Here is a 46,212-nt window from a genome sequence, read left to right as displayed (position 1 = left end):
CCATTATTACCGTGGAACATCAGGTAAAAATAAATTGCTAGGTGCCGTTGGCTAGACGCTTACGATAAACTACGGATTAATCTAGCATTAAATGAAGCATTACGCATCTGTAGTGGCGATCCAACATAGGCAGTCAGCGGATAACAAACTCATGATAAAAAATAAAGGACAGACAGAAAGGATGGAAAAAAGAGGAAAATAACACCCGATAACCCATATACATCTGGGTTATCGGGTTTACATTGTTGATTACTTATACGCTAACAAGTCAATCAAAGTGCTCGAGGATGCGAGCGAAGCTTTTGAAGGTACGTGGGTTGCAATAACAACCCCAAAACGCCAACAAAAACCGTCTACGGGAACGTCTAAATTTAGCCTAGTATCGGCATGCTTGCATGAAAATTTAAATAAAATTTAATCGTTTTCTTCATGTTACACATACAACACCATGATTTATCGACATTACAACGCGATGACGCGCCGATGACACAACTTAAATTCAATCTTTTGGAGGAGAACTTGCGAGTAAAACAACAATAGGACGAATCGACATCTCAATAGCAAGTCTATTGTCGGATTTATTATGTAGACAATAATCCAATTAGTAGAGCAAAGGCCTACTTGAGAAAGCTTATTATCCTGAGTTAAGGATAGTTAACATTCACCCGTTTTATTACTTGACGAATGTTAACTAAATACAGACAAGGTCTAGACACCCCAAACCGAGAATAAGATATAAAACGCTTAATATCAGAACACGAGGGACTGTTTGAAAGCCTTTTACTATCCGAGTTAAAGCTAAATATCGAAGTGCAAACCACATTCGCGTTTTAAGCCGTTAAAACGGGTTTCTTCTTCTGTCATACCTAACTCTAACGGCTTGCTAGAATGGGTATCACCTACTGACACATAACCCTGTTCCCACAATGGGTGGTACGGCAGGTTATGTTCAGTTAAATACATGTGCACGTCTTTATTGCTCCACTCAATGATGGGCAACAACTTAAAACGTTTGCCACTAATGGCTAAAATCGGCAATGCCTCACGCGTACTCGATTGGCTGCGACGCAACCCAGCAAACCAGGTATTCACATTGAGCTCAGCTAATGCACGCTGCATAGGCTCAACTTTATTGATGCGGTTATACTTTTCTAGGCCATCAACCCCCTGCTCCCAAAGCTTACCAAAACGCGCTTCTTGCCACGCTTGAGTTTGCTCAGCTTGGTACACTTTAAGGTTGAGGTTTAAACGCTCGGTTAACTGATCAATAAACTGGTATGTCTCAGAAAACAAATAGCCAGTGTCGGTTAAAATCACTGGGATATCACTTTGCGCTTGAGTGACCATATGCAACATTACCGCGCCTTGAATACCAAAGCTTGACGATAACGCATGTTCGCCCGGTAAATACGCTAAACCCCAAGCAACGCGCTCTTGAGCCGTTAACCCTGCTAAAAACTGATTAATGCTTTCTAGAGCGGCGACTTGCTCAGCTTTAGGTGCTGATAACAACGCCTGCAGTTGAGCGGGAGTGACACTATGATCGACGCCTGCATCTTTCGATGCAGTCGTTACCACTTCATTAGGCATGAAAATCCTTAGCGGCGTCATTAACCGCCTTCACAACACCAATGCGCACTGTGAAGTTACCAAAGGTTTCGCCAGCATCACGCTCTGTGGCGTAGCGGCCAAACAAGGCATCCAATTCAGCTAAAATTTCAGCCTCTTGAATGTTTTCTTTATGCATTTTATTTAAACGCGTGCCTTCAAAGCTAGCGCCTAAATACAAGTTATAACGACCAGGCGCTTTACCCACTAAGCCGATTTCAGCAGCAAATGGACGGGCACAGCCGTTTGGACAACCGGTCATGCGCACCACAATTGATTGCTCGCTAATGCCATGCTTAGCCTGCAGCGCATCAATGTGATCGATAAACTCTGGGAAATAACGTTCAGCTTCTGCCATCGCTAATGGACAAGTTGGCAATGCCACACAAGCAATTGAATGCCCGCGTGTACCACTTAACACTTGGCCTAATAAACCGTGCTTACGTGCTAAACCTTCGATTTCAGCTTTATCTTCTGCAGCAACACCGGCAATAATCATGTTCTGATTAGATGTCATGCGGAAATCGCCTTTGTGAATTTTGGCAATTTCACGTAAACCGGTTTGCAAGGTTTGACCTGGCATATCTTTAATACGACCACTTTCAATAAATAACGTTAAGTGGAACTTATTGTCGATACCTTCAACCCAGCCATAACGGTCGCCGCGATCGCCAATGATCACATCACGTTTAGGCTCAAATTTAACCCCAGCACGTTTTTCAACTTCGGTTTTAAACGCATCATAGCCATGGTCAACAATGGTGTACTTTAAACGCGCACGTTTACGCACAACACGGTTACCCCAGTCACGCTGAACTGTCATGACCGCTTCAGCAAACTTGGTTACATCGTCGGTTTTAATAAAACCAAAGTCATCCGCTAAACGTGGGAAGGTTTCAACTTCACCGTGGGTAGAGCCCATACCGCCGCCTGCAACCAAGTTAAAGCCGACTAATTCGCCGTTTTCTGCAACGGCAATGAAACCAAGATCGTTAGTGTAAACGTCAACATCGTTATGTGGCGGAACCGCGACAGCCATTTTGAATTTACGAGGCAAATAAGTTTTGCCGTAAACCGGCTCTACCGTTTCAGTGCCTAATAGCTTTTCTTCATCTAGCCAAATCTCAGCATAGGCACGCGTATGCGGTAACAGGTGATCAGATAAATGCTTGGCAACCGCGTAAGCCTGCGCATGTAACTTAGACTCAACCGGATTTGGGTTACACATGACGTTACGGTTTACATCACCACAGGCGGCAATAGAGTCTAGCGCAGCGCGATCTAATCCCTGGATTAGCGTCTTAAGGTTGCGCTTTGGAATACCGTGATACTGAAACGTTTGGCGCGTGGTTAAACGAATACTGTTTGAAGTAGTTAGTGTTGATGAAATTTTATCAACTTCTAACCATTGCTCGGGGGTGCAAATACCACCGGGGACACGAGCTCGTAGCATAAAGCTATGTAATGGCTCTAGCTTTTGCTCTTTACGTTCATTACGTAAATCACGGTCGTCTTGCTGATAAAATCCGTGGAATTTGATCAACTGTTGATCGCCATCGCTAAACGATCCCGTCACTTGGGTGTCTAACCCTTCTTGGATGTCGCCACGTAAATAATCGCTGTCGATTTTTAAGTATTCGTTTACTGCTAACTTTTGCTCACTCATGGCCTGGGCCTCTCTTAATTCTGTTCAATTCATTAGTGCGATTGGGTATTGAAAACTGACCTAGACCGAGTTTAATACACGTCTTTTTGGTAACGTTTTTCGCTACGCAGTGTTTCAAAGTATGCTTCGGCGTCATCAGCGCTTAAGCCACCTTGTTCAACCGCAATATTCACTAATGCTTGATGTACGTCTTTGGCCATGCGCTCTGCGTCACCACAAATATACACATGGGCGCCGTCTTGCAGCCACTGCCACAATGCTTGGGCTTGCTCGGTTATGCGGTGCTGCACATACACTTTGTGAGCTTGGTCGCGTGAGAATGCCACATCTAAACGCGATAAATCACCGTTTTTAAGATACTGCTGCCACTCAACTTGGTATAAAAAGTCTTGCTCAAAATGTGGGTTGCCAAAGAATAACCAGCTGTTGCCCGACACACCGTCTGCGGCGCGTTGTTGCATAAAGGCGCGGAATGGCGCAACACCAGTACCAGGGCCAACCATAATCACTGGAGTCTCTGGGTTTTCTGGTAAACGGAAGTGGTTGTTAGGCTCAACATAAACGTTAACCTGTTGCCCCTCTTCAGCTGACGCTAAAAAGTGCGATGCGCCGCCAAAACGGGCATGGCCTTGACGTTCATCTTCAACCAGCGCCACGGTTAAATGCACTTCTGATTCAACTTCTGCCTGACTTGAGGCAATGGAATACAGGCGTGGCGTTAATGGACGCAACATATCAACAAGTTGCGTCGCGCTGACTTTGGCAGGGTAAGCTGCAATTAAGTCGGCTAACTGATTTGCTAAAATAAACTGTCTGGTTTGCTCTTTGTCTTCACAAATTGCAGCAAGTTCTGCATTACCACTTAACTCAGCCCAAGACTTAACAAGGCCTGGGTATAACTGAGTGAGTTCTTTCTTGTCGGTTAATGCCGTTTTTAATGAATACGATTCTTTAGATACAGTAACGTTTTCGTCAGCATCTAAACCAAGGCCGTTGATCACTTCGTTAACTAAGGCTTCGTTATTACTAAACCACACGCCTAACGCGTCACCCACTTGATAGGTTAGCCCTGACTCGCCCAAATCAATTTCAACATGGCGTACGTCACGGTCTGAATCTCGGCCAGTAATTTTTTGGCTTACAAGCACTTCAGCGCTATATGGGTTTTGCTTGGTGTATTGGCTTTCACCGACTACAGCCGTTGTACCGATAGCGGTTACGCTAGCCCCTGAGGTTTGAATATGTGGCTTAGCCGCTTCTACTACACTGTCTTGCCATTGCGCCGCAGCATCTTCGTAATCAACGTCACATTCAACGATAGGCAGTAATGCTTTAGCACCAAGTGCGCTCAGACGCGCATCAAAGTCTTTACCGGTTTGGCAGAAGAACTCGTAGCTTGAATCGCCTAATGCTAAAACCGAGTAATGTAGGTTATCTAATTTAGGCGCACGTTTTGAGGCTAAAAACTTATGCAGTTCAATGGCGTCGTCTGGTGCTTCACCTTCACCGTGAGTACTCACAACCAGCAGTAACACCGTTTCTTGCTTTAATTGGCGAACCTTGTATTCACCCATTGAGGTTAAGTTAACAGCATAACCTTGAGCCTGAGCTTTAGCGGCTAATGCCTGAGCGACACCGCGGCCATTGCCGGTTTGGCTGCCATATAAAATGGTCACTGTTTGTGCGGCAGAAGTCTCTGTTGCTGGTACGCCTGCAGTTGGGCTTTGATTCGCCGTTGCTGCTAAATAACCACTAACCCATGCAAGTTGCACAGACGATAATTCTGATGTGAATTGTTTTAGCTTATCGACTTGTCCTTGAGACAATGGCGACGCTAACGCTGAAAGTTCTTTTAACAACATAAGACGGCCTTATAACAGTGTAATGTCAATTAGCTTACTACTAGGTTTGAAAACCAAAAAAGAATAAAAGATAATTTTTTATTCCATTTAGGAATATGCAAAGACGTTTTTTTAGGCTACAAAAGTGTGGCGGAGTTAAAAGTTTTTAAATTACCTCGATTTAAAACGAGGAATTAGCCCTTAGGCACTTGTACCGAACACACCTCATGTCGCAAGCTAGGAGGTCCAATTAACTAATGAAAAACTATCATGTTGATTGTTCTCTGAGTAAAACGGGATGCGGTTATAATATCGTTATGTCATCGCAATGCCATTGATTAAATAGTTTATCCAACTTCAATGGACATATGCTGCACTTTTTCTACCCGCTAAGTGCTCATGTGGAAAAGTAATACTCAAACAGAATAGTCTATTGATGGGGCAAGCAATAGACAGTCTTTTATTAACCATCAGGAAACAGTCATGCAGATTGGAATACCGAGAGAAAGTATCGAAGGTGAAACTCGAGTCGCGGCGACTCCAGCCACTGTGGTACAGCTAAAAAAGCTCGGCTTTAGTGTGGCAGTCGAAGCACAGGCAGGTGTGAAGTCGAGCTTTGATAATGCTGCATTTGAAGCTGCTGGAGCAGATGTAGTCGACAACGTGTATCAGGCAGACTTTATTTTTAAAGTGAACGCACCGACCGATGAAGAAATTGCAAAAATGAAATCGGGTACCACGTTAGTCAGTTTTATCTGGCCAGCGCAAAACCCAGAGCTCGTTGAAAAACTGTCAAGCCAAAACATTACCGTGATGGCAATGGACATGGTGCCACGTATTTCACGGGCACAATCACTTGACGCATTGTCATCAATGGCCAACATTGGTGGTTACCGTGCAGTGGTAGAAGCCGCTCACGAATTTGGTCGATTTTTTACCGGGCAAATTACCGCAGCAGGTAAGGTTCCTCCCGCCAAAGTCTTAGTCATTGGAGCAGGTGTAGCAGGTCTTGCTGCTATCGGCACTGCAGGTTCTCTAGGCGCCATCGTTCGCGCATTTGACACTCGTTTAGAAGTGGCAGAACAAATTGAATCAATGGGCGGCAGTTTCTTAAAGCTTGAGTTTGAAAACAAAGAAGGCGGTTCATCTGACGGTTATGCCAAAGTGATGTCAGAAGAGTTTATTGCCGCTGAAATGGCGTTATTCGCCGAGCAAGCTAAAGAAGTTGACATTATTATTACCACCGCACTTATCCCTGGTCGCCCTGCGCCAAAACTGATCACCAAAGACATGGTAGACACCATGAAACCAGGCTCAGTAATTGTCGATTTAGCGGCAGCAACAGGTGGTAACTGTGAGTACACAGTCAGTGGTGAGCGCTTCATTACAGATAACGGCGTTAAAGTATTAGGTTACACCGACCTTCCTGGTCGTTTACCTGCACAGTCATCACAACTTTATGGCACTAACCTAGTCAACTTGATGAAGTTAATGTGTAAAGAAAAAGACGGCAATGCCGTACTCGACTTTGATGATGTGGTGATGCGCAATATGACCGTGACTCGTGGCGGTGAAATTACTTTCCCACCTCCAGCCATTTCGGTATCAGCAGCGCCAGCAAAACCAGCAGCAAGTGCTGAACCTAAAGCCGCTAAAGTAGAAAAAGCACCGTCAAAGCTTAAATACATCTTAGGTGCACTGGGGATTGCCGGCTTTGCAGCTGTAGCATCTGTCGCACCTGCAGAGTTTTTATCACATTTTACCGTGTTTATTTTGTCGTGCGTTGTAGGTTACTACGTGGTGTGGAACGTGTCTCATGCGTTACATACACCGCTGATGTCGGTCACTAATGCGATTTCAGGCATTATTGTGGTAGGTGCGCTATTGCAGATAGGTCAAGGTTCTGCCCTTGTCACTGCACTTGCGTTTGTAGCGGTGCTTATCGCCAGTATTAACATCTTTGGCGGCTTCACCGTCACTCAGCGTATGCTGAAGATGTTCCGTAAAGATTAAGGGGTAATATCGTGTCTCAAGGACTGGTTACAGCATCTTATATCGTTGCCGCGGTATTTTTTATTCTCAGCCTAGCTGGGCTGTCAAAACAAGAAACGGCTAAAAATGGTAATTTATTTGGCATTATTGGTATGGCGATTGCTCTTTCGGCCACCATACTCAATCCTGCTACGAGCGGCGTAGAATGGATCATTCTTGCCATGGTCATTGGTGGTGCTATTGGCATCCGCTTAGCATTGAAAGTTGAAATGACTGAAATGCCTGAGCTGGTCGCCATTTTGCACAGCTTTGTGGGTTTAGCTGCCGTATTAGTGGGCTTTAATAGCTTTATTGATATTCAACCTCATGAAGTATCTGAAGTTGTCTTGGTATTAGGTCAAGACTTACATACAACCTTAGAATCTGCCAAAGCCGCTTTTGTTGAAGCAAGCCAAGTTCAGCAAGCTGAACACTTAACTGGCGCCATGCTAAACATTCACTTAGTTGAAGTATTCTTAGGGGTATTTATTGGTGCAGTGACCTTTACCGGTTCTATTGTGGCCTTTGCTAAGTTACGCGGGCTGATTTCATCAAAAGCGTTAATGTTACCGCATCGCCATAAGCTTAACTTGCTTGCGGTAGTGGTTTCATTCATTTTGATGGTGATGTTCGTACAAGCTGGCGGCGCTGTCACTCCGTTAATTCTAATGACCTTAATTGCCTTTGCATTTGGCTGGCATTTAGTGGCGTCAATTGGCGGTGCAGACATGCCTGTAGTGGTATCAATGCTGAACTCATATTCAGGTTGGGCTGCAGCAGCAGCGGGCTTTATGCTATCAAATGACTTACTGATTGTTGTAGGTGCACTAGTGGGCTCATCGGGTGCGATTCTGTCTTATATTATGTGTAAAGCCATGAACCGCTCGTTTATTTCAGTGATTGCCGGTGGCTTTGGTAACGACAGCACTGCAGCATCTGGTGATGAAACCGTTGGTGAGTATCGTGAAACCAGCGCAGAAGATGTGGCTGATATGCTTAAAGCATCTGAGTCAGTCATCATCACTCCAGGCTACGGTATGGCGGTTGCGCAAGCGCAATATCCGGTAGCAGAAATCACTAAAAAGCTGCGTGCATTAGGCATTCAGGTTCGCTTTGGTATTCACCCTGTTGCAGGGCGCTTACCTGGCCACATGAACGTACTACTAGCAGAAGCAAAAGTACCTTACGATATCGTGCTCGAAATGGACGAAATCAATGAAGACTTTAGTGACACTGACACAGTATTAGTGATTGGCGCTAACGATACGGTTAACCCTGCTGCGATGGAAGATCCAAATAGTCCCATCGCTGGTATGCCAGTATTAGAAGTGTGGAAAGCACAAAATGTGATTGGCTTTAAACGTTCAATGAACACAGGTTATGCCGGTGTGCAAAACCCATTGTTCTTTAAAGACAATACCCAAATGCTGTTTGGCGATGCTAAAGACAGTGTAGAAGCGATTCTAAAAGCACTTTAACGTTTAATCAGTGCCTAAAAATACCAGCTTAATAGCTGGTATTTTTTTATTTAATAATTAGCTAAACTACTTGATATCGGATTAAAAGGATTATCGCTTAGCAATGGCAGTGCAGGACAATATAACCCAGCTTCAGCTTGAAATTGAGCAATACAAGCTCAAAATTAAGCAACTAGAGCGCGAGAATAGCCACCTCACCCTAGTGAACAAACGGGTTAATGAGCAGCTCGACGCTGCGCTAGATGGCACAGGCCTATGTTTATGGGAACAACATATCCCAAGCGGTAATCTGACTATTTTTAATCAACAATGGGGGCATCTGCTCGGGTTTACCCGTCAAGAACTGCCCGCACATATCGACAGCTGGAAAGGCAACTTACACCCCGACGATAAAGACTGGGTCATCGAAGCATTCGAGAGTCACGTTGCCGGTAAAGCTGAAACCTACCAAGCCGTGCACCGAATGATCCACAAAGATGGTACTGTCGCCTGGGTGTCTGATCGAGGCCGGATTATTGAACATGACATCAATGGCCAGCCCCTGCGGATCATGGGGGCTCATGTTGATATCACTAAAGAAAAACGTTACGAAGAAGAATTAGCTAAACTGGCTCACCTAGACCCTCTGACTAACCTGCTTAACCGCACCGCGCTAGTCAAAGCATTTAAAAAGCAAAAACAACAAAACCGCCAACATAATTGTGGCGCGTTATGTTTCATTGACCTAGATGGATTTAAAGTCGTTAATGACCATTTAGGTCATCGCTATGGCGATAAGTTGTTAATTCATATTGCACATGATCTACTGCATATTTGCCATCAACTGTTTAACCCAGACGACGCAAAAGCCAACCAGGTTAGCTTTCATGTGGCGCGTTTTGGCGGTGATGAATTTGTTATTTTAACTCAATGCAATGACGTTGAATTACTCTCAGAAATGGCCAATACTTTGTTAGATTTATACCGCCCACCACTGGAGCTCGATGGTGAAACCATCAACATAGGCTTAAGTATTGGCATTAGTTTATTCGATGAACTTGATGAGTTTACTAATGTTTGTGAACAAGCAGACAAAGCCATGTACAGCGTCAAAAAACACGGTAAACATAACGTCATGTTCTGGTAGCAGCGTATCTTTTTATCAAAAGAAATCATTTAAAGCCGAATCCACCCACCCACGATATGTAAATCAAGATTTTGTGAAACCGAGCACGGCAAACACTCAGTCTCAATAGACCCTAGTCATCGGGTGAGTTTATTTGACTTTTTAAAGTAAACTCTCGCTCAATTAACCATGTTATTAAAAATATTAATGCACTAATTTATGTTTTTTACCGCATAATCAGATACAAACCGCTGTGGTGCATTAGCAGACAACTGACCAATAAGAATAATTCTATATGTTTTTATCACCTTACTTTACAAAACAAGATCAAAGTGTGTTTATTTCAGCTCAACAAGCCAGTGACTTTGCCAAAAAGGTCGCCGAAGACTTTAATCCCATTCACGATGTCGGCGCAAAGCGTTTTTGTGTACCGGGTGATTTGTTATTTGCTTTAGTTCTCACTGAATATGGTTTAAGCCCAAATATGCAATTTAAGTTTGCGGGTATGGTGGGTGACAATGTTGAGCTGCATCTAGATAAAAACGTCACTGATCAATTCAGTATTTGCGACACCAAAGGCAAAGAATATCTGCACATAGAACGCCAAGGCGAAGTGTGCAAATGCGACGTGCAAACCGCCGCCTTTATTAAAAGTTACGTCGCGTTTTCAGGTTTAAACTTCATCCATGTGTTAATGCCGATGATGAAACAACATCAAGTAATGATTAACCCTGAGCGACCATTGGTTATTTACGAAAGCATGTCATTCCATCTTGAGCATTTTGACTTCAGCACCATGAGTTTACATTTGGCTGAGCAATCATTAGTTATTAACGGCAAGCGCGGTGATGTGACCTTAACCTTTGAATTACACAGCGAAGGAAAAGTGATTGGCAGCGGAGTAAAAACCCTGGTACTCAGTGGTCTGCGTGAATACGACGACGAAAAAGCTCAGCAAATGTGTGACCGTTACGAAAATCGTAAAAAGAGCTAGTGTCTAATCAAGTTGACTATGCATATTCAGGTTAATTGTGGGTATAAAGTAAAACGCGAGCAACACCGTTAGGTGCTGCTCGCGTGATATACCATAATGCTATTGCTTATTGTGTTAGCTAACGTTTGCCGTCAACCACTCAACTCAATATTGGTATGTCGATATTTTATTGATCATACGCCAATTTAAATACCGATGCGTTACTTTCAGGATAAAACAAATTTTTGCCAAACTTACACTTTATTCAATCGTTTATTGCGTAGCTTGCTCATGGTTAAACAGTGTTAAAACACTGTTTCCAATGAGCTGCTCAATGCATTGACCTCCCGCCTCTGCAAATTGCGCTACGGCAGTGTCTCTAACAATATTTAACGATTTAAGCGTTTTAATATTGTCGTCAGCACTGCTACTTAAACTTAAAAACAGTTTTAATACCGCTTTGCGCTCTGGGTGTTGCATTAATGCGCCCCAAGATTGCTTTAATCGCGCTATTGAAGAAAAATCTAATCCTTCAATAAAAAACTGCCCTATGCGTTCATCTAAACGCACTAAAAATTCCGTTTTACGTGGAAAGTGATGGCTAATACCAGTTCGGCTTATCCCAGTAGCTGCAGATAAGGTGGTATAAGACATAGCCTCAAAACCAATCGTGAGGATTTGTTTAAAGGCTTCATCTAAAATTTGGTTAACGGTTAACTCAGTTTCAACTCGTGAACGCTTGGCCATAAACATGGGTCTCTCTAATTATTTTGGTGCCAGAGCTTACCAGACCACACTAGAAAATTCTGCTAAGAATCAGCAAATTTACAACATATTTAACCGTACAATATCCAGAAAGCCAGTATAAATCAGAATATTATCGCGATAACGATTGATTTACCCCTTTAAAATCAAAGGTTATAGAACTTGTTCATAAACAAGCGGCATACGGTAAATAAATAAGTCAATAGACGAGAATCACAAAAAGTTACAAATTATTCAATCGTGCGAAATTGCTGCTGCAACCAAAGTTGGGCATTGTCTTTGCCCATTAACTGCTCAAGGGTTGGCGATAAGACTTCAGCAAGCTTGGGTTGCCGCCAAAACATATAGCCAGGTAACGGTTGTACCACCCCAGCGCCAAAAGTGCGTTGTATTAAGCTTGAAAACTCCGCCATATCGCGTTCAGACCACAACGGCATTAACGGATAAGCGGCAGCAATAAAATCCTCATACCGAACAAACTTCTGTAACTGTTCAATACTGTAGTGAGTCAACGCAATTTGCAGTTGCGGGGCGCTCCAATGAGATAAATTGGCACTGTCATTAATTAACGCTAAATTTCGGCGATGAAACTGCTGCCAAGCTAAATCGAGCTGCGGATAATGATGAGCAATGCGCCAGAGTAGATAGATATCGGCTAACCATTCATGCTGATACTCTGATAGCGAACGTGGCAGTAAGGTTTGTTGCAGATCGATATTGTACAAATGCCCTAGCTCATGCCACAAGGTAAGCTGCGCCTGTTGCTTTAAAGGCAATTGGTAAGTCGTGAGCCCTATTGAGCCACTTTGCTCAGAAATGTCTTTATTGGGATTAAGCACTATCACCCCAGCAATGGCTTTATCGTGAGCTGACAGCACCATGGCACTTTTATAGCCTATGGCGTTACGTATCGCAGCGCGAGAAAATACCGTTTGCTGGCGTAAATGTGTCGGCAACATTTGCAAGCAGTCGCTTAACGTCGTCACATAACACACTAACGCGCGTTTGTTAGCGATATCGGTAAAATAACCTTGCCGGTAACTCGAGGTAACTGAGTCTGACATCGGTTTTATTGTATTAACAGCGGTATGAGCCGATGCGCTCGCTGAGAGGGGTTGAACTGAGAGGGGCTCACTGGCAACAGCAACACTGAAACCGATAAGGCTAACGAATAACCATTGCCAGTGAAAAGTCATCACTACTTTTTAGACATGATGTTTTGAATAATCGCTGTGGTCGACACGCCATCTTCAAAACCAAGCACTTCCACTTTACCGCCAGCGGCAATCACTTCTGCCCCGCCTGCGATGTCTTCAACTTTATAATCGCCACCTTTGACTAAGGCATCCGGTAATAAACGGGCAATCACGCGTTGTGGGGTATCTTCACTAAAGGGCACAACCCAATCAACTGCAGCTAAGCCTGCAAGTACCGCCATGCGGCGATCAACAGGGTTAACTGGGCGACCAGGGCCCTTTAAACGGGTCACCGAATCATCGTTGTTTACCGCCACAATTAAGCGATCGCCTAAGGCTTTAGCCTGCTGTAAATAGCTCACATGGCCAGCATGCAAAATATCAAAACAACCATTAGTCATCACAATACGTTCACCACGTAAACGCGCTTGTTCCATTGCATACGCGAGTTGATCTTCTGTCATCACACCAAAGCCAGACTCGCCATGGCTTTGTGCCAATGCTTGTATCAGCTCAATGCGACTCACGGTCGAGGTGCCGAGTTTACCTACAACCACACCGGCTGCGGTATTCGCTATCGCACATGCTTGAGCTAAGGTTGCCCCTGCAGCAATCGATGTCGCTAACGCTGAAATCACTGTATCACCCGCGCCTGTCACGTCATACACTTCACGGGCAACTGTGGGGATATGCAGTTCAGGCTGGTCTTTAGACACTAAAGTCATGCCCTTTTCAGAACGTGTCACCAAAATGGCTTTAAAGTCATGTTGCTTAATTAACGCCTGCGCTTTTTCAATCAAATCGCTTTCACTGGTCACACTACCGACTACAGCTTCAAACTCGCTCATATTTGGAGTGATAAGTGATGCACCATGGTAACGGGCAAAGTCATGGCCTTTAGGGTCGACCAATACAGTCACGCCTTTTGCGCGGGCTTTGGCGATAAAATCTTTGGGTTCGTGAATCGCGCCTTTGGCATAATCAGACAGCACTAACACATCAACGTTATCTAAAATCGTTTCACTTTGATCAAACAACGCCTGACTGCTGGCTTTGTCGAACGATTCTTCAAAATCCAAACGGATTAATTGTTGGTTACGCGAAAGTACTCGCAATTTTGTAATCGTTGGCTTATCGGCAACAGTTAACCATTGCGGCTCAACCCCAAACACTTTAACCCCTTGGGTCAGTGCTTCGGCTGTCTCGTCTTGTCCCACAAGGCCAGCCAACTTCACTTGGCCGCCCAATGCGGCAATATTTAACGCCACGTTGGCCGCACCGCCGGGTCTATCTTCAATTTGGTTAATTTTAACAACAGGCACAGGCGCTTCGGGAGAAATGCGTCCAGTTGGACCCACCCAATAGCGATCTAACATTACATCCCCAATCACTAAAATACGCGCGTTTTCAAACGCTGGGAGAGAAACCTTCATAGTGTATTCACTGTGTTGCAAAAATTTAACCGCAATTGTACCTAATTTTCATCAGAATAATGAGTTAGAATAACAAATAATTTTTGAGAACAAGACGAGTCATCTGTGGTCGAAAAAGCCGAATTTTCTTCTGATTTATATCATCCTAAACATTGGCCTATGTGGTTTGGCGTATTATTAATGCGCACCACGATATTACTGCCCTTGCGTTGGCAAATGAAAATGGGCAGCGCCATTGGTCACCTAGTCAAAAAACTCGCTAAAGGTCGTGTGCACACAGCGCGTCGCAATATTGATTTATGCTTTCCAGACATGAGCGAAACAGACAAGCAGCAACTCCTCGATAGTACCTTTGAAGAAACCGGCAAAGCATTATTCGACACCATTAATGCTTGGTGGTGGTCAAATGAACGTGTTCAACAACACATGACCATTAAAGGCACTGAGCATGTCAGTAACAGCTTAGACAATGGTAAAGGGGTAATTTTATTTGCGGTGCATTGCTTACCACTTGAAATGGGCGCACGTATCTTTGGCCAATTTGCACCTGGCATTGGCGTATATCGCCCGCATAACAATCCGGTGATGGAATATTTACAGGTTAAAGGCCGTTTACGCTCAAATAAAGGCTTAGTGCCTAAGCGTGATGTACGCCAAATGATCCGCAGTTTACGCAGCCCTGATGTTATCTGGTATACCGCCGATCAAGACTTTGGCCGTTCAAGCGCGGTATTTATCCCATTTTTTGCCGTGCCTGATGCTGCAACCATTACCGGTGCAACCTCATTGGCAAGGCTAGGTAAAGCTAATGTGTTGCCATTCTTTGTTGAACGCAATGCCGACGACACCGGTTATAATCTCGAAATTATGCCCGCACTGGATAACTTTCCTGGCGACAATGAAACCGACGATGCCATTCGCGGTAATCAAGTTGTAGAACAATTGATTAACCGCAACAGAAGCCAGTATATGTGGCTACATCGACGCTTTAAAACCAGGCCAGTTAAAGGCTCACCATCGTTATACAAATAATAAAAAAGCGCCATAACGGCGCTTTTTTATTCAATTTTCTACAATATTTAGGTTTTTTTAGGTATAAACTCAAACTCTTGAGAAATATGTGCCGCCTTAAAACTGGCCGGATTTTGCATCAAATTAGTGGCAATAAAGTCGGCGGCCATGCCGAAAGGTTTTTCATTCACTTGGCGTTGAAACGCCATACCTTCAGCAGATTTTGCTAATAAGTATTCATAGGCCAATCGATTACACTCAACCACCCAATCTGCATTTATGCTGGCCGCTTGGGTTTTCGGTAAACAATTTAGGGCAATAGAATGCTCACTAAGTATTATCGACAATTCGACCAATTCGCCCTGGGTAGATTGAGTCTGTTGATTGTCAGCTTCAGCGAGCATTGACACCATGCCGCCTAGTGCAAATATCAGCAGAGAGCTTGTTAGATTCATATTAACTCCATTTAATACGGTTATTCATACATCCAAAAAGTCTAGCATTAATCCTTATCGATAATAAGTTACTTTAGCAAATCACGATATGCTTTAACAAGGTTAAAAAACAGCTAAGCATATTGCTTCAACTTAGATAAAGTCACACATTTCAGCGAGGGACTTTTTATTCACGGCATGCTGTGGGATGCTCGCACCCTCAGCGGGATAGCCTGCAATAATTAACATATAAGGCCGTTCATTATCGTTGTCGCGGCCACACACCTTACTTAAAAAGCTCATTGGTTTGGGCGTATGGGTTAACGTACCTAACCCAGCATGGTGCAAGGCCTGAATTAAAAAACCAGTCGCGATCCCCACAGACTCATGCACATAATAATTTGTCTTTTGCGCGCCCTCATCTTCGCTACGTTTCTGACTAAACACCGCAATCAACCAGGGTGCATGCTCTAAATAAGGTTTGTTCGCGTCGGTGCCTAATGGTTTTAACGCATCTAACCACTCTTCGCCTGCTCTGCCAGCATAAAAAGCTTGCTCAAGAGCTTCTGCTTGCTGTCGAATTTGTGCTTTTATCTCAGGGCTACTAATGGCCACAAAATGCCAGGGTTGGTGGTTAGCGCCGTTAGGTGCGGTGCCAGCGGCCAAGATACATTGCTCTATAATAGCTTGAGGGACAGCGCGATCAGAAAAGACCCGTATGGAGTGACGACGCTTAACATGTTGGTAATTGTCTTGCGCGCGCTTGAGCATTTCATCTTGAGGATATTCTATAAAATCGGTGAGCGGCAAATGCGCGGTCATAACAAGTCCTTATAAATGAGACGATTGAAAACATCGCTCTAAGCTAACAAACATAACAAAAAATGCTACACAAATATTCTTATTGAAACCGACACAATGACAGATTACATTCAATACCATCAATTCAATATTTAGCTTAATAAAGGATTATATGATTGCAGCGATAATGGGTGCGACTGGCTTAGTGGGTAATGCGTTACTCAGCCAATTAATAGAAAGTGAACACTACAGCAAAGTTATCGTTATCGGTCGCTCAACACCGGCTTTAGTTGAGCATCAGTTTGGCGCAGAAAAAGTCCAATTTATTGCCTGCCAACTTGATGAGTTACACGAGCTCACATTGACCGACAAAATTGATCATGCGTTTTGTTGCTTAGGGACCACGATTAAACAAGCTGGCAGTGAAGAGGTGTTTATTCAGGTCGACAAACTAGCAGTACTGGCATTTGCAAAATTAGTTCAGGCCCAAGCAAACCCAGCGCTTAAATTTTTAGTGGTTACTACCGCCCACGGTGCCAGTGCAAAGTCATCCGTCTTTTATAACCGGGTTAAAGGTGAATTAGAGCAGTCACTCATGACCCTCGCCCTCCCTGTATTGAATATTTTCCAACCCAGTTTATTGCTTGGCAAACGTGAGGAGAGCCGCTTCTTAGAAGGTATTGGCCAGGTGCTTTTAGGGGGCTTGTCGTGGTTATTTGTGGGGCCTCTTCGACAATATCAACCAATCCAGGCTGAAACAGTAGCAGAAGCAATGTATCAAGTTGCTTTGGCGCCACAAGCTGCCCCAACAACGAGAACCATCAGCAATATGATGATGCATGACCGTCATCATGAATAAAACGCCTAACTGCTCTTATTATTGCTTTAGGGGCTGATAAAACGCAAAAGGCGACACCGAGTTAATTAACTAACTAGCAAACCATAAAATGGAGGTGAATATGATTGATAATGATTATTTAACTTTAGATGAAGTCTGCAAAATACTGGACAAAACACCAACAACAATTAGGCGTTACGCTCGTGAAAGCTTATTAACTAGCGAACAACATGGTGAAGAGCTCAGTTTTAATAAAGATGAGGTTATGCGCTGTTTGAGGTTTTCTGATCGCTTAAGTTAAACTCTAAATGTCTACTGCATAAAAAAATCCCCAACGCTTATCACGTTGGGGATTGTTATTTGTAGCCTAGATTAATCACCAAAGTCATCTAACAAGATGTTTTCAGATTCAACACCTAAACTTTCTAGCATACTAATTACAGAGGCATTCATGATTGGAGGGCCACACATATAAAACTCACAATCTTCTGGCGCTTTATGCTGCTTTAAGTAGTTCTCATACAGCACATTATGAATAAAGCCGGTGTAACCCGTCCAGTTATCTTCTGGCAGCGGATCAGACAGTGCCACATGCCACACAAAGTTATCATTTTCGGCAGCCAGCTGATCAAAGTCTTGTTGATAAAACACTTCACGAGTTGAGCGAGCGCCATACCAAAAGCTCATTTTACGCTTGGTTTTAACACTTTTTAATTGATTAAAAATGTGTGATCGCATTGGCGCCATACCCGCTCCACCGCCAACAAACACCATCTCAGCATCGGTCTCTTTAACAAAGAACTCACCAAATGGCCCTGAAATAGTCACCTTGTCACCGGCTTTTAAATTAAAGATGTACGACGACATTTTACCTGGTGGTAAGCCTTCTTTTGGCGGGGTCGCAATACGCACGTTAAGCATAATGCGGCCCTTTTCATCAGGGTAGTTTGCCATTGAGTAAGCACGTAATACGTCTTCATCTACCTTAGACACTAAGTCGAATAAACCGTATTTAACCCAGTCACCACGATATTCTTCAGGGATATCAAAATCGGCATAACGCACTTCATGCGCAGGGGCTTCAATTTGAATATAACCACCCGCTTTAAATAGCACTTCTTCGCCATCAGGAATTTTTAACAACAATTCTTTAATAAAGGTTGCCTGGTTATCATTTGAAATAACCTCACATTGCCATTTTTTAACTCCAAAGATTTCTTCGTCAACTTCAAGCTCCATGTCGGTACGCACGGCAACCTGACACGCTAAACGACAACCTTCTTTGGCTTCTTTTTTAGTAATGTGGTCCAGCTCAGTAGCCAAAATATCACCGCCACCAGACTTTACTGTTACACGGCATTGACCACAAGTACCACCGCCACCACATGCAGACGGAATAAAAATTTGATGTCCTGCTAACGCGCCAAGTAACTTGTCGCCCGCTGGCGTTCTAACTGTTTTTTCAGCATCACCGTTAATACTAATAGTGACATCTTCGGTGCTGACTAACTTACGCTTGGCGAGTAAAATCACCATTACTAGGATGCATACCACAATGGTAAACATGCCTATACCTATTGCCATTTCCATTACATAGCCCTTCTTATCAATGCGTTATAACGTGATGCCAGCAAAAGACATAAACCCAAGTGCCATCAATCCAGTGGTAATAAAGGTAATTCCGATACCTTGTAACCCATCGGGAATGGCATGAAACTTCATCCGCTCACGTAAACCTGCAAGTAATACAATCGCCATCGCCCAACCCACAGCCGAACCTGAAGCAAATACGATTGACTCAGTTAAGTTGTAGTCACGGTTAGCCATAAAAATTACCCCAGCAAAAATGGCGCAGTTTACGGTTAATAGCGGCAAAAAGATCCCCAATGACTGATACAAAGTAGGAATGTAACGGTCTAAAAACATTTCTAAAATTTGCACTAATGCGGCAATAACCCCAATAAAGGTAATGAGCTGCAAGTAGCTTAAATTCAGTTCAGCATAACCTGCCCAGGCTAATGCGCCTGGTGCAAGAATATTGACGTAAATGATTTGATTTAATGGCACTGCCAACATCATCACCACAATGACAGCAATCCCTAAACCAAAGGCGGTAGACACCTTTTTAGATACCGCAAGAAACGTACACATGCCCAAGAAAAAAGACAGGGCCATGTTGTCGATAAATGCAGCCTGGATAAATAAATTAATATAGTGTTCCATGATGCCTCCTTAACTGCGCTTACGCTGAACGACTTTAATGGCCCAAATCATCACGCCAATTAAAAAGAATGCGCTAGGCGGTAATGTGAACATTTCATTTGCAAGGTACCAACCACCGTTTTCGATGGTGGTTAATATCTCATGGCCAAACAAACTGCCACGACCTAATAACTCACGTACAAATGCCACGCCTAACAAAATCAAGCCATAACCTATAGAGTTGCCTAATGCGTCAACCAGCGCTAAATGCGGTGGATGCTTCATGGCAAAGGCTTCTGCACGGCCCATAATGATGCAGTTAGTAATGATTAAACTTACAAACACAGATAACTGTTTTGATAGTTCATACGCTACATCTTGCAACACCATATCAACGATAATCACCAATGAAGCAATCACGGTCATTTGCGCAATAATACGGACACTGTTGGGAATAAAGTGACGAATACTAGAAATAATTACATTTGAAAAAACCAGTACAAAGGTCACGGCTAAGGTCATCACTAATGCGGTCTGCATTGAGTTACTGACCGCCAATGCCGAACACACACCCAGTACCTGCATAGCAACAGGGTTATTGGTAAAAATTGGCGATGTTAAAATCTCGCGAGTCGAACTGACTTGGCTCATTTATTTACCCTCCGCAGCAATAGCGTGTAAATAGGTTTGATACCCTTCAACGCCAAACCAAAACCCAACTAAACGTTGAATCCCCACACCGGTACGTGTTGCACCACTGACACCATCGATACCGTGAATATCACCTTCTTTAGCGCCGCCTTTGATGACTTTAATAGCCACTTTGCCTTTGTCATCAAACAACTTTTTGCCCTGCCACAAAGCTAACCATTGTGGGTCGGTAACAAAATCAGCAATACCTGGGGTTTCACCGTGTTCATAAAATACGATATTTTCAATGGTGTTCAGATCAGGCCTAATTGCCATGTAACCGTAAATAATCGACCATAAACCTTTACCGTAGATTGGCATCACAATGCTAGATAGCTGACCATTAGCATCATAAACTTCAAAAATACGGATATCAGTCGCCATGGTTTTAATCTTGGCGATATCTTTTTTAGGCTTAGTTGACGTCTCAGGGTTAATGGCCGCCATACGCTCGTCAAAATCGAGTAAGTTGTCTTTTTCGGTAACTTGACCACTGGCCAGATTCACCATTTTAGGCTTAACACGTTGTTCGAACAGGGCATTAAAATCACCTTGGCTAATATCAATGCCTGCGGCTTTTAATACAAACTGCTTCACTTCATCACGTTTTTTAGCCAGCTTACGCTCTTTTAAAATCTCAGCTGTACCTGTGATCATAAACGAGCAAACCAAACTTAAAACGATAATAAAAATCATAGTTCCAGTAACGGTATCTTTTTTAAAGGCCATGACGTTTTAGTCTCCGTTTGATATTGGCTTGAGCGACTAGATAGTCGAATAACGGTGCCCATAAATTGGTAAACAAAATGGCTAACATAATGCCTTCTGGCATTTTGGCATTGAGTAAACGGATAATAATGGTCATCAAACCAATCATAAAACCATAAGCGAACTTAGCTTTGCGAGTATATGAGGCGGTCACAGGATCGGTCGCCATAAACATCATCCCTATGGCAAAACCACCAGTCACTAAATGCCATGTCCACGGCATTGCTGACATTGGGTTTCTGCTTGATCCAAAGTAGTTAAACAATACTACTGTTAAGATCATCCCAACCATCACGCCAGCCACAACACGCCAATCGGCCACACGAGTTAGCAGTAAAATACCGCCACCAATTAAAATCGCTAAGGTGCTCGTTTCGCCAACAGAACCAGGGGTAAACCCTAAAAACGCATCCCACCAAGTGCTATCGCTAAACACACTAAACCAGCTTGCATCGACAAAACTGAGCTTTTTAGCCACTGTTAGGGTTAATGTGGTTGCGCCAGAATAGCCATCAACCGCCACAAATTGGCTTAATGCAGCCACTTCAGTTGGGTAAGCAAAATAGATAAATGCATAACCGGCCAGTGCAGGGTTTAAAAAGTTATACCCCATGCCGCCAAACATCTCTTTTGCTACAATCACACCAAAACTGAGGCCAAGTGCCACAATCCATAACGGTGTTGAAATGGGTAAAATTAGCGAGAACAATAACGCTGTGACAAAGAAGCCTTCGTGTAACTCTTGGCGGCGGACTTTGGCAAATACCACCTCCCACACGAGGCTTACTACCAATGCAGTGAGGTAAAATGGCACATAAAAACTGGCGCCATAGGCAAATAAACTGATTAAGCCTGAGCTTTCAGTTAACGGCCCAAACAACAAGTTATAAATAGCCAGTTGCCATACTTCTGGTTGCGCAGCACCGGCCATAATGGCCACCTGGGCTTGCAGCCCCAAGTTGTACATACCAAATAACATGGCAGGGAATAAACACATGCCCACAATGTGCATGGTGCGTTTAACATCAATTGCATCACGGATATGCACATGACCTTTGGTGCTACGGCCATTGGCAATCCATAATGAACGTAAGAAACTACGCATCGAGTCGCCATGAGCGTAATAGCTATCTTGGCTGGGCTTTTTCTGTTGCTGACTCATTAACCTTCCCTCTCGATAATATCTAGGCAAGCACGAAGTTCTTTACCAAAGTCATACTTTCCTGGGCAAACAAATGTACATAAGGCTAAATCTTCTTCATCTAGCTCTAATGCGCCAAGCAGTTGTGCTTCGTCGGTATCACGTACCACTAAATCACGTACAAGTAAGATAGGTAAAATATCCAAAGGCATCACATGGTCTAATCGACCAAACGCCATCATGGCGCGAGGTGAGCCACCAGCATGAGTGGTAAAATCAAATAATTTTTTGGTGCGGCTAAAGCCTGACATCATGATACCGGTGAGCGAAAACTTATTACTGTCATGGCGAACCCAAGGTAATACTTCCTGGCGATCGTTTTCAGTTAATACACTCACCTGGTTGTGGAATCGACCAAGGTAATCATAAACGCCAGCTGCTGTATGGCCTGACAATAACGAGCCAGACACGATGCGTGATTGGCGCTGATCAATTTCAGGCGCGACCCATTCGCTCAACTTAGCACCCAATTGAGTGCGCACTAAGCGAGGTTTTAACACATTAGGGCCAGCCAGTGCGACGATGCGGTCGGTATAAAGCTCACCTGTTAAAAACAATTTGCCAAACGCTATCACGTCTTGATAACCCAAGTGCCACACTTGACGTTCAATACTGACTGGCAATAAAGAATGAATATGAGTACCGACTAAGCCTGCTGGGTGTACACCGTTAAAACCTTGTACACTTACACGAGATAAGTCGTATTTTGATGTTGCAGACAGTAACGATTCGCCGTCATCCTGACACAAGTACACTTTGCCAGAAGTTAATAGGCCTAATACATATAAACCCGCCTCAAAAGCCTGTGGCTGAGTTGCAATCACCACCCGAGGGTCTGCCGCTAATGGATTAGTATCAACTGCGGTGACAAATATGCCAGCAGGGGTCGCATCAAGTTGGGGTACCCGTGAAAACGGACGCGTTCTAAACGCAGTCCACAAGCCACTTTTAACAAGAGCTTGCTTTACGCTTTCATGGTTTAAGCTTGTTAATTCAGTTGGCTCTATCACTTTTGCCGTCGTTTGCTCTGCATCACAGTCAATCACAACTGACTGTAATACACGGCGTTCGCCACGATTAATCGCAGAAACCACGCCGCTAGCAGGTGCGGTAAATAGCACGCCAGGCGTTTTCTTATCTTCAAATAAAACCTGGCCTTTTGTCACGCGGTCGCCAACTTCAACCATCATGGTTGGTTTTAGCCCGACGTACTCTTCGCCTATCAGTGCCACTTGCGTGGTTTTAGGCGCGCCGTCTATTTGCTGTAGTGGTTCACCAGCAATCGGGATATCAAGTCCCCGCTTAATGGTTATCACTGGATTTGTCACACCAGTCATGTCATTCACCATCTTAAAAAAATTTCGATAGCTTATAGTATATGTTTGCAACTGCTAATATATGAACAAAGATCACACTCCCAGCTCGGCTTGTAATTTTGGAACATAACCTAATCACAAATTTGTGAGGCAGATCAATTTATCTCAACCAGCGAAAACACTTTATGTAATTTTTGTATCAGAAAGGTTGTTACGTTTCTGAGCCTTTATGCTTACTTGCTAATAAAGCAAATAAGCATAAAACCCAGTATTTGAAAGGGATCTAAGAAGCGAAAACCACTTTTTAACACTACTTATGTCAATAATGAGCTTGTGAGCGTTGTAAGTTACCTTGTTGAAAAGTATAAACCGCATCCATCTTGTCGAGGGCGGTACTACGATGGCTAATCATCAATAACGTTTTATTTTCTGCAAAGTTCAACAACAGTGAAAGTATCTCCCGTTCGGTGCGTTTATCAAGCCCTTCGGTAGGTTCATCGAGCAATAATAATGGCGCATCGCGTAATAACGCTCTAGCAACACCAATACGGCGCTGTTCGCCACCCGATAATTGTCGGCCACCCTCACCAATCCACATGTCTAGCGGTTTGTCGCCTTGCAACAACGCCCCTAAGCCGACTTGTTGTAATACCGAGATAAAGCGTTCATCGTGAGCTTTTTTAGGTTCACCTTGTTGATAAGGTAAAGCCAGCGTTAAATTTTCGCGCAGCGTGCCTGCAAACAAATAAATACGTTGACTCACAACGGTCATTGACGCTCTAAGCTCTGCTTCACTGTAATCGCAAAGGGGTTGACCATCGAGGGTAATATCACCTTGTTGGGCTGACCATTCACGCGTCACTAGCCCCAACAAACTCGACTTACCACACCCGGTTGGGCCTAGTATTGCCACTTTTTGACCTGCGTTAAGGGTTAAGCTCAGCCCTTGTAAAATAGGGGTGTGTGGTTGATAAGCAAAATGAACATTGTGTAATGTCAGCGCGCCCGAGTTGGCTTTTAAGGGGCTGTGCGAATCAAAGCTTATCGCAGGTGTTTGTTCGGTTATGTCTGTGACTCGCTGCGCGGCTAACAGGGTACTGGATAAATGTTGAAATGCACCTGCGATGGGCATCATCATCTCCAGGCTCGCCATAGTAGCAAATACCATTAACGCCATTAACGGTCCTGGTGGCGTTGCATCGCCCACGCCCTGGCTGGCCAAATACAACATCACCACCACGGCGGTGCCATTAACTAAAATCAGCATGGCTTGGCTTAAGCCGGTAATATTGGCCATCGCTGTTTGTTGGCTAAATAATCGCGCTTGGGCTTGCTCAAGTTTGGCTAAATAACGCGTGTTTGCTGCAAACAGGCTTAATTCGGCTTGGCCTTGAATCACATCCAATAACATGACTCGGTACTGCTGTTTCGCATCGATTAATGCTCGACCTGGCGTTTTACCCAGAGCATAAAACACCACGGGTAATACACACCAAGCAAGCAATAAAATACTGCATAAACTCAAGGCTAAGTTAAGGTCAAACCAGGCTAAAAAAACAAACAGTCCTGCAATCATCAATAATGACGCCACTAAAGGCGTTAGCAAGCGTAAATACAAATGATCTAAGGTGTCGATATCGGCGACTAAACGATTAAGCAAATCACCACGGCGCAGCCCTTGTAAGTTAGCGGCGCTCAACGGTAAGAGCTTTTTCCACGCCCAAATGCGTAACTGAGTTAACAATTTAAATGTGGCTTCGTGGGTGGCTAAACGCTCACCGTAGCGGCTTGCTGTTCGTGCAATAGAGAAAAATCGCACGCCGCCAGCTGGGGTGAAAAAGTTAAACATTTGCGCTGTAGCAACTGATAACCCCGCGATTGCTGTGGCCGATAAAAACCAGCCCGATAATGACAACAAACCAATGCCGGTTAATAAGGTGATAAAGGTTAATATTAAGCCGGTCAGCATCATCAACCATTGGCGGCGAAACAAGGCTAAAAACGGCATTAATACTCGCAATGATGTGCTCCGTGTTGGTATCGATTGTGCTGCAGTTTGAGGCGAGTCAGTTTGCAGTGAGGTTTGCTCAGTTGAGTGATTCATTAGTAACCCTCCTGCTGTTGATTAAGCATTTGCGCTAACAAGCCTTCACTGCCAAGTAACTCACTCACCTCACCTTGCTGCACAATAAGGCCTTTATCCATCACCAACACCTTATCCATTGCGTTTAAGTCATCTAACCGATGGGTAACGGTTAACCCACTCGCGCCTTGCATGGCGGTTTGCAATGACGCCAACACAAACTGCTCGCTTTGAGCATCTAAACTGGCAGTTGGCTCATCGAGTAAAAACAGCTTGGCGGGTTGCGCGAGTGCCCGTGCTAAAGCAAAACGTTGCGCTTGACCAACAGAGACTCCCGCGCTTTGATCGCTGATCATCAGGTCTAGTCCTTGGGCATGCTTAGTGACAAAGTCGCTAATATTGGCTTGTTCAAGTAGCGTCATAATTTGCGAGTCGGTTAATTGTGGATTTGCCAGTGCGACATTATCGCGCACCGTGCCATGAAACAATTGAGGGTCCTGACCAAGCCAAGCTAAATGCCGGCGCCAGTCGCTAGGCGAAATAGTCGACAGAGATTGTTGATTCACCATTAGTTGGCCTTTGTAGGGTAAAAAGCCTAATAAAGCATTAAGTAAACTGGTTTTTCCTGCACCACTTGGGCCAACAATCGCCCAATGTTCGCCCGCAGGCAAGGTAAAGGAAATCGGCCCTAATAAGCGCTGTCCGTCGAGGCTGAACACCTCAAAATCAACCACTTCAATGCTGATGGCATCGGTTGAAAATGACGCTTTAGTTGAGCTTTGAGCATCTGTTTTAGTGCCTTCAACCTGGTAGTCGAGTAATTCAACTAAGGTTTCTGCAGCGCCAATGGCTTGCGCTTTAGCATGGTAATGGGTGCCTAAATCGCGCAAGGGCTGAAAAAACTCGGGCGCTAAAATGAGTACAAACATGCCGGTAAATAAGCTAATACTGACGCCGTAATGGCCAAAATCTAAATGGTCTAAATAACTAAAGCCAAAGTAAACTGCTAGCACGGCAATCGACACTGCTGCAAAAAACTCTAATACCGCTGAACTTAAAAAAGCTAAACGCAGCACCGACATGGTGCGACTACGAAAGTCTTCTGATGCGCTTTCAATATTACTAAGCTCAGCATCACCGCGATGAAATAACTTAACGGTTTGTAAGCCTTTTAAGCGGTCCATAAAATGGCCGCTTAAACGTGCTAACGCTTTAACATTTTTACGGTTAGCATCGGCCGCGCCCATACCCACTAAAATCATAAACATTGGGATCAAGGGGGCTGTGATTAATAAGATAACCCCTGCAGCCCAGTTAAGCGGAAATACACACACCAAAATGAGCAAAGGGATAAAGCCGGCTAACATCATTTGCGGCACGTATTTAGCGTAATAGTCGTGCAAATCTTCAACTTGCTCAAACACTATGCTTGCCCACGCACCGGAAGGTTTACCCTTAATAAACACAGGCCCTAACTCAACCAACTTATTCAACACAGCTTGGCGAATGTCGCTGCGTAAACGTTTACCCGCCTCAAAACTCACTCGCTCACGCACTTGCACTAATGCAGCACGCAAGAGTAACAGACCAATGAGACCCATAAACTCAATGCTCGATGCTTGCAATGGCATATTTTGCATAATCACTTGCTGCAAAATACGCGCGATACAATAGGCCTGACCCACAATAGCAACGCCATTGAGCCAGCCACATAAAATAGATAACTTAAGGAAAATACCACAGGCAGGCTGTTGACTTTTAAGCCACTGAGTTAATGACTTTTCTAACGACTTATCCATAACGCTCCGGCTGTGTTGAACTATGCCCCAAATTGGCTTGCAGTATCGCAGCACTGGGCCAGAGATAACACCTTAAACAGTGTAAATGTTAACTGATTCACATTTTGCTAATGGACTATCAGTAATGGATATCAGTTATAGGGAATCGCGCTTAAATCAAGCTTAACCTACAACAGAAAAGGTTCATTCGAGGGAGTATGACCGTATTTAACTAACACATGCCATAACAGTTTTAAGTCTTGCATCTTTTTGGTGTGCGCACCGCGCTCACTCCAGGAGGTCGGTTGCTTTTGCAGTTGATAAGCAGCTCGGCCAATAATTTCAGCATTGATTATCTGATCTTCAGCAATACTTTGTGCCAACGTTGGCATCGCCGCACCACGAAAGTCATCGGGGACATCTGTAACCCGCATTTGTCTGCCATTGTGCCAAAGCAGTTCAATGTCATATTCATCGCACAGTGCCAGTAAAGAATCACCAATTTGACTGCCAATAAATGAGGGGTCGGCCACTAACACGGCAACATCTTTATCTAACGATAAATCACCGTGAATTTGCGCCTCAATATAATGATCCAAATTACCGCAAGGTTGATTGTCAAAACGCTTTTCTGTCGGGGCGGTTAAATGCTGACTAAAGTAATTAATCAACTTACTGGGTTTAAGCCCTTCGCAGCCTAAGGCATATTGGCGCTCAAAACTTTCGCTCAATAGCGCCGCTAAAATCACATCAAAGCACTTAATGGTGCCTTTCTCTTTTGGCAGTCGGTACGAGTCCATATAGCTGAAAGTACAGCGCGGCAATATTTGCGAATGAGTCACTAAGTAACAACTGCCAAAACGCGGTGCTGGGCCTAACGGACAGAGACCAAAATCAAGCGCGCCGTATTTGGGGCGATGCTTAATGCCAGAATAACAATTGCCAAATAACTGGTTTTCCCAATGGTCGCGGGAGCCACCAAGCTCAGGCGACAAATGGCCATTAGACACATGAGTTTCAAACTGGCTTTTATACACACCGTCGCGCAATAAGCCGTCGACCACACAGAGGCCACGGCTATCAATTCGGTCGGGGTGAAAATGCAAAGCCACTCGACTCTGGCTAGAAAGTTGGCGCATCGCCATTTGTAACGCTAAGGTAGAAATGTTCGACATTAACAACACATTCTTAATCACAGCATGAGCGTGATCTCGCAGCTCATATGCCGTTTTCTCAATGTGTGAGTGTGCCGTTAATTTCATCAGTTGATATCACCTTAACAGTAAATAACCTCAGCTAAGTCGCTGAATATAGGTTGTCATTTTATTGTATGTAATAAGTTGAGTTTTAGCACTGATCGTAGCCTCAAGATTAACACTATTTCATTCTAAATCATTATATTCATAAGCATTGATAGCTAAATGTGTCTCAAAGACACCACAGCAAGGGCCAACAGCACCGCATAGCTTGCAATTATCAAGAGTTTATTAGCACTTATAGCTGTTTTCAGGTAAGCTTCACGGCCGCCGTTTCTGGCTACCTTTTATTCAAAGCAACAATGCGTTGCCCAAAGAGATTTTTCTATGAGTTTTGCCTCACTTGGTCTGAATGCTGCTATTTTAAAAGCGGTTGAAAAACAAGGTTATGACACCCCCTCTCCTATTCAAGCACAAGCCATTCCTGCCGTATTAGCCGGACAAGATGTGATGGCAGCAGCCCAAACCGGGACAGGAAAAACCGCAGGATTTACCCTGCCAATCCTAGAATTATTGTCAAAAGGCAGCCGTGCTCAACGCGGTCAAGTGCGTGCATTAGTATTGACACCAACGCGAGAATTAGCCGCCCAGGTACAAGAAAGTGTGGCCACATACGGCGTTAACTTACCGCTTAAGTCGGCCGTAGTATTTGGCGGAGTATCCATTATCCCGCAACTTGCCGCGCTGCGTAACGGCGTTGATATTTTAGTGGCAACCCCAGGCCGATTACTCGACTTGTGCCAACAAAAAGCCATTAGTTTTAGTAAATTAGAAATCCTGGTGTTAGACGAAGCTGACCGCATGTTAGACATGGGCTTTATTCGCGACATTAAAAAGGTGTTAGCGTTACTGCCGCCTAAACGTCAAAACTTGATGTTTTCGGCGACCTTCTCGGACGACATCCGTGAATTAGCGAAAGGCTTAGTCAATAACCCAGTCGAGATTTCGGTGACGCCACGTAATGCCACCGCCAATACCGTTACTCAATGTGTTTACCCATTGGATAAAACCCGTAAATCTATGGCGTTAATCGAATTGATTAAAACCAACGATTGGAAACAAGTATTGGTGTTTTCGCGCACTAAACATGGCGCTAACCGTTTGGCCAAAAATTTAGACGCTGCAGGCATTAAAGCGGCGGCTATCCATGGTAATAAAAGCCAAACTGCCCGCACTAAAGCATTAGCTGATTTTAAAGCTGGCACAGTGCAAGTTATGGTGGCAACTGACATCGCAGCGCGCGGTATCGACATTGACCAACTACCATTTGTGGTTAACTTTGACCTGCCTAACGTACCTGAAGATTATGTTCATCGTATTGGCCGTACTGGCCGTGCAGGTTCTACGGGCCAAGCAGTATCGTTAGTCGGCCTTGAAGAAGTTAAATTGTTGCACGATATTGAGCGCTTAATTAAGCGTACTATTGAACGTAAACAACTTGCCGGTTTTGAAGCACCATTCACTATCCCTGAAGCAAGTAGCCGCTCAGGTCATAAAGCCAATAGTGTTAAAAAGCCCAACCCGAATCGCAGCAAGCATGCTCAGCAGCAAGCCAATGGTGCACAAGGTGATAAGCCTGCGCGTAAATATGACTCGCGTCAGCAATCTCGCAGCAATAAAGAAGGTCAGTCGCAAGGTGCTAACAAGCCAAAAGCCGCCGGCAACAGAGCTGAAGCGATTGCCAATGGTAACAAACCACCACAGCGTAACCGTCCACCGCGTCGCAGCGGTGGTGCAACTGGTGGCGCTGCAGCGAGTAGCAATAGCAACACGGGTTCTGCGTCAAAGGGCAGCGTTAATCCATACGCCAATGCCAAAGTAAAAAACTAAGATTGAATTTAAGCGATACGATTTATGTCTTATTGCTTAGTGAATAGCTGCTAAGCCAATCGTTTCTTAGCCAATAAAAAACCGCTGAACATTGTTCAGCGGTTTTTTGTTTAAACATTTTTTACGATTACATAAACCAGGCCCGATAGTTACGACCCTTCAACTTACCTTTATTGAGTTTATTCAGCGCTTGCTTTGACGCCTTACTGCTTACAGCAACATAGGCACGGAACTCAGTGACTTTAATTTTACCAATATCATTAAAATCTAGGCCGTTATCACCAGTTAATGCGCCAACAATGTCGCCTGGACGGATCTTTTGCTTTTTACCCGCATCTATTTGAATGGTGATCATCTCAGCCGTTTGAGGCTGCTTGTTGAGTGCACTCATCGCGGGTAGTGTTTCACCGATGATATCTTTGTTCATGGCTTCTTCAATCATTGCCATTTTGTAACCGTCATCTTCACCAAAGAAGGTATAAGCTGCACCCGAGCTACCCGCACGGCCAGTACGGCCAATACGGTGAATGTGTACTTCGGTATCGTAAGCAATGTGGTAGTTAAATACTGCATCAAGCTCATCAATGTCTAGGCCGCGCGCCGCCACATCTGTCGCCACCAAAATACGGGCACTGCGGTTAGCAAACTGTAATAACATTTGATCGCGATCGCGTTGTTCTAAATCACCGTGCAGTGCTAACACACTAAAACCAAACTCAGCTAATGCATCTGCCACTTGCTGGGTTTCGCGCTTAGTATTACAAAACACTACCGAGCTGCGCGGTTGCTTATCAAGCAACAACAAACGCAACGCCTCAAGGCGACCTTTGTTGTCATCAATACGGTAAAAGTGCTGTTCAATGGTTAAGTTGTCATGCTTTTGCTCAACTTTGACCATCACAGGGTTATACATAATTTGATCGGCGATCGATTTGATTTGCTCAGGGAATGTCGCGCTAAATAATAACGTTTGGCGTTCACGCGGCGCAGCAGCAATAATCTGGTCGATATGCTGCTGAAAGCCCATTTCTAACATGCGATCGGCTTCATCTAAAATCAACATGTTCATGTTGCTTAAATCTAAGCGGTTACGATCTAAATGATCGACAATACGACCCGGCGTGCCAACAATAATATGCGCGCCGTGTTCAAGCGAACCCACTTGCGGCCCCATTGGCACACCACCACACAAGGTTAATACTTTAATGTTATGAATACCGCGGGCAAGTGTACGGATTTCTTCAGCGACCTGGTCAGCAAGCTCACGGGTTGGGCACAACACCATGGTTTGAATACGAAAACGTTTTACATCAAGCTTATTGAGCAAACCTAAACCAAACGCAGCCGTTTTACCTGAACCTGTTTTTGCTTGGCCAATCACGTCTTCACCGGCCAAAATTGGCGGTAAGCTTTCGGCCTGGATTTGAGTCATTGATTCAAAGCCCATAGTTTGTAGGTTTTCAAGCAATTCAGTTTTTAAATTAAGTGATGCGAAAGCCATGTTAACGGCCGGTTCAGTAGACTTACTCAAGGCGAATATCCTCTGATATCGAAAGCAAAAAAGCGCACAAGTGCTGCACAAACAAATTAGCCAAGGTGATTATTGTCAGTATAGCGAATGCTACACATCAAATTGTCCTTGGCCATATATACCCAATCAACCTGAAGATGCTCGATTTCAGCAAGAATTTACACGCGTTTAGACAAGGCATTGATTGCTGGTAATGGTTATTCCCTTTCCAAAATCAGCTAAATTAACAAAAGCCGCAGCATAAACGCGTGTAAAACTTGCCCTTTGGGAGTTTCACCGTGCTTCCACTACGTTGTTACGTTAACTTATAAGGTACCTACATTACTGCATTAACGCGCCTAGTATTGAAAACACGGTGAAGCTCTGAAACACGTCTCTTCAAGTTGATTGGGTATACGCGCTATTGTAGCAATTTTCTTCAGCTTTCGCTGACAAATCTTTCTCTCAAACAGGGATATTTTATGATTAGCTGACTATTCTATCTGGCCAAAAAGCCCTTGCTGATAATCACGCACCGCTTGGTCTATTTCGGCTTGGGTATTCATCACAAACGGGCCCATTTGCACTATTGATTCATTAATAGGATTGCCTGCAAAAATCAATAGGCCAGCCCCACAAGCTTCTGCTTGAAAATGACACAACTCAACGGAATCTAGCAGTAACAATTGCCCTTCGCCTGAGGTTTCACGCAGTCCCAGCTCATCCACGTAATGGATTTCACCTTGGTATATATATACAAACGCGGTGTGATAACGTTCAAGGTTAAGTGTACCGTAGCCGTGTCCATTCAAGGTCAAATCAGCTATCGCCCCCTCCCCAGCTAGCCCTTGAATAGGTCCATCGATAGAGCCTAGACTATGATTAAAACCCCAATGGCCAACCAGGGCTATCAGGGTCGCGCCGTGTTCATTACTCTGTTGTGGTTTAATGCAGTGAGTGCTGTCTTGATAAATTGGCGGGCGCATTTTGTCTTTAGCTGGCATGTTTAGCCAAATCTGAAACCCATGCAGACCATCATTGGCATCGGCTATTGGCATTTCAGAATGCACAACGCCACGGCCGGTACTCATCCACTGTACATCACCGGCGCGGATTGGTTTAACATTACCCATTTGATCGCGATGTTCAAATCCACCTTTACGGATATAGGTAAAGGTTTCGACACCACGGTGAGGGTGTGGCGGAAAACCACCGATAAAATCTTGTTGCTCGTTAGATTTGATTTCATCAATCATTAAAAAAGGATCAAAGCGAAGCCGCTCAAAGTCAGACACTCGACTGATGTTTACACCATCACCGTCCATTGCCGCTAAGGCACTAAAACGCTGTATCACTCTCATGCAAACCTCAATCTATGAACCTATTTGTAACAGAATAGCAGGCCTCTAACCGAATAAAAATGGCATAATAGTGTGATTTACTGTCGATAAAATCGATACTTTTTTAGGCTTTCAAGAGGCTAACACGGCAAGCGACTCTAGCCAGCTGAATCAGGTTAGTTAAACTGCGCCACCAACTCTGTTTGCCTGCTCCCTTGGGCACTAATATCTTGGCTGTGTAGCGACGCATGTTGGCAATTTTGCTCAAACTGTTTAATGCCACTTTGTAAAGTCATCGCATTAGTATGAATTTGATTAACTACAACAGCTTGCTGCTCCGCCGCTACCGATATTTGCTCACCGTTATTTTCTATAATGGCCATAACATTACTGACTGAGGTTAAACTTTCATCCAGCATTTTGCTTGAATCAATACTCTTATTAGTCAGTACATGACTTTTATCCATTTGGGTCACTGCCTGAGCGGTAGTTTCGCTAAGTGTATTAATAATGGTGTGAATTTCGCTTGCTGATGTTGCCGAGCGACTGGCTAAATTACGCACCTCATCAGCGACAACAGCAAAGCCTCTGCCCGTTTCACCTGCACGAGCGGCCTCAATTGCGGCATTAAGCGCCAATAAGTTAGTTTGCTTGGCTATCTCCTCGATGACCTCAACCACTTTATTTACATTTTGGCACTGCTGGTTTAATGACGAAATAGCCACGCGCGACTCAGCGAGTAAATTATTAATTTCTGATGTTGCGGTTTGGCTATGTGTCAGCGCCTCTTTAGTGGCTTGTATTTGAGAAACCAATTGATGAATTTCTGTAGTTGAGTTTGCTGTATTTTGTGCGATATCAGTAACAGATGAACTCATTTGCCCAATAGAGGTAACAACCTCCTCAAGATTTTGTGACTGCTCAACAAGCTGACTTTGGTTGGCATTATTTTGCTGTTGATGCTCATCCAATCCTTGCTGAAGATGTTCACCACTGTCTTTAATACGCCCTACAACCGCAAGCGTTTCTGCTTTTTGCATCCGTAAACTTAACTCTAAATGAGATAACTCATCGACATGACCTGTATAAACAAATTGGTTCAGTGGATTATTATGTATTGACTTACTCACTGCGATCACGGTTGCAAAACGGTGTTTCAGAAAATAAAGTGGCATGCAAAAGCACATAACAGCAGCAACAAACCCAAAAACTGCAAATGTTGAACTTAAATAAGGTAGGCAGACAAACAGGATGACAGAACACAACCAAGTGAAAAATAACTTAGTGATAATACTGGCACCCAATTTAGGTTTGGCCTTTTTACCAGCATTTATCGCATCGTAACAAGCCTGAGCACGCTGAGTGAGTTCAGGATCTGCTTGTGTTCTTACTGATTGATATTCGCAAATACTGCCATTACGTTTTATTGGTGTAACGTAGGCGTTGACCCAATAATATTTACCGTTTTTACACCGATTTTTTACCAGTCCCATCCAGCTTTGTCCTTGCTTGATGGTATTCCATAAATCAGCAAAAGCAGCTTTGGGCATATCAGGATGGCGTACAATGTTATGTGGTTGATTAATTAACTCATCTTTGCTGTAACCGCACACATTAATAAAGTCTTCATTCACATGAGTAATAATACTGTCTAAATCTGTGGTAGAGAGTATTTTATAATCTGACGGATAGGTGACTTCCTCATTGATAATTTCTTTTATAGCCATATTGATGTCGTTAACTTTTTTATGTAGGACAAGAATATGATTATTAATCAATCAATATGACTTTTATGTGATTTCCGGCGACTTTAATCAGAAAAGCACCAAAATTTTTAATATTCACGAAATAAGTCACATTATAATAATAACGAAACTGAGCCAGTTCATACTTAATACAACACGGTTTATTGCTTTTACCTCACCGTTAAAGACTGACCCAGTATGTTGAAGCATTAACCGATAACATTGCTCTGATGAGTATTGAGCAAAACCTCAACAAGACAGGTATCAGCTCTAAGCAATCATACTTGGCTTACTCATGATGTGTACTAGATAACGGTAAAGGATGTAAAACACCGTATAATCAAGGTTAGTTTATGATTAAAGGAATGTGGCGTGCTAACAAAAATCCTTATTACATTTTTAGTGATTCTGGGTGCCGTAGTGTATTTACGACGAGGACGCAATCGCAACGTCAAGTACACCAGAACGATTGAAATTGAAAAAACACCCCTGCTTAGCAAGATAGCTATCTATGCGATGATCGCCGTGTCAATGCTGGCAACAGCAGGATATTGGGGCTGGGGCTGGTATGATGATAATACGATTGTAGAAGTCACGATTTCATCTCCCATTGAAGCGATGACAGCCAGTTACCAGGTGCGTAAAAAAGATATTGAAGAGCAGCGGATAACCACCATTGATGGCATACAAATCAGACTCTCCAATCAAGAGCGACTCACCGTTAAAGCACTTAAAACAGATTAACGTGATCGGTTTGCTTTTCGATAAGCTCACACTTATTAACTCATGTAATATGTCAGTTTGGTGTGTTTGTTTTAGGGCGAGTAAATCTTAACGCAGCTTACACAAACGCATTTTACCTCGTCAAATGGATTGACATAACAACCCACTCTCCCCTTTCCTTTTATAACAAATTGAACTTTACTTTCTATTAACAATCAAACCTAACACCCATAAAATAAACGATATTTTAGTGACATGGATAGCATCACAGCAACGCGAGAAGGCAGCAACAGACAAGCTAATTCGGTTAATCCACAACGCCTAGCCACGCCTTTGTTTTACGCAATTGTGATTCATAGCATATTAATATTGCTAATAGCTTGGTTTTGGCAACAAGATACCAAACGCCGAGTGGCCGAAATCAAAGCGCCAATAAAACACAGCGCGATTAAAAGCTACCTTATTACCTCGCAGCAATACCAGTCGATGCTAAACGAAAGTTATTCTGAACCCATCAGTCAACCGCCAGCACAACCCACTCAAGCTAAATCCGATGCTCACAAGCCCCTGCTCAAAATTAACAATGAAGCAACTCAAATAGCGCCAGTTGTCACCAGCACAACAAATTCATCAGCGCCAAATAAACCCAATAAAACGAATACACCCACAACCCCTGCTGCAGAGGTATCAACTCATGCTTTTAATGCTGCAATCTCAATGAAACAGGCTACAAGCCAATATCTACAGCAACAAAATCAACTTGAGTTTGAGCAGCTTGTTGGCGAGCAAACCGCAGCGCAACATCAACCAAGAGGCAGTTTAAGTGAGATGGATGCGACTTTGAATTTTATTGAGTTAGCCCCCACGCCAACGGATACAAGCCAACCCCATACCTTAAATCACAAATTAGATCCTAATCGAATCGTAAAACAAGGTGATTATTGTTACACAGTGGTCAATCTGGCTACCCAGGTTAATCCTCATGGTTGGGGGTTAGGTTTTGCAGAGTATTGTGGCGAAGATAAGCAAAAGCAGCAGCTGACAGAAGCCATCCATAATAGAGTCAATAAAGTCAAAAAAACGGATTAATATTCACCGATATTATCAACCAGGCGACTGCGTAATCCGTTTAGGTTGTTTGTAATATTACTCCGATATCACCTGATTTCGCCCTTGAGCTTTCGCTTTGTAAAGTCTTTCGTCAGCGGCTTTATATATCTGGGGTAAATGGCTACCATCATCAGGCCAACGCGCTACCCCAATACTAATGGTAATATTAAGTGGGCAGCCGTCAATAACCGTAATTTTATCAATCGCCAGCCTTAACCGTTCAGCAATTTTTTCAGCCTGTCGCATGTTTGTGTTAGGGATTAACATACAAAACTCTTCACCGCCAAAACGAAACGCCCAATCATTACGACGTCGCATATCACTGATTATTGTTGATACCTCAACTAATACTTTGTCACCGACATCATGACCAAATTCGTCATTAATTTTTTTAAAGTGGTCTAAGTCAAGTAACAGCATAGAGACAGATGATTGTTCCTGCGTCAGGCTTTGACACAACATCTCAAAAATAGAATCCAATAGTAAGCGGTTATTTAACCCTGTAAGTGGGTCAAGAGAGGCCATTTGTTGCAAGCGCTCTACTGCTTCGGCTCGTTTATATTCATAACTATAAGACAACGCCCAAATGGCCGCTAAACACAGCACGATATTGGCAATGGTAATGGGGTAAATATCAGCAATATTGTATATTAAGTCATACATTAAAACCGCAATGCCTGCCACCATATACACACTGGTATAAATGGTGCCTAGCCTAATGCCCAGTAGCAGGTACGACAAAACAGGAATGATAAATAACCAAGTAAACAGCCCCGAATTAAACGAGGCGCTATAAATGCCAATAAGAATGACCGTATACAGGGCAAATAAAAATATACAACACCACAGGGTTAAGTTAGTTGTGCGCTTATGAATAGCGAGGATACCAATACACAAAAATACTACTGCCAGCTCAACCATGGCATAGATCTGAAAACCACTGAACCAGTTATTAACAACAAAAATACTGCCTGCAATAATGATTACAATTAACACCGCCTTTAACACTGTACGACGATACTCAAGTTCAGTTGCCCACAAGTTGGGGATGATCATTAATCTAGTAGTCCTGTATTGAGTCACAGCTGCCTAAGTGGCTAAATTGAAGATGGCCATGATTTTAATGAGTTTTATATGATAGCCAAAGATTAGTCTAGAGTTGGCAGACACGCTAGATAACGTATCAAATTTTATCTAAACGCTGTTAAGAACAGTGTCTTTTATTAATGATGTTTATTGTGTTATTCACTTTTTATATTGCATGGCGTTAACACACAACGCTTACCTTGGAACTCACAGTATCAATAATGGTTCACCTACGCGCCGTAAAACAACCTAAATAATTTGCTGTCCCTAGCATGACATATCAGTTAATTCTAGTTCAAATTTGAACAGGTATTCATCATACTATAATAACAACTCATTTAGCCAAGTTTGCTAACCATAAAAAACCAAAAATAAAATGGCAAAACCCAATAAAAAAGGCCCTACACGCACTGTCGATATTTATTGCGCTAAATGTAAAGTGCAACTTTTTAAGTACCGTAAAGGTGGCAAGGGGGCACTCATAAAATGCTTTAAAGAGCGTATTACAGAAGACTTGACTCAAGTTGCTTGCACTTGCCCCGCATGTGGGCAAACCTTTGCTCGAGAATGTTTAATTCGTGGTGCACCGGCCCTCAAAATGATTGGAGGCAAAGTTACTTTTAAATAACCTAGTCATCACCGGTATGCACCTGCACACTTTAATTCTGTCTTATACCGCCTGGCTCACTTATTAATGTTAAATAACCAATTGGCTATCACAGCGATACAACCACAACATCAAGCGCCTAATATCGTTACAAAAAAAGCTACACAGGCCTAAAACTGGGCGTTTAGCATTAATTAGCAGTTACGATTATTTGCGAACGGGATCGCTTTTTGTAAAACTAAAACTGCAAAAATTTTACTTATTGTGCTAAATTTAAAACTCACCGTTCTAAATTTAACATTGAGAGGCGACTATGGCGCATCGTTGGCAAATTGCAATTTCTGCAGGTTTATTAGCAGCTGTTTGGGCTGGTCTTGCTGATGTGCTTCATCTGGTCACATGGGTCGGCTTTCTAGGTTGCAGCACATTTTTTGCGCAAACTGAAACAGGCGTAAAAGGCATGATGATGGCAATGATGACTAATCTTTCAGGTGTATTTTGGGGATGGTTAATTATTGCAGGCAGCGGTGTATTGGGTTCACCTATCATTAGCTATGCATTAACCGGTATTGTGACTGCGTTTATGTGCCTACAAGCCAGCAATAAAAACTTTGCGTTTATTCCTGGTACATTTATTGGCTGCTGTATCACATTCGCATTAAATGCCGATATTGCTGCTATTGTTCCGCCACTTATGATTGGTGCAATGCTTGGCTATAGCATGAGTCTGTTAACTGGCGTACTTATCACGCTAACAGATAAAACAGCTGATTCATTAAAAGATAAAACGGCAGAAGAAGCCTAAATAACTACAGCCTACATAATGATGCCTTCATATTTTTAGCTGATCACATCCATTCATATGTGGTCAGCAATAACGATAAGATGCCAACCTCTGTGGTTTCCAACCCACTTTTCCTCTCGGTTCAATGTAGTGCAATCATCACTTTATTATCAGTAATCAGGCACTACACGCTGAGTCTCAGCTAGCACATCGATAATTAACTGACTGAGTAATAAAAGGCCGAAAAACCAAACGCGAGCTCTATGAGTAAATGGAAAGTCAACGCAGGTCATAAACTGCGGGTTTTGAGGGTTAAACAAGACAATAAAGGCGAGGAAAATATCATCCCTACAGCTTCATAAATCGGTTTTTTGATGTGGGATAACACTTCGAATATACAAACAATAATGGTCATTATGACCGCTGCAGCGGCAGGGTTAACCTTATAGTGCTTGGTTAAGCAATATTGCCCGCCACCCAGTAAAAAACCACGATGAATTATCTCCCATCCAATAATGGTCGACGCGGTAAAAATTAAAAAACGTTGAAATGCACCTGACTCTCTGAGCCCCTCTAACGAACGACCATGGCGGTAGTGGGATAAGTAATCTGCAGCAAAAAATTGTAAATATATAAACAAACACAGCAAAAGCCCAAAAAGCACACCCATAAATATCAAGGTTTCACGATTAATCGTGGGCCGAGAAAAGTACAGATGCTTTAACGGTATTGCCAGCAAAAACACCACAATAAAAGGTAATACTAACCGGCTTAAAATCCAATAACCTTTAAATCCGCCCGATGCTAAAAAGCTGTTGCTGACATACACTCCCACCACCTGAGACAACAATACCACCAACAGTAATATACAAAAAGGGGCCGCCATTTTGACGCTAAGAGGTTGGTCCTTGTGTGGCATGTTTATGACTTCCGCTTACGCTTTTACAGCTTTAAAAGACAATTGCCACACAGTCTGTTATGTCGACATTATTATTGCAAACTAGATAAAGCGCTGAAAAATAGCGTGCATTCACAAAGTGCTTAGCTAAGCTGCTTAGGGAAAGCATTTAATCAGTATTGGCATTGGTCACACACGAATAAGCACCAGTGAGTTGTTGATTAAACCGAGCTTTCATATGCTTTAGCCAACCATTCAATCACTTCATTATCAACTTCGGTTAGATTTTTTAGCTGTATTCTATGGGTACACATAGTGCCAAATGGCCCGGAGTTTTCTAGGCGCCCTTGTACTGCCACCCCTTTCAGTTTCAAGCCTAAATCTATTCTTTTTTTAGTGGCTGGTTTAATTAACGCAAATTGGTTTTTTCTAATGATACTGACACTTGCTTTTTTAGGCGTAATGACAATATCGTCACCCAATTTTTGTACGGTTGAAATCAATAAATCATAAATGGGTTTAAGTGACTCTTTACCACCATATTGATTTGATACTAACTCTTCAGGAGAATCCTTTGTGTCCTTTGACAAGGTCACAATGGTATTGGCAAAACCATGGGTTACACCGTGCTCTGTTTTCAAAAACGTTACAGCTTCAGAGTGTTTAACAAAATTTTCTTGTTTTAATATTTCAAACCACTCTGTTAATTTTTTACCTGTTTTTTCAGGCATATTATCAATCATCGTTTGCAGTGCTTGATCCATACTCTTCTCCTTTTGCTTCAAAACATAACACCTACTATGCAGAAAACACATTGTTATGCTGCCGTTGCATACTATCAGAGCTTAGCACTCCTAAAGCTTTCCCGTAATGAGCCACCCATTCTTCGACAGGCCGAAGGTGAATGGAGAGTCCCACAGCAGAACACAACTCAGTTATTCCAAGGTAGGAGCTTGATTTTTGACTCATCTGTAGCATTCTATAGTTATGCCCCACTGTCTGATGAAAATAATGACATTGATTAAACGACTCAACACCCTAGCTCTTTTGGCATCACTCATAGCACCTTTATGTCTCGCCGTGGAAAAAACCTCGCAAGAGCAGCCTAACTATAATACTGATAATTGGGGTATAGCTATCGGTATTCGTCGGGGCGATATTCCCTATGCAGTAGAAGAAGATGAAGTTTACGATGTGCTGCCACTATTGAAGTTTGAAAATGAATACATTTTTATCAATGGCATGGAGGGCGGCGTACATTTATGGCAACAAGGCGAGCACCAGATTAATGCCTATACCCGCTTTCGCTTCGTCGATATACCAAAAGAGTTACAAAACCAATCTCAAGCTCAAGCCTTCGATTTTGGTTTGCAATATAAATTCAACCACGGGCCATGGGAGGCTGATGTCGCATTATTATCAGACTCTTACAAGCGTGGCTATGTGTATTCGCGCACAAAATATCACTGGCAACAAGGAGATTGGAAACTCACACCTTACGCAGAATTCCAATGGAAAAGCGATGACTTTAACCAGTATTATTATGGATTAGAACAATATGACGTGGGCGGCGGTATTCAGGTTAACGCAGGACTAGAAGCGCAATACCATTTGATCAGTAATCTGTATCTACTTGGTCAATTTGGCGTTGGGCGTTTAGAAGACAATGTATCGAATCTACCAACCATAGATAACGCTTATCAATATGAATCATTTTTAGGTGTCGCTTTCTTTCCTGAGCCTAATAAACAACACTATCACTCGACGCCCCTTAGTGATGACAACGATGAGTTTTTAAGGCTTTCACACGGCTGGGCAACGCCGTCTAATCTCAACGAGATATTAAGCTGGAACACACGTTCTGACCGATACAATAATCAAATGAGTTCGTTGTTTTATGGTACTCGATTAACCAAAACTCTGTTTACCTTACCTATTGAGCTTTACTTTACCCCTGGCGTGGTATGGCATCACAGCTCTGCGGTGCAAAATGATTTAGCCGAAGGTGTCGTCGCGATTAAAGCATTTTATACATTCGAACTAGGGCCGAGGTTTAGACTCGGTGTAGCAGAAGGGGTTTCTTATGTCAGCAGCCTGACTTATATTGAAGGGTCTGAGATTGAAGAAAAAGGTTATACCCCCTCAAAATTACTGAACTACCTTGATTTCTCTTTCGACGTTAACATGGGCGATCTATTGGATAACTCGAATTTGCACAACATGTGGTTAGGATATGCCATTCATCATCGCTCTGGGATTTTTGAAACAAGCTCTGCATTTGGTCGCATTAAAGGTGGCAGTAATTACCAAACGGTTTACGTGCAATGGCACTTCTAAAAAGCACCCACCCTCATTTTAAGTCATTACATATAAATACATAGGTGGCATTGTGAGTGAACGCAGCTTAAAGGGTAAGCCTGCCTTTTTATTTAAGCAAGCAAACGTAACAAGCCGTCCGCCTCTTAAATAAGCCATATATGGACGCTCCCAGTGAATCGAGATAATACTCGCGCATCAAATGCTTTTGGATCATGTAATGATTTGAAGCTGGTAATTATTTGAATTTGGTAAAGTTAAAGATTTTCAACTCCACATTCTTGGTACAAGTATTAAAGTTGTCTGGCGTGCAAATTGTAATTGGCGTGTAAATTATTTTCTCATATTTTTGTTCTGTGACAATCTTATGCAATGTCAAAATGGCTTGTCTACCCATTTCATATGGGTTTTGACCAATATTGATATGAGCAAGATTATCTCCCAACATCGTTAATTGTTCAGAAGATGTATCAGTGATAACAATAATGACCTTGTTGTCATTAATTTTTGCCTGATATGGAGCAATCATTTGACGGTAAAGCACTTGGTCATTTTGCGGCCAACCACCTACTGCAATAAAGGAGTCTGCTTTTACAGGCTTACCTTTCAAAACCGATTCCATCTGCTTAACAGATCGTTCAAGTTGATCAAAATTAAAAAAAGGTTCTCTAACTTCGGTCCAACCCGAGTCGTTATTAAGCAATTCTCCGGGCGGTGCATCGTATTTTTTTCCGGATAATGCGGAACGGACTCCCATCAGTCTTAAATTCAAATTGGGAGAATCTGGTCGTCCAGATTGCATTATTAGTGTCCCCCCATTGGGCCGAAGTTTTTTTAACTCTTCACCTAATGATTTACCCAATTCAAAATTGTCAGTGCCTACATAGGCTAGGCGTAAATTATTAGGGTCTTCGTTGATTGAAGCATCAAAATCAGAGTCATAGGTAATAATTGGTACGCCTAATTCTTTCGCTCTCTTCAGACTATTTTTAACGAGATATTTAGATTGCGTAATGGCTACAGCAATACCATCTACACCTTCATCAATCAGTTGATTTATTACCTGATCTTGCATCCTAACGTTACTTATATAGGGTCCCCGATAAATGCATTCCACGCCTTTTATTTGAGCGGCGGCATCTATACAACCAGTTTTACTTTGCTCAAAAAAAACACTGTTAAATTTAGGTACCACAGCAAGCTTCAACTCTTTTCCATAGACAGAAGATATGGGGATAACACTAAAGACAATCAACAATACGAGTAGTCTCGCCACATAACCTCCTGAGATAAATCAGAGCACTACTCTGCTTTACAATAAAAGATAGCAAAGGGATTCACTTAAAGATATGAGATAAAAAAATATTATTGAACATAGACGTGTGGGTTAATCGACATTGTTGTGTTTTCAAATCGACCATACAGCCTGGATGGCTACATCATTAAGTCGCCAATGGGTTCACATTTTTAAATACTTGTCTTAATTTGATTTTTAACTTTATGGCAACTTGTTTTAGGTCATCCCAAGCATCAAACACTTTGGCAGGCATTCAAATAACACTGGGTGAGGATGTTAGGCAGAACCGGTAAATACAGGCATCACAGGTTCTTTTTTAAAGATGCCACCCATGATTATATAGAGAAATATAACGACTTTTATTTTTAATCCTCTGTACAGTGCCCTTAAAGCCTTTATATCATTGAATTAACACTTCTTTATCTGACCACTGTTTTGCTTTATCAGCATCAACCTTTAACACCACATGCAAATGATTACACATCACAGCGTAGGCACAGATATCGATGGCAAAGGTGGTCGCTAACTCAAGAATGCGTGAATCAACCCACTCACGCCGATGCTCAAAATTCTCTCCTGTAGAGTTATCAATTCCACAAAGAAATGCCTTACGCACCACACTCGAGCAATAGTGATAATAAGGCGTATCTTCTAGACTAACGATTGTCTGTCTTGGTCTGGCCATCTTTAATTACCGTTTGTGAAAGGTAAATAAAGCATGGTTGAGTGTTTATTATTTAGCCAGCCGGAATGGATAGCAATGTTAATTAAAACCACGAATAGCTCTTGTTACAGCTCACAATTTAGCAAAGGGGCTCAACCCTATCGTTGCATCTATGCGTGTGAGGCGTTAACGTGATGGTAGATAATGAGTGTTATTAGGGAGGCAAGTATGAATCGCTTTATCTCTACCGTTTTGCTAGCGTTTGTCGCAGGCGTCATTGGCAATACGAGTGCTGCAGTTGCCGAAGAAAAAGAGCAGATGGATGAATACCACTTCCGTCTCTGTATGATGCTGGCAGAGCGGCTAGAGGACACCGAACGCAAAGTATCGAATAACTTTACGGATGGAAAAAAATACTCATTGGAAGCGAATAAAATTATGTTGATTTTACTCAAAGAAAATGATCAGATTGAACCCGATCGCGAAAAAGCATTAACGAAAGAATTGGACCATGCCAATAAAATGCAGGAACACCACGAAAGAAAGATGAAGGTATACGAAGACGTTCTGCCTGTATATGAAGCTGACTTTCAAAAAACCTGCACCAACAAGCAAGTGCCTTCTGCGTTAGTAAAAAAACATTGTTCAGGGCACTCGATATTCCTCGGTGAGTTTTGCAAGGCACAAGTGAAGGCAGGCCAATAGTCCTTAATCGTCGTCCTCATTTGGACTTTAAGCATTAATAGAGCGACTTTTCAGAGCCTTGAATTTCACCATTTGAGGATTAACCGATAAATGTCTCGGCTTTAACTTCCTGCGTCGCTCTACCTCCTAAATCCATTTGGTCGTAGTCCCCCTCTGCTATTTCAAAAAAATGAAAAGCGTCAGGCAGCATTCTTCAAGGGAAAAGAAGCCACAGGGAAAAGAAGCCACCCATAATTTGTAGTTAAACCTTACCTGACAGGGACTTACACCCTGCAAGATGCATCAAGCTTTGCTTGACGCACTAACGCCCGCATAAACGGACAAAAATTGTTGGCTAAAATTTGTTGAGGCTCGAAACATAGCCAACTGTTTTTGTTCCGATTTAATGCACTTGTTACGTGTCCGCGGTTTCAATGCCAACAGTTGAAAAATACATTCCTTCTTCTTCGTCACTTTCATTATCTGGGCGCCAAAACCACAAACCCAATTTAGGTATCTCGTAAGAGTAGCCATCATCTTCTGTAATTGGCTTTATACCTGTGACTTCTTTAACCTTTACTAGAACCTCTTCTACAGGAACTTCCAAAACAGAGACTCCTGATAACATCACTTCAAAACCACAGCCACGCGATAACTCAATACTATCTACAATTGGATTATCACCATCGTAAAATATTTGAAAACCAGAATCGAAAAATGCATCAGTTGGATACTTACTCATGGGTGTTTTCATAAAACTATCAGGAGTCGCATTCATTAAATCAGCAATTGAAGCACGACTTTCTCCTAATTTAATAGGATTTATTCCAATTGTAGGAATTAACTCAAACTTACACTTCATAAATTAGGACTCAATATTTAAGATACGATCGTGGTAGAGCGGGCCATTACTGACCCGACCCCACACAGATCCGGACGTGCGGAACTACCGCATCCGGCTCTTCAGTTATATATTCACTCGTGTAAAACACGACCCTAGTACCAATCAACCAGCACTAGACGCTTGCTGACCTTTGGACTCTCAATTCTAAAATACTCTAACATCTTCTTGAAATTACTCGGTAATCTCCCCATTTTTAACTGAGATCAAAAGTAGATATTTAGGCCACTAGTGCCAGTTTTT

39 protein-coding genes and 1 pseudogene are annotated in these 46,212 nt (G+C 43.0%); 14 read left to right on the top strand and 26 right to left on the bottom strand.

Features of this window, described 5'->3' with window-relative positions:
• Positions 1-798: 798 nt before the first annotated feature.
• The 3 genes from IEY42_RS16415 to IEY42_RS16405 all read right to left on the bottom strand — a co-directional run bounded on the left by IEY42_RS16415 (position 799) and on the right by IEY42_RS16405 (position 5,136).
• Positions 799-1,590, bottom strand: coding sequence for a phosphoadenylyl-sulfate reductase (locus IEY42_RS16415; protein WP_188926278.1), 792 nt, complete (start codon positions 1,588-1,590; stop codon positions 799-801).
• Positions 1,583-3,274 (bottom strand): assimilatory sulfite reductase (NADPH) hemoprotein subunit, encoded by a 1,692-nt coding sequence (cysI, locus tag IEY42_RS16410; protein WP_188926276.1) that lies wholly within the window; start codon positions 3,272-3,274, stop codon positions 1,583-1,585. Before cysI ends, IEY42_RS16415 begins: the two co-directional genes overlap by 8 nt.
• Before the next feature lie 71 nt (positions 3,275-3,345).
• A complete protein-coding gene (locus IEY42_RS16405; protein WP_188926274.1) occupies positions 3,346-5,136 on the bottom strand; it encodes an assimilatory sulfite reductase (NADPH) flavoprotein subunit in 1,791 nt (596 codons plus the stop codon).
• Positions 5,137-5,598: 462 nt separating this feature from the next.
• On the opposite strand from IEY42_RS16405, the gene IEY42_RS16400 reads away from it, so the two are divergent.
• The 4 genes from IEY42_RS16400 (at position 5,599) to IEY42_RS16385 (ending at position 10,723) form a co-directional block, all read left to right on the top strand.
• Positions 5,599-7,128 (top strand): Re/Si-specific NAD(P)(+) transhydrogenase subunit alpha, encoded by a 1,530-nt coding sequence (locus IEY42_RS16400; RefSeq protein ID WP_188926272.1) that lies wholly within the window; start codon positions 5,599-5,601, stop codon positions 7,126-7,128.
• An 11-nt stretch (positions 7,129-7,139) separates the two neighbouring features.
• Positions 7,140-8,624, top strand: coding sequence for a Re/Si-specific NAD(P)(+) transhydrogenase subunit beta (pntB, locus tag IEY42_RS16395; RefSeq protein ID WP_188926270.1), 1,485 nt, complete (start codon positions 7,140-7,142; stop codon positions 8,622-8,624).
• Between the two features lie 103 nt (positions 8,625-8,727).
• Entirely contained in the window at positions 8,728-9,750 is a 1,023-nt protein-coding gene (locus tag IEY42_RS16390) for a sensor domain-containing diguanylate cyclase (RefSeq protein WP_188926268.1), read from the top strand.
• A 274-nt stretch (positions 9,751-10,024) separates the two neighbouring features.
• On the top strand, positions 10,025-10,723 hold the full coding sequence (locus IEY42_RS16385) for a DUF3581 domain-containing protein (protein WP_188926266.1): 699 nt from the start codon (positions 10,025-10,027) through the stop codon (positions 10,721-10,723).
• A 252-nt stretch (positions 10,724-10,975) separates the two neighbouring features.
• Here the strand turns inward: IEY42_RS16385 and IEY42_RS16380 are convergent, their stop codons facing one another.
• The 3 genes from IEY42_RS16380 to hldE form a co-directional block, all read right to left on the bottom strand.
• Entirely contained in the window at positions 10,976-11,449 is a 474-nt protein-coding gene (locus IEY42_RS16380) for a TetR family transcriptional regulator (protein ID WP_188926264.1), read from the bottom strand.
• Between the two features lie 248 nt (positions 11,450-11,697).
• On the bottom strand, positions 11,698-12,663 hold the full coding sequence (locus IEY42_RS16375; RefSeq protein WP_229780115.1) for a hypothetical protein: 966 nt from the start codon (positions 12,661-12,663) through the stop codon (positions 11,698-11,700).
• 2 nt (positions 12,664-12,665) lie between these two features.
• On the bottom strand, positions 12,666-14,096 hold the full coding sequence (hldE, locus tag IEY42_RS16370) for a bifunctional D-glycero-beta-D-manno-heptose-7-phosphate kinase/D-glycero-beta-D-manno-heptose 1-phosphate adenylyltransferase HldE (RefSeq protein WP_188926262.1): 1,431 nt from the start codon (positions 14,094-14,096) through the stop codon (positions 12,666-12,668).
• 105 nt (positions 14,097-14,201) lie between these two features.
• Here hldE and IEY42_RS16365 point away from each other — a divergent pair, with 105 nt between their 5' ends.
• Positions 14,202-15,128: an LpxL/LpxP family Kdo(2)-lipid IV(A) lauroyl/palmitoleoyl acyltransferase gene (locus tag IEY42_RS16365; RefSeq protein ID WP_188926259.1), complete on the top strand. Its 927-nt coding sequence runs from the start codon at positions 14,202-14,204 to the stop codon at positions 15,126-15,128.
• A 47-nt stretch (positions 15,129-15,175) separates the two neighbouring features.
• Here IEY42_RS16365 and IEY42_RS16360 read toward each other — a convergent pair whose 3' ends face one another.
• Positions 15,176-15,562 carry a hypothetical protein gene (locus tag IEY42_RS16360; RefSeq protein WP_188926257.1) on the bottom strand — a complete coding sequence of 129 codons (387 nt, stop codon included), beginning with the start codon at positions 15,560-15,562 and terminating at the stop codon, positions 15,176-15,178.
• Positions 15,563-15,694: 132 nt separating this feature from the next.
• Positions 15,695-16,363, bottom strand: coding sequence for a nitroreductase family protein (locus IEY42_RS16355; protein WP_188926255.1), 669 nt, complete (start codon positions 16,361-16,363; stop codon positions 15,695-15,697).
• 151 nt (positions 16,364-16,514) lie between these two features.
• Between IEY42_RS16355 and IEY42_RS16350 the strand changes: the two genes are divergently transcribed.
• The gene (locus IEY42_RS16350; protein WP_188926253.1) at positions 16,515-17,201 is read left to right on the top strand and encodes a Rossmann-fold NAD(P)-binding domain-containing protein; all 687 of its coding nucleotides are present in this window, start codon (positions 16,515-16,517) and stop codon (positions 17,199-17,201) included.
• A gap of 100 nt (positions 17,202-17,301) precedes the next feature.
• Entirely contained in the window at positions 17,302-17,481 is a 180-nt protein-coding gene (locus IEY42_RS16345; RefSeq protein ID WP_188918174.1) for a helix-turn-helix domain-containing protein, read from the top strand.
• Between the two features lie 71 nt (positions 17,482-17,552).
• Here the strand turns inward: IEY42_RS16345 and nqrF are convergent, their stop codons facing one another.
• The 9 genes from nqrF to IEY42_RS16300 all read right to left on the bottom strand — a co-directional run bounded on the left by nqrF (position 17,553) and on the right by IEY42_RS16300 (position 28,480).
• Entirely contained in the window at positions 17,553-18,770 is a 1,218-nt protein-coding gene (gene nqrF / locus IEY42_RS16340; RefSeq protein ID WP_188926251.1) for an NADH:ubiquinone reductase (Na(+)-transporting) subunit F, read from the bottom strand.
• Positions 18,771-18,794: 24 nt separating this feature from the next.
• Positions 18,795-19,403 (bottom strand): NADH:ubiquinone reductase (Na(+)-transporting) subunit E, encoded by a 609-nt coding sequence (nqrE, locus tag IEY42_RS16335; RefSeq protein ID WP_188926249.1) that lies wholly within the window; start codon positions 19,401-19,403, stop codon positions 18,795-18,797.
• Between the two features lie 9 nt (positions 19,404-19,412).
• Entirely contained in the window at positions 19,413-20,033 is a 621-nt protein-coding gene (locus IEY42_RS16330; RefSeq protein WP_188918179.1) for an NADH:ubiquinone reductase (Na(+)-transporting) subunit D, read from the bottom strand.
• Complete coding sequence (locus IEY42_RS16325) at positions 20,034-20,801, bottom strand: Na(+)-translocating NADH-quinone reductase subunit C (protein WP_188926247.1); 768 nt, start codon at positions 20,799-20,801, stop codon at positions 20,034-20,036.
• Positions 20,791-22,002, bottom strand: a complete 1,212-nt coding sequence (locus IEY42_RS16320; RefSeq protein WP_188926245.1) for an NADH:ubiquinone reductase (Na(+)-transporting) subunit B — start codon at positions 22,000-22,002, stop codon at positions 20,791-20,793. Before IEY42_RS16320 ends, IEY42_RS16325 begins: the two co-directional genes overlap by 11 nt.
• On the bottom strand, positions 22,002-23,378 hold the full coding sequence (locus IEY42_RS16315) for a Na(+)-translocating NADH-quinone reductase subunit A (RefSeq protein ID WP_188926243.1): 1,377 nt from the start codon (positions 23,376-23,378) through the stop codon (positions 22,002-22,004). The genes IEY42_RS16320 and IEY42_RS16315 overlap by 1 nt, the downstream gene beginning before the upstream one ends.
• A gap of 298 nt (positions 23,379-23,676) precedes the next feature.
• Positions 23,677-25,377, bottom strand: coding sequence for a heme ABC transporter ATP-binding protein/permease CydC (gene cydC / locus IEY42_RS16310; protein ID WP_188926282.1), 1,701 nt, complete (start codon positions 25,375-25,377; stop codon positions 23,677-23,679).
• A gap of 83 nt (positions 25,378-25,460) precedes the next feature.
• A complete protein-coding gene (cydD, locus tag IEY42_RS16305) occupies positions 25,461-27,239 on the bottom strand; it encodes a heme ABC transporter permease/ATP-binding protein CydD (protein WP_188926241.1) in 1,779 nt (592 codons plus the stop codon).
• 167 nt (positions 27,240-27,406) lie between these two features.
• Positions 27,407-28,480 carry a DUF3626 domain-containing protein gene (locus IEY42_RS16300; RefSeq protein WP_188926239.1) on the bottom strand — a complete coding sequence of 358 codons (1,074 nt, stop codon included), beginning with the start codon at positions 28,478-28,480 and terminating at the stop codon, positions 27,407-27,409.
• Positions 28,481-28,801: 321 nt separating this feature from the next.
• Here IEY42_RS16300 and IEY42_RS16295 point away from each other — a divergent pair, with 321 nt between their 5' ends.
• Positions 28,802-30,304, top strand: a complete 1,503-nt coding sequence (locus IEY42_RS16295) for a DEAD/DEAH box helicase (protein WP_188926237.1) — start codon at positions 28,802-28,804, stop codon at positions 30,302-30,304.
• Between the two features lie 127 nt (positions 30,305-30,431).
• On the opposite strand, the gene dbpA is transcribed toward IEY42_RS16295, so the two are convergent.
• The 3 genes from dbpA to IEY42_RS16280 all read right to left on the bottom strand — a co-directional run bounded on the left by dbpA (position 30,432) and on the right by IEY42_RS16280 (position 34,881).
• Positions 30,432-31,805 carry an ATP-dependent RNA helicase DbpA gene (gene dbpA, locus IEY42_RS16290; RefSeq protein ID WP_188926280.1) on the bottom strand — a complete coding sequence of 458 codons (1,374 nt, stop codon included), beginning with the start codon at positions 31,803-31,805 and terminating at the stop codon, positions 30,432-30,434.
• 503 nt (positions 31,806-32,308) lie between these two features.
• On the bottom strand, positions 32,309-33,175 hold the full coding sequence (locus tag IEY42_RS16285) for a pirin family protein (RefSeq protein WP_188926235.1): 867 nt from the start codon (positions 33,173-33,175) through the stop codon (positions 32,309-32,311).
• 155 nt (positions 33,176-33,330) lie between these two features.
• Positions 33,331-34,881 (bottom strand): methyl-accepting chemotaxis protein, encoded by a 1,551-nt coding sequence (locus tag IEY42_RS16280; protein WP_188926233.1) that lies wholly within the window; start codon positions 34,879-34,881, stop codon positions 33,331-33,333.
• Between the two features lie 390 nt (positions 34,882-35,271).
• Here IEY42_RS16280 and IEY42_RS16275 point away from each other — a divergent pair, with 390 nt between their 5' ends.
• Together IEY42_RS16275 and IEY42_RS16270 are read left to right on the top strand one after the other, a co-directional pair.
• Complete coding sequence (locus IEY42_RS16275) at positions 35,272-35,643, top strand: hypothetical protein (RefSeq protein WP_188926231.1); 372 nt, start codon at positions 35,272-35,274, stop codon at positions 35,641-35,643.
• A gap of 234 nt (positions 35,644-35,877) precedes the next feature.
• A complete protein-coding gene (locus tag IEY42_RS16270) occupies positions 35,878-36,711 on the top strand; it encodes a hypothetical protein (protein ID WP_188926229.1) in 834 nt (277 codons plus the stop codon).
• A gap of 57 nt (positions 36,712-36,768) precedes the next feature.
• On the opposite strand, the gene IEY42_RS16265 is transcribed toward IEY42_RS16270, so the two are convergent.
• Positions 36,769-37,788 (bottom strand): GGDEF domain-containing protein, encoded by a 1,020-nt coding sequence (locus IEY42_RS16265; protein ID WP_188926227.1) that lies wholly within the window; start codon positions 37,786-37,788, stop codon positions 36,769-36,771.
• A 406-nt stretch (positions 37,789-38,194) separates the two neighbouring features.
• Between IEY42_RS16265 and IEY42_RS16260 the strand changes: the two genes are divergently transcribed.
• Positions 38,195-38,446: a hypothetical protein gene (locus IEY42_RS16260; RefSeq protein WP_188926224.1), complete on the top strand. Its 252-nt coding sequence runs from the start codon at positions 38,195-38,197 to the stop codon at positions 38,444-38,446.
• A 292-nt stretch (positions 38,447-38,738) separates the two neighbouring features.
• Positions 38,739-39,230, top strand: a complete 492-nt coding sequence (locus IEY42_RS16255; RefSeq protein WP_188926222.1) for a DUF1097 domain-containing protein — start codon at positions 38,739-38,741, stop codon at positions 39,228-39,230.
• A 268-nt stretch (positions 39,231-39,498) separates the two neighbouring features.
• Here IEY42_RS16255 and IEY42_RS16250 read toward each other — a convergent pair whose 3' ends face one another.
• Together IEY42_RS16250 and IEY42_RS16245 are read right to left on the bottom strand one after the other, a co-directional pair.
• Positions 39,499-40,128: a hypothetical protein gene (locus IEY42_RS16250; RefSeq protein ID WP_188926220.1), complete on the bottom strand. Its 630-nt coding sequence runs from the start codon at positions 40,126-40,128 to the stop codon at positions 39,499-39,501.
• Positions 40,129-40,328: 200 nt separating this feature from the next.
• Complete coding sequence (locus tag IEY42_RS16245; protein WP_188926218.1) at positions 40,329-40,871, bottom strand: DUF4287 domain-containing protein; 543 nt, start codon at positions 40,869-40,871, stop codon at positions 40,329-40,331.
• Between the two features lie 316 nt (positions 40,872-41,187).
• On the opposite strand from IEY42_RS16245, the gene IEY42_RS16240 reads away from it, so the two are divergent.
• Complete coding sequence (locus IEY42_RS16240) at positions 41,188-42,444, top strand: MipA/OmpV family protein (RefSeq protein ID WP_229780113.1); 1,257 nt, start codon at positions 41,188-41,190, stop codon at positions 42,442-42,444.
• Between the two features lie 217 nt (positions 42,445-42,661).
• Here IEY42_RS16240 and IEY42_RS16235 read toward each other — a convergent pair whose 3' ends face one another.
• Together IEY42_RS16235 and IEY42_RS16230 are read right to left on the bottom strand one after the other, a co-directional pair.
• Positions 42,662-43,699 (bottom strand): substrate-binding domain-containing protein, encoded by a 1,038-nt coding sequence (locus tag IEY42_RS16235; protein ID WP_188926216.1) that lies wholly within the window; start codon positions 43,697-43,699, stop codon positions 42,662-42,664.
• A gap of 424 nt (positions 43,700-44,123) precedes the next feature.
• Positions 44,124-44,405 (bottom strand): annotated as a pseudogene (locus tag IEY42_RS16230) (transposase); the annotation flags it as partial.
• 207 nt (positions 44,406-44,612) lie between these two features.
• Between IEY42_RS16230 and IEY42_RS16225 the strand changes: the two are divergent.
• Positions 44,613-45,089, top strand: a complete 477-nt coding sequence (locus tag IEY42_RS16225) for a hypothetical protein (RefSeq protein WP_188926215.1) — start codon at positions 44,613-44,615, stop codon at positions 45,087-45,089.
• A gap of 394 nt (positions 45,090-45,483) precedes the next feature.
• On the opposite strand, the gene IEY42_RS16220 is transcribed toward IEY42_RS16225, so the two are convergent.
• Positions 45,484-45,930 (bottom strand): hypothetical protein, encoded by a 447-nt coding sequence (locus IEY42_RS16220; RefSeq protein ID WP_188926214.1) that lies wholly within the window; start codon positions 45,928-45,930, stop codon positions 45,484-45,486.
• Positions 45,931-46,212: the final 282 nt, after the last annotated feature.

The sequence above is a fragment of the Shewanella algicola genome (assembly GCF_014648035.1).
Classification (GTDB): domain Bacteria; phylum Pseudomonadota; class Gammaproteobacteria; order Enterobacterales; family Shewanellaceae; genus Shewanella; species Shewanella algicola.
Note: the sequence above shows the minus strand (reverse complement) of the source record. Positions and strands in the feature narration are given on the sequence as shown.

Coding starts and splice junctions, on each gene's coding strand:
- nqrE (WP_188926249.1), bottom strand. CDS start 19,403: ATGGAACACTATATTAATTTATTTATCCAGGCTGCATTTATCGACAAC.
- hldE (WP_188926262.1), bottom strand. CDS start 14,096: ATGAAGGTTTCTCTCCCAGCGTTTGAAAACGCGCGTATTTTAGTGATT.
- dbpA (WP_188926280.1), bottom strand. CDS start 31,805: ATGGCTTTCGCATCACTTAATTTAAAAACTGAATTGCTTGAAAACCTA.
- IEY42_RS16385 (WP_188926266.1), top strand. CDS start 10,025: ATGTTTTTATCACCTTACTTTACAAAACAAGATCAAAGTGTGTTTATT.
- IEY42_RS16330 (WP_188918179.1), bottom strand. CDS start 20,033: ATGAGCCAAGTCAGTTCGACTCGCGAGATTTTAACATCGCCAATTTTT.
- IEY42_RS16280 (WP_188926233.1), bottom strand. CDS start 34,881: ATGGCTATAAAAGAAATTATCAATGAGGAAGTCACCTATCCGTCAGAT.
- IEY42_RS16325 (WP_188926247.1), bottom strand. CDS start 20,801: ATGGCCTTTAAAAAAGATACCGTTACTGGAACTATGATTTTTATTATC.
- IEY42_RS16270 (WP_188926229.1), top strand. CDS start 35,878: ATGGATAGCATCACAGCAACGCGAGAAGGCAGCAACAGACAAGCTAAT.
- IEY42_RS16375 (WP_229780115.1), bottom strand. CDS start 12,663: ATGACTTTTCACTGGCAATGGTTATTCGTTAGCCTTATCGGTTTCAGT.
- IEY42_RS16295 (WP_188926237.1), top strand. CDS start 28,802: ATGAGTTTTGCCTCACTTGGTCTGAATGCTGCTATTTTAAAAGCGGTT.
- IEY42_RS16260 (WP_188926224.1), top strand. CDS start 38,195: ATGGCAAAACCCAATAAAAAAGGCCCTACACGCACTGTCGATATTTAT.
- IEY42_RS16400 (WP_188926272.1), top strand. CDS start 5,599: ATGCAGATTGGAATACCGAGAGAAAGTATCGAAGGTGAAACTCGAGTC.
- IEY42_RS16415 (WP_188926278.1), bottom strand. CDS start 1,590: ATGCCTAATGAAGTGGTAACGACTGCATCGAAAGATGCAGGCGTCGAT.
- IEY42_RS16265 (WP_188926227.1), bottom strand. CDS start 37,788: ATGATCATCCCCAACTTGTGGGCAACTGAACTTGAGTATCGTCGTACA.
- IEY42_RS16360 (WP_188926257.1), bottom strand. CDS start 15,562: ATGAATCTAACAAGCTCTCTGCTGATATTTGCACTAGGCGGCATGGTG.
- nqrF (WP_188926251.1), bottom strand. CDS start 18,770: ATGGAAATGGCAATAGGTATAGGCATGTTTACCATTGTGGTATGCATC.
- IEY42_RS16315 (WP_188926243.1), bottom strand. CDS start 23,378: ATGACTGGTGTGACAAATCCAGTGATAACCATTAAGCGGGGACTTGAT.
- IEY42_RS16405 (WP_188926274.1), bottom strand. CDS start 5,136: ATGTTGTTAAAAGAACTTTCAGCGTTAGCGTCGCCATTGTCTCAAGGA.
- IEY42_RS16345 (WP_188918174.1), top strand. CDS start 17,302: ATGATTGATAATGATTATTTAACTTTAGATGAAGTCTGCAAAATACTG.
- IEY42_RS16255 (WP_188926222.1), top strand. CDS start 38,739: ATGGCGCATCGTTGGCAAATTGCAATTTCTGCAGGTTTATTAGCAGCT.
- IEY42_RS16220 (WP_188926214.1), bottom strand. CDS start 45,930: ATGAAGTGTAAGTTTGAGTTAATTCCTACAATTGGAATAAATCCTATT.
- IEY42_RS16320 (WP_188926245.1), bottom strand. CDS start 22,002: ATGAGTCAGCAACAGAAAAAGCCCAGCCAAGATAGCTATTACGCTCAT.
- IEY42_RS16285 (WP_188926235.1), bottom strand. CDS start 33,175: ATGAGAGTGATACAGCGTTTTAGTGCCTTAGCGGCAATGGACGGTGAT.
- cydD (WP_188926241.1), bottom strand. CDS start 27,239: ATGGATAAGTCGTTAGAAAAGTCATTAACTCAGTGGCTTAAAAGTCAA.
- IEY42_RS16300 (WP_188926239.1), bottom strand. CDS start 28,480: ATGAAATTAACGGCACACTCACACATTGAGAAAACGGCATATGAGCTG.
- IEY42_RS16390 (WP_188926268.1), top strand. CDS start 8,728: ATGGCAGTGCAGGACAATATAACCCAGCTTCAGCTTGAAATTGAGCAA.
- IEY42_RS16350 (WP_188926253.1), top strand. CDS start 16,515: ATGATTGCAGCGATAATGGGTGCGACTGGCTTAGTGGGTAATGCGTTA.
- IEY42_RS16250 (WP_188926220.1), bottom strand. CDS start 40,128: ATGCCACACAAGGACCAACCTCTTAGCGTCAAAATGGCGGCCCCTTTT.
- IEY42_RS16225 (WP_188926215.1), top strand. CDS start 44,613: ATGAATCGCTTTATCTCTACCGTTTTGCTAGCGTTTGTCGCAGGCGTC.
- IEY42_RS16380 (WP_188926264.1), bottom strand. CDS start 11,449: ATGGCCAAGCGTTCACGAGTTGAAACTGAGTTAACCGTTAACCAAATT.
- IEY42_RS16355 (WP_188926255.1), bottom strand. CDS start 16,363: ATGACCGCGCATTTGCCGCTCACCGATTTTATAGAATATCCTCAAGAT.
- IEY42_RS16245 (WP_188926218.1), bottom strand. CDS start 40,871: ATGGATCAAGCACTGCAAACGATGATTGATAATATGCCTGAAAAAACA.
- cysI (WP_188926276.1), bottom strand. CDS start 3,274: ATGAGTGAGCAAAAGTTAGCAGTAAACGAATACTTAAAAATCGACAGC.